Annotated in this window: 43 protein-coding genes (1 of these 43 only partly in view); 23 read left to right on the top strand and 20 right to left on the bottom strand. The window is 74.1% G+C overall.

The features are described 5' to 3' along the window. Positions 1–43 precede the first annotated feature (43 nt). From AB0C76_RS23110 to AB0C76_RS23100, 3 genes are read right to left on the bottom strand one after another with little or no spacing between them, the layout of a single operon-like run. Positions 44–430 (bottom strand): VOC family protein, encoded by a 387-nt coding sequence (locus AB0C76_RS23110; RefSeq protein WP_359968503.1) that lies wholly within the window; start codon positions 428–430, stop codon positions 44–46. Positions 431–435: 5 nt separating this feature from the next. Next, the gene (locus AB0C76_RS23105) at positions 436–1,002 is read right to left on the bottom strand and encodes a GNAT family N-acetyltransferase (RefSeq protein WP_359968500.1); all 567 of its coding nucleotides are present in this window, start codon (positions 1,000–1,002) and stop codon (positions 436–438) included. Beyond that, positions 999–1,457, bottom strand: a complete 459-nt coding sequence (locus AB0C76_RS23100) for a group II truncated hemoglobin (protein ID WP_359968497.1) — start codon at positions 1,455–1,457, stop codon at positions 999–1,001. The genes AB0C76_RS23105 and AB0C76_RS23100 overlap by 4 nt, the downstream gene beginning before the upstream one ends. A gap of 127 nt (positions 1,458–1,584) precedes the next feature. On the opposite strand from AB0C76_RS23100, the gene AB0C76_RS23095 reads away from it, so the two are divergent. Genes AB0C76_RS23095 through AB0C76_RS23085 form a run of 3 tightly spaced genes read left to right on the top strand, consistent with a single transcriptional unit; the run spans position 1,585 to position 4,352 of the window. Then, positions 1,585–2,352 (top strand): SDR family oxidoreductase, encoded by a 768-nt coding sequence (locus AB0C76_RS23095; protein ID WP_359968494.1) that lies wholly within the window; start codon positions 1,585–1,587, stop codon positions 2,350–2,352. A 35-nt stretch (positions 2,353–2,387) separates the two neighbouring features. Beyond that, a complete protein-coding gene (locus tag AB0C76_RS23090) occupies positions 2,388–2,765 on the top strand; it encodes a MerR family transcriptional regulator (protein ID WP_359968509.1) in 378 nt (125 codons plus the stop codon). 51 nt (positions 2,766–2,816) lie between these two features. Further along, the gene (locus tag AB0C76_RS23085; protein ID WP_359968491.1) at positions 2,817–4,352 is read left to right on the top strand and encodes an AMP-binding protein; all 1,536 of its coding nucleotides are present in this window, start codon (positions 2,817–2,819) and stop codon (positions 4,350–4,352) included. Positions 4,353–4,378: 26 nt separating this feature from the next. Here AB0C76_RS23085 and AB0C76_RS23080 read toward each other — a convergent pair whose 3' ends face one another. Next, a complete protein-coding gene (locus AB0C76_RS23080) occupies positions 4,379–5,164 on the bottom strand; it encodes a LuxR C-terminal-related transcriptional regulator (protein WP_359968488.1) in 786 nt (261 codons plus the stop codon). 199 nt (positions 5,165–5,363) lie between these two features. Here AB0C76_RS23080 and AB0C76_RS23075 point away from each other — a divergent pair, with 199 nt between their 5' ends. Both AB0C76_RS23075 and AB0C76_RS23070 read left to right on the top strand, forming a co-directional pair. Next, complete coding sequence (locus AB0C76_RS23075) at positions 5,364–6,209, top strand: TIGR03084 family metal-binding protein (protein WP_359968485.1); 846 nt, start codon at positions 5,364–5,366, stop codon at positions 6,207–6,209. A 65-nt stretch (positions 6,210–6,274) separates the two neighbouring features. Then, a complete protein-coding gene (locus AB0C76_RS23070; RefSeq protein WP_359968482.1) occupies positions 6,275–6,832 on the top strand; it encodes a Uma2 family endonuclease in 558 nt (185 codons plus the stop codon). 14 nt (positions 6,833–6,846) lie between these two features. Here AB0C76_RS23070 and AB0C76_RS23065 read toward each other — a convergent pair whose 3' ends face one another. From AB0C76_RS23065 to AB0C76_RS23045, 5 genes are all read right to left on the bottom strand, one after another. Then, complete coding sequence (locus tag AB0C76_RS23065) at positions 6,847–10,152, bottom strand: error-prone DNA polymerase (RefSeq protein WP_359968479.1); 3,306 nt, start codon at positions 10,150–10,152, stop codon at positions 6,847–6,849. Positions 10,153–10,209: 57 nt separating this feature from the next. Next, positions 10,210–11,919: a DNA polymerase Y family protein gene (locus tag AB0C76_RS23060; RefSeq protein WP_359968476.1), complete on the bottom strand. Its 1,710-nt coding sequence runs from the start codon at positions 11,917–11,919 to the stop codon at positions 10,210–10,212. 1 nt (position 11,920) lies between these two features. After that, positions 11,921–12,931 carry a hypothetical protein gene (locus AB0C76_RS23055; RefSeq protein ID WP_359968473.1) on the bottom strand — a complete coding sequence of 337 codons (1,011 nt, stop codon included), beginning with the start codon at positions 12,929–12,931 and terminating at the stop codon, positions 11,921–11,923. 144 nt (positions 12,932–13,075) lie between these two features. Beyond that, a complete protein-coding gene (locus tag AB0C76_RS23050; RefSeq protein ID WP_359968470.1) occupies positions 13,076–13,384 on the bottom strand; it encodes a hypothetical protein in 309 nt (102 codons plus the stop codon). A gap of 9 nt (positions 13,385–13,393) precedes the next feature. After that, positions 13,394–14,263, bottom strand: coding sequence for a methyltransferase domain-containing protein (locus AB0C76_RS23045; RefSeq protein WP_359968467.1), 870 nt, complete (start codon positions 14,261–14,263; stop codon positions 13,394–13,396). A gap of 141 nt (positions 14,264–14,404) precedes the next feature. On the opposite strand from AB0C76_RS23045, the gene AB0C76_RS23040 reads away from it, so the two are divergent. After that, complete coding sequence (locus AB0C76_RS23040) at positions 14,405–14,995, top strand: DinB family protein (protein WP_359968464.1); 591 nt, start codon at positions 14,405–14,407, stop codon at positions 14,993–14,995. Here the strand turns inward: AB0C76_RS23040 and AB0C76_RS23035 are convergent. Further along, positions 14,988–15,800 carry a hypothetical protein gene (locus AB0C76_RS23035; protein WP_359968461.1) on the bottom strand — a complete coding sequence of 271 codons (813 nt, stop codon included), beginning with the start codon at positions 15,798–15,800 and terminating at the stop codon, positions 14,988–14,990. The two genes, AB0C76_RS23040 and AB0C76_RS23035, sit on opposite strands and share 8 nt — an antisense overlap. Positions 15,801–15,933: 133 nt before the next feature. After that, positions 15,934–16,398 carry a hypothetical protein gene (locus AB0C76_RS23030; protein WP_359968458.1) on the bottom strand — a complete coding sequence of 155 codons (465 nt, stop codon included), beginning with the start codon at positions 16,396–16,398 and terminating at the stop codon, positions 15,934–15,936. A gap of 229 nt (positions 16,399–16,627) precedes the next feature. Here AB0C76_RS23030 and AB0C76_RS23025 point away from each other — a divergent pair, with 229 nt between their 5' ends. From AB0C76_RS23025 to AB0C76_RS23010, 4 genes are all read left to right on the top strand, one after another. Beyond that, positions 16,628–17,734, top strand: a complete 1,107-nt coding sequence (locus tag AB0C76_RS23025) for a hypothetical protein (protein ID WP_359968455.1) — start codon at positions 16,628–16,630, stop codon at positions 17,732–17,734. Beyond that, positions 17,716–18,915 carry an SUKH-4 family immunity protein gene (locus AB0C76_RS23020; RefSeq protein ID WP_359968452.1) on the top strand — a complete coding sequence of 400 codons (1,200 nt, stop codon included), beginning with the start codon at positions 17,716–17,718 and terminating at the stop codon, positions 18,913–18,915. The genes AB0C76_RS23025 and AB0C76_RS23020 overlap by 19 nt, the downstream gene beginning before the upstream one ends. Before the next feature lie 246 nt (positions 18,916–19,161). Further along, on the top strand, positions 19,162–19,536 hold the full coding sequence (locus tag AB0C76_RS23015) for a hypothetical protein (protein WP_359968449.1): 375 nt from the start codon (positions 19,162–19,164) through the stop codon (positions 19,534–19,536). Positions 19,537–19,836: 300 nt separating this feature from the next. Continuing rightward, a complete protein-coding gene (locus AB0C76_RS23010; protein WP_359968506.1) occupies positions 19,837–20,598 on the top strand; it encodes a MerR family transcriptional regulator in 762 nt (253 codons plus the stop codon). Between the two features lie 337 nt (positions 20,599–20,935). Here AB0C76_RS23010 and AB0C76_RS23005 read toward each other — a convergent pair whose 3' ends face one another. Further along, positions 20,936–23,323, bottom strand: a complete 2,388-nt coding sequence (locus AB0C76_RS23005; RefSeq protein WP_359968446.1) for an FtsX-like permease family protein — start codon at positions 23,321–23,323, stop codon at positions 20,936–20,938. A 100-nt stretch (positions 23,324–23,423) separates the two neighbouring features. Beyond that, positions 23,424–24,137: an ABC transporter ATP-binding protein gene (locus AB0C76_RS23000; RefSeq protein WP_359968443.1), complete on the bottom strand. Its 714-nt coding sequence runs from the start codon at positions 24,135–24,137 to the stop codon at positions 23,424–23,426. A 239-nt stretch (positions 24,138–24,376) separates the two neighbouring features. Between AB0C76_RS23000 and AB0C76_RS22995 the strand changes: the two genes are divergently transcribed. The 4 genes from AB0C76_RS22995 (at position 24,377) to AB0C76_RS22980 (ending at position 28,871) form a co-directional block, all read left to right on the top strand. Further along, the gene (locus tag AB0C76_RS22995; RefSeq protein WP_359968440.1) at positions 24,377–25,843 is read left to right on the top strand and encodes a histidine kinase; all 1,467 of its coding nucleotides are present in this window, start codon (positions 24,377–24,379) and stop codon (positions 25,841–25,843) included. Further along, positions 25,795–26,454, top strand: coding sequence for a response regulator transcription factor (locus AB0C76_RS22990; protein WP_359968437.1), 660 nt, complete (start codon positions 25,795–25,797; stop codon positions 26,452–26,454). Before AB0C76_RS22995 ends, AB0C76_RS22990 begins: the two co-directional genes overlap by 49 nt. 429 nt (positions 26,455–26,883) lie before the next feature. Further along, complete coding sequence (locus AB0C76_RS22985; RefSeq protein ID WP_359968434.1) at positions 26,884–27,918, top strand: 2-oxoglutarate and iron-dependent oxygenase domain-containing protein; 1,035 nt, start codon at positions 26,884–26,886, stop codon at positions 27,916–27,918. 197 nt (positions 27,919–28,115) lie between these two features. Beyond that, positions 28,116–28,871: a MerR family transcriptional regulator gene (locus AB0C76_RS22980; RefSeq protein WP_359968431.1), complete on the top strand. Its 756-nt coding sequence runs from the start codon at positions 28,116–28,118 to the stop codon at positions 28,869–28,871. Between the two features lie 105 nt (positions 28,872–28,976). Here AB0C76_RS22980 and AB0C76_RS22975 read toward each other — a convergent pair whose 3' ends face one another. The 4 genes from AB0C76_RS22975 to AB0C76_RS22960 all read right to left on the bottom strand — a co-directional run bounded on the left by AB0C76_RS22975 (position 28,977) and on the right by AB0C76_RS22960 (position 34,877). Continuing rightward, positions 28,977–31,154, bottom strand: coding sequence for a 3-hydroxyacyl-CoA dehydrogenase NAD-binding domain-containing protein (locus AB0C76_RS22975; protein WP_359968429.1), 2,178 nt, complete (start codon positions 31,152–31,154; stop codon positions 28,977–28,979). 37 nt (positions 31,155–31,191) lie between these two features. Then, positions 31,192–32,406 carry an acetyl-CoA C-acetyltransferase gene (locus AB0C76_RS22970; protein ID WP_359968426.1) on the bottom strand — a complete coding sequence of 405 codons (1,215 nt, stop codon included), beginning with the start codon at positions 32,404–32,406 and terminating at the stop codon, positions 31,192–31,194. 147 nt (positions 32,407–32,553) lie between these two features. Further along, positions 32,554–33,696 (bottom strand): acyl-CoA dehydrogenase family protein, encoded by a 1,143-nt coding sequence (locus tag AB0C76_RS22965; protein WP_359968424.1) that lies wholly within the window; start codon positions 33,694–33,696, stop codon positions 32,554–32,556. Positions 33,697–33,698: 2 nt separating this feature from the next. Then, a complete protein-coding gene (locus AB0C76_RS22960) occupies positions 33,699–34,877 on the bottom strand; it encodes a CaiB/BaiF CoA-transferase family protein (RefSeq protein WP_359968421.1) in 1,179 nt (392 codons plus the stop codon). 489 nt (positions 34,878–35,366) lie between these two features. Here AB0C76_RS22960 and AB0C76_RS22955 point away from each other — a divergent pair, with 489 nt between their 5' ends. From AB0C76_RS22955 to AB0C76_RS22935, 5 genes are all read left to right on the top strand, one after another. Next, positions 35,367–35,891, top strand: coding sequence for a GNAT family N-acetyltransferase (locus tag AB0C76_RS22955; protein ID WP_359968418.1), 525 nt, complete (start codon positions 35,367–35,369; stop codon positions 35,889–35,891). Between the two features lie 113 nt (positions 35,892–36,004). Further along, complete coding sequence (locus AB0C76_RS22950; RefSeq protein WP_359968415.1) at positions 36,005–36,997, top strand: hypothetical protein; 993 nt, start codon at positions 36,005–36,007, stop codon at positions 36,995–36,997. A gap of 16 nt (positions 36,998–37,013) precedes the next feature. Next, positions 37,014–38,285, top strand: coding sequence for a histidine kinase (locus tag AB0C76_RS22945; protein ID WP_359968412.1), 1,272 nt, complete (start codon positions 37,014–37,016; stop codon positions 38,283–38,285). Between the two features lie 135 nt (positions 38,286–38,420). After that, positions 38,421–39,092 carry a response regulator transcription factor gene (locus AB0C76_RS22940; RefSeq protein WP_359968409.1) on the top strand — a complete coding sequence of 224 codons (672 nt, stop codon included), beginning with the start codon at positions 38,421–38,423 and terminating at the stop codon, positions 39,090–39,092. A 120-nt stretch (positions 39,093–39,212) separates the two neighbouring features. Beyond that, positions 39,213–39,866 carry a Pr6Pr family membrane protein gene (locus tag AB0C76_RS22935; protein ID WP_359968406.1) on the top strand — a complete coding sequence of 218 codons (654 nt, stop codon included), beginning with the start codon at positions 39,213–39,215 and terminating at the stop codon, positions 39,864–39,866. 31 nt (positions 39,867–39,897) lie between these two features. Here the strand turns inward: AB0C76_RS22935 and AB0C76_RS22930 are convergent, their stop codons facing one another. The 3 genes from AB0C76_RS22930 to AB0C76_RS22920 form a co-directional block, all read right to left on the bottom strand. After that, positions 39,898–40,272, bottom strand: a complete 375-nt coding sequence (locus AB0C76_RS22930; RefSeq protein WP_359968403.1) for a toxin Doc — start codon at positions 40,270–40,272, stop codon at positions 39,898–39,900. 11 nt (positions 40,273–40,283) lie between these two features. Continuing rightward, positions 40,284–40,496, bottom strand: a complete 213-nt coding sequence (locus tag AB0C76_RS22925; RefSeq protein WP_359968401.1) for a hypothetical protein — start codon at positions 40,494–40,496, stop codon at positions 40,284–40,286. Between the two features lie 275 nt (positions 40,497–40,771). Beyond that, complete coding sequence (locus tag AB0C76_RS22920; RefSeq protein WP_359968398.1) at positions 40,772–42,379, bottom strand: ABC-F family ATP-binding cassette domain-containing protein; 1,608 nt, start codon at positions 42,377–42,379, stop codon at positions 40,772–40,774. Between the two features lie 559 nt (positions 42,380–42,938). Here AB0C76_RS22920 and AB0C76_RS22915 point away from each other — a divergent pair. From AB0C76_RS22915 to AB0C76_RS22900, 4 genes are all read left to right on the top strand, one after another. Continuing rightward, positions 42,939–44,168, top strand: a complete 1,230-nt coding sequence (locus tag AB0C76_RS22915) for a hypothetical protein (protein ID WP_359968395.1) — start codon at positions 42,939–42,941, stop codon at positions 44,166–44,168. A gap of 158 nt (positions 44,169–44,326) precedes the next feature. Further along, complete coding sequence (locus AB0C76_RS22910; RefSeq protein ID WP_359968392.1) at positions 44,327–45,964, top strand: ABC-F family ATP-binding cassette domain-containing protein; 1,638 nt, start codon at positions 44,327–44,329, stop codon at positions 45,962–45,964. 129 nt (positions 45,965–46,093) lie between these two features. Then, a complete protein-coding gene (locus AB0C76_RS22905) occupies positions 46,094–46,777 on the top strand; it encodes a nitroreductase family protein (RefSeq protein WP_359968390.1) in 684 nt (227 codons plus the stop codon). 103 nt (positions 46,778–46,880) lie between these two features. Beyond that, positions 46,881–47,397, top strand: partial view of a GNAT family N-acetyltransferase gene (locus AB0C76_RS22900; protein ID WP_359968387.1) — the 5' portion only. 89 nt of this gene lie beyond the right edge of the window; only the first 517 of its 606 coding nucleotides appear in the window; the start codon lies at positions 46,881–46,883; the stop codon falls past the right edge of the window.

The raw sequence follows: 47,397 nt of genomic DNA, 5'->3' as shown, positions 1-47,397 counted from the left end.
GTTCCGCACCGTGCGCACGGTGCGGAACCACCCCCGACCGGTGTCAGGCGTCGCCGGTGGCGACGCGTTGGGCATGGCTGCGCTCGACGCAGAACTCGTTGCCCTCCGGGTCGGACAGGACGACCCAGCCGCGGCCGTCCGCCGTGCGGCGGTCGTCGAACATCCGCGCGCCCAGGGCCAGCAGGCGTTCGACCTCCTCCTCCCGGGAGCGGTCCTGCGGCTGGAGGTCCAGGTGGATCCGGTTCTTCACCGACTTGCCGTCCGGCACCCGGATGAACAGCAGTGAAGCCCCCGCGGACTCCACCAGTGCCTCCGGGTCCCCCGGGTTGTCGTCCTTCCCGATGGTGCCGTCCAGCACCTCCGCCCAGAACACCGCGAGGGTGTACGGGTCCGCACAGTCGATCGTCACGTGTCGCACCAGAGAAGCCATGCGCCCTACTCTGGCCCCGGCCGTTCGAAGCCGTCCAGCCGATTCCGGGAGTGCCGGTGGCCGTCGAGCGGGAACTCCGGCGGGAGCGCCGTCAACACCTCCCGGAACGCGTACCCGCTCTTCTCCGCCACCCGGCAGGAGGCGGCGTTGTCCACCTGGTGCAGCAGGTCGATCCGGGCCAGGCCCTCGTCGGCGAACGCGGCGAACGCCCAGGCCGTCAACGCCTCCACCGCGCGCGGCGCCACACCCCGGCCGCGGGCGGCGGCGGCCGTCCAGTAACCGACCTCCGCCCCCTCTCCGCCCGGGGTGCCGCGCTTGAGCACCACGTTGGCGACCAGTCCGTCCAGGTCCGCGTCCAGGACGGCGAAGCTGTAGCGGGAGCCCTCCGACCAGCCGCGGTACTGCAGGTCCAGCCAGCGCGCGGCCTGGCCGGCGTCGTCCACCGGGACCCTGGTGAAGCGGCGCAGCGTCTCGTCCCGGTAGACCTCGACCAGTGCGGCGGCGTCCCCGTCCTCGAAGGGGCGCAGCAGCAGGCCGCCCGCCGCCGGGAGGGCGGTGGGCCCGACGGTCACCGCAGGCCCTCCCAGCCCCAGCGGGGCGTCGGGCCCGGCTCGCCGAGGTCGGTGCCGGCCGGGGAGGCCGAGACGTCCTCGGCGATCCTCGTGCCCCAGTCGAAGTACTCCAGCACCCGCCGGCGCAGCAGTTCGTCGTCCGGCAGTTCCTTGCCGACGGCTGCGGCCATCAGCTCCATCCAGCGCAGGCGCTGCTCCTCGGTGATGGCGAGGCCGAGGTGGGCGCGGAGCAGTGACCGGTGGCCGCCGAGCTCCTCGGTGTAGCGGGCCGGGCCGCCGAAGACCTCCGCCAGCCACACGGCGACGTGCTCGATGTGCGTGGTGGTGAAGTGCTCGAAGACGGGTGCGAGGAGGGGGTCGGCGAGGACGCCCTCGTAGAAGGTGTTGCTGAGTCCGCGCAGCGCTTCGATGCCGCCGACGGCCTCGTAGAGGCTGTCGGGCCGCTGGTCGCTCATCGGTTCTCCCCGTTGTGGTGGTGACCGTACGTCGGGACCTTCCTAGCAGGTCCGGCAGGACTCCTCTGCGGTTCTCCGCGTTCCGCGCTTGACCTTGTCGTTGCCGTCAGGGTCGGAGGGTGGGCGCATGAACACCGAAGAGGAAGCAGTGGAGCGGCGCGTCGTCATCGTCACCGGGGCCGGGACGGGGATCGGACGGGAGACCGCGCGGGCGTTCGCCGCCCGGGGCGCGCGGGTGGTGGCGGTCGGACGGCGCCCGGAGCCGCTCGCCGGGACCGCCGCGACCCACCCCGGGCTGATCCGGCCACTGGCCGCCGACATCACCGGCCCGGACGCGCCGGAGGCGATCGTCACGGAGGCGCTGGAGCGCCACGGGCGGCTCGACGTCCTGGTCAACAACGCCGGGATCGTGCGCGCCGGGCAGGCCGTCGGCGGCTACGACAGGGCGGGCGTCGAGGCGCTGCTCGCCACCAACCTCGTCGCCCCCGTCCTGCTCGGGCAGGCCGCGGTGCCGGCGCTGGCGGCGAGCCGGGGCGTCGTGGTCAACGTCAGCACCGCCGTCGGGCAGCGCGGGTGGCCGTCCAGCGCGGTGTACGCGGCGAGCAAGGCGGCACTGGAGACGGTGACCCGAAGCTGGGCGGTCGAACTGGCGCCGCGCGGCATCCGGGTCGTGGCGGTGGCGCCCGGGGCGATCGACACGCCGATCGGCGAGCACGCGGCGTTCGACCCCGAGCAGCGCGCCGCCGTCCGCGCGTGGCAGATCGCGCACACCCCGCTCGGCCGGATCGGCCGGCCGGCGGAGGTGGCCTGGGCGATCGTCCAACTGGCCGAGCCTCAGGCGTCGTTCGTCACCGGAGTAGTGTTGTCGGTCGACGGGGGCGCGCTCGTGGGATGACGCGCGACGGGCGGAGCCATCGGGGGCGGTGCGTGGTGCGGATCGGGGAACTGGCCGAGCTGACCGGCACGATGGCCCGCGCGCTGCGGCACTACGAGCAGGCCGGCCTGCTCACCGCCGGGCGCGCACCGAACGGCTACCGCGAGTACGGGGAGACCGACGCCGTCCGCGTGCGCAACATCCGTGCGCTGCTCGGCGCCGGGCTCACCCTGGACGACCTGCGGCCCCTCCTGGGCTGCCTGGACGGCGACGTCATGGCGCAGCCGCCGTCCGCGCGGGTCCTCGGGATCGCCCGCGACCGGCTGGCCGTCCTGGAACGGCGGATCGCCGCCCAGACGGAGGCCAGGGACCGGCTGCTCGCCGCGCTGGCGGCCGCCGGCACCGCGGCCGCGGGCCGCCGTTCGGACGGGTGACACCCCCGATCGGGGGTGTGCAGGGGGCGGCCCTGAGAGGACAGTGGGCGCATGCAGATTCCACTCTCCGTGATGGACTTCCTCGACCGGGCCGAGCTCGTCTACGGCGACCGGGTCGGGATCGTCGACGAACCCCTGCAGCCGGCCGCCCCCTGGGGCGAGCTCGACTACCGCCGGATCGCCGAGCTGGCCCGGGCCCAGGCCGCCGGGCTGGACCGGCTCGGCGTCGGGCCGGGCGAGCGGGTCGCGATCGTGTCGCACAACTCCGCCCGGCTGCTCACCTCCTTCTTCGGGGTGAGCGGGTACGGCCGGGTGCTGGTGCCGGTGAACTTCCGGCTCAAGGCCGAGGAGGTGTCGTACATCGTCGAGCAGAGCGGCGCCTCCGTCCTGCTCGTCGACCCCGAACTCGCCGACGCGCTGCACGGGGTGGTGGCCAAGCACAAGTTCGTGATCGGGTCCGACAGCGACGCCGTCCTCTACGACTTCGACACCTCCCCCCGCCGGTACACGATCTCCGAGAACGACACCGCCACCATCAACTACACCAGCGGAACCACCGCCCGCCCCAAGGGCGTTCAGCTCACCCACCGCAACATCTGGCTCAACGCGACGACCATGGGCCTGCACTACGGCGCGAGCGACCGGGACGTCTACCTCCACACCCTGCCGATGTTCCACGCCAACGGCTGGGGACTGCCGTTCGCGCTCACCGGCCTGGGCGCGCGGCACATCGTGCTCCGCAAGGTCGACGGCGCCGAGATCCTGCGCCGCGTCGACCGGCACGGCGTGACCTTCCTGTGCGGCGCGCCCGCGGTCGTCCAGATGGTGCTGGACGCGGCGGCCGACTGGGACGGCCCGGTGCCCGGACGCGACCGGGTGCGGATGATCGTGGCCGGCGCCCCGCCGCCGACCTCCGTCGTCCAGCGCGTCGAGGCCGAGCTGGGCTGGGAGTTCATGCAGCTCTACGGCCTGACCGAGACCTCCCCGGTGGTCACCGTCAACCGCACCCGCGCCGAATGGGACGCCCTGCCCGCCGCCGAACGCGCGGAGAAGCTCGTGCAGGCCGGCGCCCCCTCCCTCGGCACCCGGCTGCGCGTCGACCCGTCCGGCGAGGTGCTCGTCCGCTCCAACACCGTCCTGGACGGCTACTGGCAGCAGCCCGAGGCGACCGCCGAGGCCCTGCGGGACGAGTGGTTCCACACCGGCGACGGCGGCTTCCTCACCGACGGCTACCTCACCATCTCCGACCGGAAGAAGGACGTCATCATCAGCGGCGGGGAGAACGTCTCCTCGATCGAGGTGGAGGACTGCCTCTACGCCCACCCGGCGGTGGCCGAGGCCGCGGTGATCGGCGTGCCGGACGGGAAGTGGGGCGAGACCGTCAAGGCGCTGGTGGTGCTCCGGGAGGGGCACGACGGCGTCACCGCGGCCGAGCTGATCGCGCACTGCAAGCAGCGGCTGGCCGGCTACAAGTCGCCCACCTCGGTGGAGTTCCGGGACGAACTGCCGCGCACCGCCACCGGGAAGCTGCAGAAGTTCCGGCTGCGCGAGCCGTACTGGAGCGGGCAGGAGCGGCAGGTCAACTGAGTCGGCGGGGCTGCGGGCGGCTCTGGTCAGCCGAGCAGTCCCGACTCCCGGGCCGCCACGGCGAGTTCGGTCCGGTTGCGGACGCCGAGCTTGTGCATGGCGGACTTCAGGTAGCCCGTCACGGTGTTGCAGGTCAGCCCCAGCCGGGCGGCGATCTCCGGGTTCGTCCGGCCGGTCGCCGCCCAGCACAGCACCTCGTGCTCGCGCGGGGTCAACGGCCGTGCGGGGACGGTCCCGCCGGGCCGGGCCGGGCCGGGCTCCGCACGGCCCCAGGCGGCGGCGCCGGCGAGCGCCCGGGTGGCGGTCGCCGCCAGCTCGCCGACGGCCGCGATCCGGACGTCCCCGAACGGCACGACGGCGCGCAGCGAGGCGTACACCACGCCGTACACGGTGCCGCCGTGCAGCAGTGGCACCGTGAGCATCGCGTACAGGTCCTCGGCGTCCACGGCGGCGTCGTGGTGGTGCGAGATGGTGGTGGCGGCCCGGTAGTCGGGCACCCAGCTGGGCGCCCGCTCAGCGAGCGCGCGTCCGCCCAGTCCGGTGCCGGTCGGGACGGGACGGTCGTGCAGCAGGTCCGCGCGGGTGCCGGCCCAGTGCCGCAGCACCAGTCCGTCCTCGCCCGCGCGGTGCCCCGGCAGCGCCACCGGCAGCGGCTCCGGCACGCCCACCAGGCCGACGTCGGCGCCGCACTCCGCCACCACCCGGCGGGCGAGGTCGCCGAGCACGGCGTCCCTGACCAACTCGGCGGCGCGCGCCCCGAGCCCGGGGTCGGCCGGGGGCGCGGGGGTGAGGGTCTCCGCGGCCCTTGTCATCGCGGGACTGCCCTTCGCATCGCGTGCATCGCGAGATTGTCACACGCGGCACGGGCCCTGGCGAGGGTTGCGCAGGAGTTCCCGTGACGGCTCCGGCCGGTGCGTTCGGCGGAACGGCGAGCGCGGTGGCCGCGCCCGGCGTAGGGTGCGGCCGTGGATTACCGGCGGGTAATGCGCCGGAGCTGAAGAAGGGGAACCCATGACGGACCCGAACGTCCCGCAGGACGCGCAGGACGCCCCGCAGGACGTCCTGCGCGGCCTGCTGGCCGATCTGAGCGCCGAGAGCGCCGTCCTGGACGCACTGGTGGCCGGTCTCCCCGCGGCCGACTGGGCCCGTCCCACACCCGCCGAGGGCTGGACGGTCGCGCACCAGATCGCCCACCTCGCCTGGACCGACGACTGGACGGTCCGCGCCGCCCGGGACGGCGAGGCCTTCACCGCGGCCGCCGGCGCCGCCTTCGGCGACCTCCTCGCAGCCGGCCGCGACCCGGTCGACGAGGGCGCGGTCGCGGGCGCCGCCGAGGAGCCCGCCGCCCTGCTCGCCCGCTGGCGCACCGGACGCGACGAGGTGCGCACCGCGCTCGCCGCCACCCCGGCCGACGTCAAGCTGCCCTGGTTCGGCCCGCCGATGAAGCCCGCCTCGATGGCCACCGCCCGCCTGATGGAGACCTGGGCGCACGGCCAGGACGTCGCCGACGCGCTCGGGGTGACCCGCGAACCCTCGGCCCGCCTGCGGCACATCGCCCACCTGGGCCTGCGCACGCTCGGCTTCGCCTTCACCCTGCACGGCCGCCCCGCCCCGCAGGGCCCGGTCCGCCTCGAACTGGCCGCCCCCGACGGCACGTCGTGGTCCTTCGGCCCGTCCGACGCCACCGACGTGGTGCGCGGCCCGGCACTGGACTTCTGCCTCCTGGTCACCCAGCGCCGCCACCGCGACGACCTCGCCCTCACCGCCACCGGACCGACCGCCACCGCCTGGCTCCCCATCGCCCAGGTCTTCGCCGGCCCCCCGGGCAAGGGGCGGACAGCGGCCTCCGGCGCCTGAACGGCCCGGAACGGGTCTGTGCATGGACTGCGAGACGGCCGAATGCACATAGCGGAGGAGGCACCGTGAGCTTCTACGAGCGGCACCGCGACTTCGTCGAGGAGGTGCTGCGCACCGCCCCTGACGGTGTCCGGGTCGAATGGTCCGGCGACACGCTGGTCATGCAGGCGGCCCCTTCCAGCGTTCACCAGCTGAACCTCGGACTCGTCCAGCGGCAGTTCGAGCGCCATGCCCCGGACGACAACATGTTCGGTGGCAACAGTGCGCTGACCACCCCCGACGCGACGAAGGAGCGCACACCGGATCCGACCTATCTTCCGATCGCCTCCCTGGCCCGGGAGGGGAACACCGCCCCCGCCGAAGAGGCCCTCGTCGCGGTCGAGGTGGTCTCGCCGTCCACCCCCGGGAACGACTGGGTGGACAAGCTCCGCGACTACGCGGTGATGGGCATCCCGCTCTATCTGATCGTCGATCCGCGGGAGGGGGTGGTCACGCTGTTCTCCGAACCGAACCACGACCGCTACCACGCGCGGCACGACCGGAAGTTCGGTGACGGGCTGCGCATCCCCGATCCCTTCGGCTTCGACCTGGACCTGAGCGGCCTCGTGCGCTGCCCCGACTGAGGGGCGCCGCAGGCTCAGAGGCCGATCCGCAGTGGTGTGAGCCGGGTGGCGATCAGGTTGGTGGCGCCACGGTCGCGTTCGATGTGGCCGTGGACGAGGAGGCCGGCCCGGTCGAGGGCGGTGCGGCGCTGGGACTCCCAGACCGGGCGGTTGCAGATCACGTTGATCAGGCCGGTCTCGTCCTCCAGGCTGAGGAACAGCACCCCGCCGGCCGTCGGCGGCCGCTGACGGTGGGTGACCAGGCCGCCGACCACCACGGCCGTCCCCGGTGGGACGTCCGGGAGTTGGGCCGCGGAGAGCGCGCCGCCGCGCTGCAGGTGGGCGCGCAGGTGCTGGAGCGGGTGGCTGGTGGCGGAGGTGCCGGTGGCCCACAGGTCGGCGATGGTCTCCTCGACCGGGCTCATGCCGGGCAGCTCCGGCGCCCCGGTCCCGGGGGTGGTGCCGGGCAGCAGGTCGGCCGAGATCCCGGCGAACGCGCCCGCCGACCAAAGGGCCTGACGTCTCGTCAGCCCGAAGCAGTCGAACGCGCCGGCCGTCGCCAGCGCCTCCAGGACGGACGCGGGCAGGGCCGTCCGGCGGGCGAAGTCCTCCAGGCCGGCGTACGGCTGCCCGGCCACGATCGCCTCGGCCTGCGGGGAACCGATGCCGCGGACGGTCTCCAGGCCGAGCCGGATCGCCGGCTGCGGACGGCCCGCCGTCAGCGGCGGCGTCGGCGTCGGCCCCCGGTACGGCTCCAGGACGGGCCGCGCGCCGCTCGCGTTGACGTCCACCCCGCGCACCCGCACCCCGTGCCGCCGCGCGTCCGAGACCAGGCTGAGCGGCGAGTAGAAGCCCATCGGCTGGTTGGCCAGCAGGGCGCAGGCGAAGGCCGCCGGGAAGTGGTACTTGAGCCAGGCGCTCGCGTACACCAGGTAGGCGAAGCTGATCGCGTGGCTCTCCGGGAAGCCGTAGTTGGAGAACGCCTCGATCTTGCCGTAGACGTCCTCGGCGACCTCGGGCGGGATGCCGCGCTCCGCCATGCCGGTCAGCAGCCGCTCGCGCAGCCGGGCGACCCGCTCGTGCGAGCGCTTGGCCCCCATCGCCTGCCGCAGCAGGTCCGCCTCCGCGGGCGTGAACCCGGCGCAGTCGATGGCGAGTTGCATCATCTGCTCCTGGAACAGCGGCACCCCGAGCGTCTTGCCGAGCGCGTTCTCCATCAACGGGTGCGGACAGCCCGCCGGTTCGGCCCCGGCCCGCCGGCGCAGGTACGGGTGGACGGAACCGCCCTGGATCGGGCCGGGGCGGATCAGCGCCACCTCGACCACCAGGTCGTAGAAGTGGTCCGGCTTGAGCCGGGGCAGCGTCGCCATCTGCGCCCGCGACTCGACCTGGAACACCCCGACGGTGTCGGCCCGCCGCAGCATCGCGTACACGCCCTTGTCGTCGTCCGGGATGGATGCCAAGTCGTAGCGCAGGCCGTGGTGTTCGGCGATCAGGTCGCAGGCGTCGTGCAGCGCGGCGAGCATGCCGAGTCCGAGCAGGTCGATCTTCACCAGTCCGGCCCCGGCCGTCGACTCCTTGTCCCACTGCAGGACCGAACGCCCGGGCATCCGGGCCCACTCGGTCGGGCAGATCTGGCCGATCGGCTCCTTGGTGAGCACCATGCCGCCCGAGTGGATGCCCAAGTGGCGCGGCAATCCGTGGAGTTGCTCAGCCAGCGACAGCACGTCGGCCGGGATGACGGCGTCCGCGCCGGGCGCCGAGCGGAAGTCGGTCTGCCGGCTGAACGCGTCCACCTGCCCCTGCGGGTAGCCGAGCACCCGGGCCGCGTCGCGGATCGCCAGGCGGGGCCGGTAGGTGATCACGTTGGCCACCTGGGCGGCGTGCTCGCGCCCGTAACGGCGGTAGACGTACTGGATGACCTCCTCGCGGCGGCGGTTCTCGATGTCCAGGTCGATGTCGGGCGGCCCGTCCCGGGCAGTGGACAGGAAGCGCTCGAACAGCAGCTTGTAGTGGATCGGGTCGACGGCGGTGATCCCGAGGGCGAAGCAGACCGCCGAGTTGGCCGCCGACCCCCGGCCCTGGCACCAGATGTCCTCGCGGCGGCAGAAGTCCACGATGTCGTGCACGATCAGGAAGTAGCCGGCCAGGTCGAGGTCCTCGATGACGTCCAGCTCCTTGGCGAGCTGGCGCCGGGCGGCGGCGTTGCCGGGGCCGAAGCGGGCCGGGCCGCCGGCCGCGACCAGGGCGCGCAGGTGGCTGATCTCGCTCTCGCCCTCGGGGACGGGGTAGCCGGGCAGCTCCGGATCCAGCTTCGCGAAGTCGAAGGCGCAGTTCCGGCCGAGTTCGGCGGTCGCCCGCTGCACGCCGGGGAAACGCGCCAGCCGGGCCGCCATCTCCCGCCCCGAGCGCAGGTGCGCGGTGCCGGACGCCTGCGTCCAGCCGGCCGCGTCCTGCAGCGTGCGGCGCTCGTGCAGCGCCGCCAGGCTCTGCGCGAGGCGGCCCTGGGCCGGGCCGGCGTGGTGCGCGTTCGTGGACGCGACGACGGGCAGGCGCAGCCGGGCCGCGAGCGCGGCGAGGGCGTCGTTGCGCCGGTCGTCGCCGGGCAGGCGCTGGTCGATCAGCTCGACGTGGACGTTCTCGCGGCCGAACAGCTCGGTGAGGGTGTGGAGTTGGCGTGCCGGACTTTGAGAGGTGGGCGGGGTGGCGGGCGGAGCCGTGATCGGGACGGTGGACGAAGTGGCGGGCGGAGCGGGGGGCGCAGCGGCGGACAGGGCGGCGGGCACCCGGCCGAGGCGGCAGCCGGTGAGCACCGCCCAGTGGCCGTCGTGCGCCCCGGCCAGCGCCTCCACGTCGTACGCCGGCAGGCCCTTCGCGCCACCGGCCATCTGCGCGGCGGCGATCGCGGCGGAGAGACGGCGGTAGCCCGCGGGGTCGCGGGCGAGGACGAGCAGGTGTTCCGTGCGGCCCCCGTCGTGACGGACCGTCAGTTCGGCACCGAAGGCGGTGGCCAGGCCCGTCCCCCGGGCGGCCTCGGCGAGCCGGACGGCACCGTACAGACCGTCGTGGTCGGTGAGCGCCAGCGTCTCCACGCCCAGCCGCAGTGCCTCGGCGACCAGGTCCTCCGGGTCGCTCGCGCCGTCGAGGAAGCTGAAGGCGGAGTGCACGTGCAACTCGGCCCAGGGCTCTCCGTCGTGCCCCTCTCCGTTCCGGGCCCCTCCGCCTCGGGCCTCCCCGTCCCGGGTGGGGCGGCGCAGCGGGACGACCTTGTCCGACGCGTCGCCGGTCATGCGGCGGCGCAGTTCGCTCCAGGGGACGGTGGGGTGGCTGGTGAAGCCCATCGGGGGTCGCCTTCGTTCTCGTGCTCTCGCTCCCCCCTCGGGTCGGTTCGGTGGCCGCTAGTCGTAGCCGGCCTCCAGGTACCACCCACCCCCCTCCACGGTCAGCAGCAGCGCCCGGCCACCCACCACCACCTGGAACCGTGCCCGGCGGCGGGCCAGCGACTGGTCCCACCAGTACTCGACCGCCGGCCACGGCCCGGTCCAGCCGTCCACCCGCTCCTCCCGCCCCCGCACCACGACCACGGCCGGCCGGCCCGACACCCCCGCCCTGCCGTCCACCGCCACCGGCCGCCCGCCCTCGTCCAGCACCCGCACCGGCACCGGCTCCCGCAGCACCACGGCCGGCCACACGTCCGGCAACCGCCCGGGCCACGGCGCACCGGCCGGCGCCGCCGCCTCGTACGGCTCGCCCCACGGCACCCTGACCGCCTGCTCCGCCGGACCACGCCCGCCCGCCGGCTCGATCCGCCGCAGCCCGGCATGCCCGAGCACCGCCTGCACCCGCGCCACCGCCCGCTCCACCCGGTCGTCCGCGACCGCCTGGCCCCACAGCGCCAACTGCCGCCCCTCGTCGGGCGCCAGGCCGTCGGGGGCCAGGCGGAGGAGGACGAAGCCCGCGTCGGGGGCGGGGGGTCGGGTGGCGGCGCTGGAGGTGCCGTCGGGGCGGGTGGGGTCGGCGGCGTGGCCGGGCGCGGGGGTGAAGGCGCCGCTGCTCTGCCAGGCCTGGAGCTGCCAGCGGACCCGCTCGGCCAGTGCCGTCGCCGACAGCCGGCCCTCGTGCCGCCACAGTCGCGACGCCGTCCGGCCGTCCGCACACTCCACCTCGACGGCCACCCGCTGGCAGGTCAGTCCCGCCGCGGCCAGCCGCCGGTGCAGTCGCTCGGCCAGCGTGCGGGCGACGAACACCAGCGGTTCGGCCAGTGTCTCCGGCGGGTCGAAGCGGTGCTCGACGGCCAGGTCGGGACCCTCTCCGCGCGGTACCAGCGGGCGCGGGTGGAGGCCCCGGGCCAGCCGGTGCGCGGCCGTCCCGGTGGGGCCGAACCGGTCCGCGACGGCCTCCGGCGGCAGCGCGGCGAACGCCCCGACGGTCGGCAGCCCGAGCCGCCCCAGCAGCTCCGCCAGGTCCTCGTCGCCGAGCGCGCTCACCGGGTACGGCGCGAGGAACTCCGCCGTCCGTCCGGCCGGCACCAGCACTCCGGCCCTGGCCGCCAGCACGGCGGCGAACAGGCCGTCCGCCACGCCGACCTGGGCGTGGGGGGCGATGGCCGTCGCGGGCTCCGCGTCCCGGCGCGCGGGCTCCGCGTCCCCGCCGGGGACGGCATCCGGGCGCACGGGCTCCACGTCCCCGCCGGGGACGGCATCCGGGACCGGCTCCTCGGCCAGCGCCGCCGCGACCGCCGTCCGGACCTTCGACGCCAGCGCCTCCTCGCCGCCGAAGTAGCGACCCGGCCCCTTCACCGGGATGGCGCACAGGCCCGGACGGATCACCTCCACCCGGGGCGTGAACCCCGCCACCGCCGCGACCACCGGCTCGAACCGCCGCGTCTCCGCCTCCGGATCCCGGTCGCGCAGCTCCAGCGCCGGGCAGAGCCGCTGCGCCAGCTTGAGCCGCTGTCCCTGCCGCACCCCGGCCGCCCGCGCGCCCGCCGAGCACGCGAGGATCCGCCCGCCCTCGGTCACCGCCACCGGGTCGTCGCCCGTGACGGCCACCACCGGCCAGTCCGGGCACCACACCACCAGCACGCGCGGCGTGCCACCGCCCGCCATCTCACACCACCGCCACGCGCTCGGTGGCCTCGCCGACCTCGGCCGAGTGCGCGGCCTGCGCGGCCCGCACGGCCTGACGAGCAGCAACGGGCTCGGCGGGACGACGGCGCACGCGCGCGCCGAACTCCGCGACCGCCTCGACGCCCGCTCCGAGAGGGTGTGCCTCCCCGAGCGGGTGCACCGCCCCGGCGGCGCCGGACGCACCAGGCAGGCGGCGCACGCGTCCGAACGTCTCCGTCTCGACGACCGTTCCGGCGGCCTCCCCCAGCGGGTGCACCTCACCGGAGGCGTCGGGCGCGCCGCTTTCGAACGCGTCCGTCTCCCCCACGGCCCCCGCCGGCTCGCCGACCGGGCGGGCCGCGCCGTGCTCGTCCGGGAGCCAGAGGCGGGCGGTGCGGCCGGGGGTGGCCGAGCCGCGGCCCTCGGCCACCACCTCCACCTGCCGCCCGGCGAGCTGCCCGTACCCGTCCCCCAGCCCGAACCAGCGCCCGGAGCGCACACCCAGCCGCAGGGCCGCCCCCGGCCACGGTCCGGCCACCAGCAGCACGCAGCCGCTGCGCCGCAGTACCGCCGCCAGACGGGCGGCCAGGCGGGGCGGGACGGGGCCGTCCGGCCGGAGCATCACCAGTTCGACGGCGCCGGCCAGCACCGACACCACCTCGGCCCAGTGCGGCCCGGGGTCGTCCGCGACCAGCAGTCGCCGCAGGTCCAGCCCGTACCCCTCGGCCGCGGCGAGCCCCAGGTCGGGCAGGCCGACGGCCGCCGCCCAGCCGCCTCCGATGTCCTTCGCCCCGGCGGCGAGCGCCAGGAGCAGCCCGGTGTCCCCGCCCGCGACGGACACGGCGGTGCCCCGGCGCAGCCCGCCTTCCGGCAGCAGGTCCCGCAGGGCGGGCACCACCGGCAGCAGCCCCCGTTCGGCGGCCGTGGCCTCCGTCGGCGCAGCCGTCGGCACCACCGGTCGGAGCGCGGCCCGCCCTCCGGTGGATTCGAAAACGGGTTCGATAACGAGCACACCCCCAGGATCGAACATTCGTTCGCAAAGATTCAAGTCCGAATAGCCCACCCCGTCCGTCACGCTCTGTATTGCCGAGAGCATGACAAGCATGCTCGAAAGGCGAGGTGGGAGCCGTGCGCACGGCTTCGGGCCCTGCAGCCATCAGATCGGAAGCCCGACGATCCCCCACCCGCGCCGCTCGGCCTCGCCGACCACTTCCCCCCACCCGGACAGCAACCCCGCGAAGTCGTCGAAGCCCTCGATCCTGCCGCCGAGAGAGGCCGCGAGGCGGTCGTACGGCTCCCGCACCCTCGGCAGGACGGGGGCGATCTCCCTCCAGCGGCGGCCGAGGCGCGCCGTTTCACCCGGACCCCACGCGATCGGCGGCCCGGACCGCAGGGCCCGGTCCTCCGGCACGATGCCCATGAGGTGGTCCCAGTCGACGGCCAGGACCCTGATGTCAACCCCCATGCGGCGAGGTCAGGACACGTCGGCGGGCCGCCAGACGAACACCTCGGTGGCCGGCTGACGGACCGAGAAGCGGCCCGCCGCGGAGGCGCGGGCGAGGAGCCGGCGCAGGTCGGCCTCGAACGCCGCCCGCTCGGGGCCGAACAGGTGCGGCGCCGAGAAGGACATCGAGAACACTCCGGCCACCACGTCGTCCACCGTCCGCTCCAGCACCCGCCCACCGGGGACGACGACGCGCTCCGGGCCCGCGAAGCCCGCCCGGGCGAGGACGGCGGGCTCGTTGCCGGGAGTACCACCGGCCAGGAGGCCCCGGCCCGCGCGCCGGACCGGGCCCAGGTAGCGGCGGACGAGCTCGCCGATCGCCGCGTCGGGGACGGGCGGGTGCGGGAGGCCTTCGGCGGGGTGGGGGCATTCCTCCGGGTTCGGCCTGCTGCCCGGCTTCAGGTCCGAGACGTGCACGAGAGCTCCGCCGGGACGCAGCATGCCCCGGACGGTCACCGCCACCAGGTCGCGGTCCATCCAGTGGAACGACTGGCCGAACGTCGCGACCGTGAACGTGCCCAGCCCGGCGGGAAGTTGCTCCGCCCGGATCCGCAACCACGTGCTGTGGTCGGCCACTTCGGCCGCCTTCGCCGCCTGGCGGGCCGCGGCGATCATCCCGGTGTCCGGATCCACCCCGACGACCTCCTCGAACCGGTGCGCCAGCAGCAGCGCCAACGTCCCCGGCCCGCAGCCCACGTCGAGCAGCCGCCCCCGGCCGTCCAGCCGCAGCACCCCGGCGAGCGCGTCCGCCAGGCCGGGCGCGTAGGGCAGCCTGCCGCGCTCGTAGTACGCGGCCGCGCCCGCGAACAGCGTCTCGTCCCACGTCCAGCCGTCGGTCATGGCCGTCGCCTTCCAGGGTCCGCTTCTGCATCGGAGAGGACGGATGTGACGCTACGCCGGATTCCACCGGAGGAAGAGGACCGCCCTGTCCGCCCGGCGAAAACCGGTGGACGGCCCCCGCACCGTCCACAGACTGGCTCCATGACCGCCACCGACCCCAAGGCCGATCTCCGCGTCTACCTCCAGGACGCCCGCGACGTCCTGCTCTGGAAGCTCGACGGCCTCGCCGAATACGACCTCCGCCGCCCGCTCACCCGGACCGGCACCAACCTGCTCGGCCTCGTCAAGCACCTCACCGGCGCCGAGGCGCTGTACTTCGGCGACACCTTCGGCCGCCCGTTCCCCGAACCCGCCCCGGTCTGGATCACCGGCGCCGCCGAACCGAACACTGACCTCTGGGCCCGGGCCGACGAGACCACGGAGGAGGTCGTCGGGCGCTACCGCCGGGCCTGCGCGCACGCGGACGAGACGATCGAGGCGCTGCCCCTCGACGCGGTCGGCCAGGTGCCGTTCGGCGCGCGGTCGAAGCAGACGCTCCACCGGGTCCTGGTCCACATGGTCTCCGAGACCCACCGGCACGCCGGCCACGCCGACCTCGTCCGCGAACTCGTCGACGGCGCCACCGGCCAGCGCCCCGACGGCGCCAACACGGCTCCGGGCGACGCCACTTGGTGGGCCGCCCACCACGCCCGCGTGGAGCGCGCCGCGCGGGACGCCGCCGGACTCAGCTGACCTCGGCGTCCGCGGCGAGCCGGAGACCGGCGGCGGCGAGGAAGCCCGCGAGGTCGATGCTGCCGCCTCCGGTCCCGTCGTCCCACTCCGCCCGGAGCTCGTAGCCCTCGCCGTCCCAGGTGTCGACGTCCTCGCTGGGCTGCAGCTCGACGCTGCCGTTGCCGTGCCGGTAGCGCAGGTACAGGTAGCGGCCGGTCGTCGTCCACGCGTCCCACTGCGACGGGCAGGCGCTGCAGGTCTGCACCACCCGGGCGAGGGTCGCGTCGGGGTGAGTGCCGGGGTGAGTGCCGGGGTGAGTGCCGAAGGCCGCGTCGGCATCGGGGCCACCGGCGGCATCGAGGCAATCGGGGCCATCGGTGACGACGAGGTCGTCGTCGGGCGCGAGCAGGCGGACGGCCCCGCCCGGGAAGACGAGCGTGAGGCCTGCCGCGTACCCGGTGCCACCGTCCCGGTAGCCGATGTCTCGCACTCCGCACAGGACTTGACCGACGTGGGCGGCCAGCGGTACGTCCGGCGGATCGTCGGTGACGGCGACGTGCTCCCGCACGTCATACGGCCCGGGGGACTCATCGCGACTCGGCCACAGGCCGGCCCCGGGCGTGTGGAAGCGGACCCGTCCCAGCCCCTCCAAGTGGAGCCAGAGGTTCAGCAGCGGCCGCACACCGGCGTCGGCGGCGTGACGCCGGGCCGTGGTCACCCGCAGCAGCCGGCTGCCGAGCAGGCTGTACACGGCCAGATGGTTCTCGTCGGTGCCGTCGTCGGCGCCTGTGCCAGCGCTGGTGCTGGTGTCCGGGTCGGCGGTCATGTGACGCTCCATCGGTGGGTGCGGGTTGGGGTGCGGGTTGGGGTGCGCTCCTGCCGGCCCTTCACCCTGATCGCGTACGAGACGGCCCGCAAAGGGATTTGAGGGTCCACGGCCTGCGCCCACCAAGCGCCGACTACACGTACCGGCGCGCCGTCGCGACGAAGGCGTCGATCGACTCCCGGCTGTCGTCCCGCCGAGCGGTGACGTCCTGCCGGTCCTCCGCCCGGTCGATCCTGCCGATCCGCTCGAAGGCCTCCCCGGCGGCGGCCAGGAGCTCGGGCTCGTCAACGAGCAACTGGAGCTGGAACAGCGCCCGCTGCGCCCCGGAGCGCGTCTCGAACGACCGCCTGCGCAATTCGACCTCGTCCTCGGCATCACGCCCCTCGTGCACGCAGAACCAGTGGTGCAGCGCGGCCTGCCGGAACTCCACGAGCAGTCCGGCGTACGAGCCGAAGACCTCCAGCCGCTCCTGCCGCCCGCGCTCCAGGCGGGCGTTGTGCTCGGTGCGGAGTGTGGCACGCCGCTGGAAGACGTGCGTCACCGTCGACCCCAGGAGCGTACCGAGCACCGCGATGATGCTCGTGACCATGGCGTTCATGCCGCACATGCAACCAGACGCCCCAGCCTGGGGATACTGACCGCGGAGGTCGGCGGGTTCACGGCGTGGTGATCGGCCATCGTGCACCGGCCCTGGTCCGCTACCGCCTCGCCCGCCTCCCGCACCTCGACCGCGCCACCGCCCGCCGCGGATACACCGCACTCGCGGGCAAGCCGCCCGCCGACCGCATCCCCAACCTTCACGGGACAGAACACCTAGGCTCCCCGGTATGACGATGCGGGGCGTGGAACTGGCCGTCCGCTGCGACGGGTGCGGGGGCACGGCTGCGCGGCGGGTACGACAGTTCGTCCAGGAGCGGGGGCGGAGGCAGGGGCAGGGCCCGCGCTGGGAACTGTGGTGGGACTCCGAAGAGTCCTGTCGGCACTGCGGCGCTGCCTGCTGCGAGCACGCAGGGCCGGAGCCCACGCCGGAGGCCGTCCGGGAGGTGCTGCCGACCGCCCACGGGCCCTTCCGGCTGAGGCCGGCCGGGGCTTCGGTCGATGCGGTGGCGGCGCTGCGGGCGTTCCGGGCGTTCCGGGCGTTCCGGGCTTCCCCTGTGCTCCAGGAGGGCGACGCGGCCGTCTCGCTCGGTCGGGCGCGTGAACTGCTCGGCGAGTTCCGCGATTTCGGCCTGGTCGGGACGGAGGTCGAGATGACCGTCCTGGGTCTGCTGCTGCGGGATCACGGTGTTCCGGCCGAGGTGTCGACCGGCCGGGGGCGGGCGTACCGGTACGTGGGGCCGCCGGAGTTGTGGGGTGGCGGCGGACCGGGTGGGCAACCGGTGCGGACGGGGCGGGAATTCGCCGCCTGGGTGGGCGAACGGACCGCCGCGGAGCTCGCGGAACCGTTCACCTTCGTCGTCGACCTCTCCGGCTTCCTGCGCCTCGTCCCGCGCCGCAGTGAGCACGTGGTCTGCGCGGGCGGCGAGTCGGTGCTGAGCGCCGGGGAGGTCCGCTTCGAACCGGGTGACGGTGCGGACTTCGGCGGCTGGACGGCCGAGGAGGTCAGCAACCAGTCCACCGGGTACTGTCCGGACGTCGTGTCCTGGCCCGCCGTCGCCGCGGCGCTGGAGCGGATCGGGGTGCGCCGCCCGGGCGGCTTCACGTACGGGGTCGTGTTCCGGCGCTGCCCCGGCTGTCGGGGCATCAACGTCGTCCGCGAGGGCTGCTTCGTGTGCGTGTTCTGCGACGGCGACCTGCCGGCCCGGTGGAACGTGGACGACGGATCACGGGTGTGGCGCGGGCCCGGTGCGGGGGTGTCGGCGACGGCCGTTAGGGTCGGGGTGGTCAGGGGTCGTACGGGGAGGGTGGTGGGCTCGTGGGGTACGGGCTGGTGATGGCCGGGGAGCTTCCGGCCGGAGTGGTGCACGCGGGGAGCCGGGAGTTCCTGGAGCGGGAGGGCCTGCCGCGGACGGGGGCGTTCCTGGACTTCGGGCGGTTCGGGGACGGGCCGCTGGAGTCGGTGGAGCCGTCGGCGCCGGCGGAACCGTCCGCCTTGGCGGAGGCCTCCGGAGCCCCGGCAACCGGGCCGCTGTTCGTGCTGGGCGAGACGGAGTACTGCGCCCCCTTCGCGCGCGCCGGGAACACGGTGCTGCTGGACGGCGTCACCGGCGAGGTCTTCCTCGCGAAGCCGTCGGGCGAGCACCTGGAGCGCGACCTCCTGGCCTCCGACCTGCCCGCGCTGGCCGCGATGGTGCGGGAGGTCGAGTCGGTGGCGGAGGCCGCCCGCCGGCCCGACGCCCTGGACGGGCGGCGCGGCCCGGCCGTCGTGGCCGAGGTGATGGCGGCGGCGGACCGCCGGCTTCGGGAGCTCGACCCCGGGCTGTTCGGCCGCTCGGACGTCCCGCCCGCGCACTGGGGCACGACGCTGCTGGTGCGGGCCCTGGGCTGGGGCGCGCTGCCGGGCGGCCCGGACGGGCCCGCGTACGAGATCGGCGCGGACCTGGTCGCGGAGATCGCGACGCTGACGGACGAGGGCCTGGTGCACCGCTACCGCCCCGAGGAGCTGCCGCCCGGCCTCGTGCACGAGCCGACGCGCCGACTGCTGACCGGGATCGGTCTGCCGCTGGGCGGGGCGATGTTCGGGGTGTCCGAGGAACCGCTGGTCACCATGGGCGAGGCGTACCCGGAGTACTTCGACGGCGAGGAGGAGCGCCCCTACCAGCGCGACTTCGTCGCCCTCGGGCACTGGCCGACGGACCTCGTGATCGCGCTGGACGGCGCGACCGGCCTGTTGGAGCTGCCCGACTGGTACGACGACGGCGAGCCCGAGGCCTACCTCAACCGCGACCTCTCCGCCCTGCTCTACTCGCTGTGGACGTACGAGCGCATGCGCGCCGAGTGGGAGCGCTGGGACTACGGCCTGGGCCGCGACACCTGGGCGGTGTTCGACCCGCAGTCGCTCCTGAGCACCGCCGTCGACGGCGTGGTCGAGGCCCTCGACCCGGAGGCGTTCGCGCCCGGGCGGTCGTGGCGGCTGCTCGCCGAGGACGCGCACATGGGCGGCCTGCTGGGGTGAACCGGGGCCCCTGTGGGGCGACGTCGCGGGGTTCGCGGCCGCCCTGCGGAGCCGTCCCGCAGGAGCCGTCCCGCGGCGGTGCGACCACGAAGGGTGGGCCACCCTGCCCGACGTCCTGCCCCACGCCCTGCCCCACGCCCTGCGGCACGTGCTGCCGCACGTCCTGCCGGACACTCGGCCGCACGTTCCGCCGCGCGGTCTGTGGCGGGCCGGTCGCACCTGCTCGGAGGCCGGTACGCTGCCTCGGTGACGAACATCCGTACGGCGACCGCGCGAAGACGGGCGGTCCTGCTCGGCGTCGGCGCGGCGCTGTCGCTCGCCGGCGCGGGCGTCGTGTACGGGGTGCTGTACGCACGGTCACTGGACTTCGCGGAGCGCTGCGAGCGGGGCCTGGTGACCGGCAGCGGACAGCTGCTGGAGACGGGCGCCTCGTGGCTCCCGCCCGACGCGTGGTGCCGGTTCGAGGGCGGGAGCGTGTCCACCACACCGTTCTGGGCGCTGCTGCTCTTCTACGCACTGATGACGACGGCGGTGTGGGCGCTGACCGCCCTGGCACGGGTCCGCCATCCGCACCCGCTGCTTGGAGCGGAGTGGCAGGTGGGGCACGGGCAGGGCTGGTAGGCGCAGGCGGATTCCTCCTCCGGCCCTGTCGGTGCAGGTTTTTGACGTTTCATCAGGCTCATGCCGATCGGAGCAGCAATCAGGAACCGCCGCGCCCACGAGCACGTGGGAGCGGGCGCCGGTTGTGCGGCCCGGCAGGCGATCACCGGAAACCAGGATCCTGAAACGGCGTCGCTGCCACGGAGAGGCGTCATCGACTTGAAGTTGCCGCAACGGCAGCTCCTACCGTCGTGACCAGGGCCGGAGGAACCGGCCCCGGGAACGGCGAACGTGCGGGAACACAACCTGGAGGAGGCGGCCATGGCCTGGCCGATCGCGGAGGTCGCCCGGATGTCGGGTGTCACCGCCCGGACCCTGCGGCACTACGACGAGATCGGGCTGCTGGCCCCGGCGTGGATCGGCTCCAACGGTCACCGCTACTACGAGGAGCGGCAGTTGCTGCAACTGCAGCAGATCCTCGTGCTGCGGGCGCTGGGCGTCGGGCTGACCGAGATCGCCCGGATCCTCGGCGAGCAGGTGGACGAGCTGGAGGCCCTGCGGGGCCACCACCACCGGCTGCTCGCCGAGCGGGACCGGCTGGACCGCCTGGCCACCACCGTCTCCCGCACAATCGCCGAACTGGAACGATCCAGGAAGGACGGCACATCCATGACCAGCATCAACCGCCCGGAGAACCTGTTCGAGGGCATCCAGCCCACGGATGTCGCGGAGAGCCTCCGCGACTTCCCCGAGCACGCGGAAGCCGCCTTGCGGGCGACCGCCACGATGACCCCGGCCGAGGTCGAGGCCGGCCAGCGCGAACGGACCGCGCAGATGATCCGGCTCGCCGAGCTCATGACGGACGGCCTCCCGGCCGATGCCGAACCCGTGCAGGCCAAGATCGACACGGAGTACCGGGCCCTCATCGCGTTCCGACCGGTCTCCGTCGAGGAGTACCTCGCGATGGCCCGGTCCTGCGTGGAGCACGAGCAGTGGCACGCCGTCTACGAGGCCGTCGCCCCGGGCCTGGCCGCCTACCAGCGGGCCGCCATGGAGGCCTACGCGGCGGCGCGGCTCTCCTGAGCCGGCCCTGCGGGTGACAGCCGGGCGGGGCGGTCGGTGGCAGGCGACGGCTGGGCAGGGCGGGCAGGGCGGGCAGGGCGGGCAGGGCGGGCAGGGCGGTCGGTGATGGCTGGTCGGGGCAGTCGGGCCGGTCGGGCCGGGCCGGTCGGTCGATGACAGGTCACGGCCGCCGGACGCTGCTCGGGCCGGGCCGGTCGGTCGATGACAGGTCACGGCCGCCGGACGCTGCTCGGGCCGGGCCGGTCGGTCGATGACAGGTCACGGCCGCCGGAAGCTGCTCGGGCCGGCCCTCTGCTCCGGCCGCCCCGAGCAGCGACATCCCGGCCCGGCGGCGGCCTCACTCGGTGCGCAGCGCCGTGACCGTCCGGGTGCGGGCCGCCCAGGTCGCGGGCAGGAGGGCGCCGATCAGCGCCAGCACCAGGCCGCCGAGTATCAGCGGCCCCACCACCGAGGGGGCGAACACGGCCAGGTCCGCCTCGGGCACCCCGACCCCGGCGGCGCTCGCCGTGGCCGGCATCACCCAGTGGTGCACCAGGACCCCGAACGGCACTCCGATCAGCCCGGCCACCAGCCCGCTCCCGCAGACGGAGGTGAGCACCATGCCGACCGTCTGCCGGGGCGACATCCCGAGCGCCTTGAACACCCCGAGGTCGTGCACCCGCTCGCGGGTGTCCAGCAGCACCGTGTTGAGGACGCCGAGCCCGGCCACCGCGATCAGCAACAGGGTCAGTGTCCCGGCCAGGGTGTTCATCGCGAGGACGACGAGGTTGAGGTGCGTCCCAGCCGGCTCGGCGCCCAGGCCCAGTGGCCGGACGGCGGCGTCGAGCCCGTCCGCGTACGCCTCGGCGTCGGTGCCGGCGGTGAGGTCGATGTGGTACGCGACCGCTTCGGCGTGGACGGGCGAGCCGAGCGTGGCCGTCGCGGCCCGGTCGACGAAGACCAGGTCGTTGGTGGCCAGCACCTCACCGGTGATCCGCACCGGGGTGGAGCGCCCCTGGTCGGTGAGGGTGACGGTGTCGCCCACCTTCGCCTGGTTGGCCCGGAGGTAGCCGGAGCCGACCACCGCCTCGCCGGGGCCGCTGAACCAGCGGCCCGAGACCATCTGGTAGCCGCTCCAGGAGGCGTCGCCGGAGAACGCCACCACTTCGGAGCGGGCGGTGTTCCCGGCCACCGCGACCGAGGTCGGAACGGTGCTGTACCAGGCCCGGGTGCCGGGGCGGGTGTCGATCGCCCCGGCCACCGCCGCCTCGTCCACGTGGTCGGGGACCTTCACGGAGCCGTCGATCGGGGCCTCCACCACGACCTTGCCCGCGTGCTCGGCCGTCAGGCCTTCCTGGAAGCCGGTGAGCGAGAGCGTGAGGCCGACGCAGAGCGTGACCCCGGCGGTGCCGAGCACCACGGCGGCGGCGGTGGTCGCCGAGCGGCCCGGTCGGTTGAACGGACTCGCCAGCCCGAGGCTCAGGGCGCGCGGTACCGGCAGTCGGCCGATCAGCCGCTGGACCGCGGCCACCGGGCCCGAACCCGCCGCACCGCCGCCGCGGGCCGCGGCCCGCCTGGCCCTCGGCGCCGTGCGGCCGACCGCGAGCGCCTCGACCGTGCGCAGCCGACCCGCGCGCAGGGCCGGCACCAGTGCGGTGGCCACCACGGCGGCCAGGGCGACGGCCGGCACCGCGAGGTCCACCCAGAGCGGTATGCCGAGCAGACCGCCGTGCAGGGCCCTGTGGGCCAGCCCGAGGACGGGGACGGAGAGCACGTTCCCTCCGAGCACGCCGAGCGCGGTGCCGAACCCGGCGGGGATCAGCGCTTGGCCGACGTAGGCGCGGGCCACTTGGCCCGGGGTGAATCCGAGCGACTTGAGGATGCCGATCCGCCGGGTCGCCGCGCTGACGGCACCACTGACCACCACCCCGATGATCAGCACCGACATGGCCAGGCCGAGCATCCCGAAGGCCGTCACGAACGGGACGAAGGTCGCCGCCGTCCGGTTGGCCTCCGCCTGGGCCGGGCGGTAGGAGGTGGCCCTGGTGAGCGCGCCGGGCGGCGCCGCGGCGACGAGCGCGGCGTGGTCCGCATCGACCTCGGCGTCGGTGGCGGCGTGGGCGAAGCGGTAGAGGTACTGCTGGGCGGGCACCGTACCGGGCGCGGTCAGCGCGGGGACCTGCTCGGGGACGACCCAGCCGTCAGCGCTCCAGGAGACGGAGGAGGCGATGCCGACGACCTTGAGGGTCGGCCGGCCGGGCAGGTCGGGGAAGGCCATGCTGTCGCCGACGGTCAACGGCGAGTGGCCGTCCAGGAACACCACCTCACCGGGGCCCGCGACCCACCGGCCCATCACCATGTGCAGGTCGTCCATCGGGCCGCCCTGCTCCCGGCCGACCAGCGTCAGTGGCGGGAGCGGACTGCCGGGCGGCGGGATCCGGGTATCCGGCCCGGAGCGCGCCTGCACGGTGACCGCCGGGTAGGGGCCGGCCGAGGCCGTCACACCGGGGACGCGCTCCGTCGCGGCGAGCTGCGCGGGACTCGCCTTGGCAGGGTCGTACAGCACGTTCAGATGTGCGCCGCGCTGGTCCGCGAAGGAGCGCTGGTAGGGCCCCTGCGCGGCGACCAGCAGTCCTGTCGCGAGGATGCACGCCGTCACGGACATCATCGTGGTGAGGACCATGACGAGCGTCTGCACCCGCTTGCGCCCGACCCCGGCCCGCACCACCTTGCTCAGCGCGCTCATGCGCCCACTTCCCTTCCGTTGGCAGGGGCGATCGCCCACCCGTGCCGGCCCGTTGCCCGTTCTCCTCCGGCCCCCGGCCGGCGGGGACCCCACCGTCGGCTCACCGCACGCCTCCGGTGGCGGGCGCCGCCGCGGTGTCCCGGACGAGTCGGCCGTCGAGCAGTTCGATCGTCCGGCTCGCGCAGGCCTCGGCGAGTGCGGTGTCGTGGGTGACCAAGAGGATCGTCTGGCCCTCCGCGTTGAGGTCGGTGAGCAGGCTCCGGACATCGGCGGCCGAGGCCGAGTCGAGCGCACCCGTCGGCTCGTCGGCCAGCAGGAGCGGCGGACGGTTCATCAACGCCCGGGCCACCGCGACGCGCTGGCGCTCGCCGCCGGAGAGCCGGCCCGGGAAGGCGGCGGCGTGACGGGCCACCCCGAGCCGCTCCAGCAGGTCACCGGCCCGGACGCGGGCCTTCTCCCGCCGCATCCCGGCCAGTTGGGCCGGGAGCAGCACGTTGTCCTCGACGTTCAGGTCGTCCAGGAGGTTGAAGAACTGGAAGACCATGCCGATCCGCATCCGTCGGTACTCGGCCAGCGCGGCCTCGCCGAGCTCGTGCACGGCGACGCCGTCCACCACCACGTCGCCCTCGCTGGGCCGGTCGAGCCCGGCGATCAGGTTGAGCAGCGTCGACTTGCCGCTGCCGGAGCGGCCGAGCACGGCCAGCGCCTCGCCGGCCCGCACCTCGAGGTCGAGCCCGGCCAGCGCGGCACGGGCGGCGTCGGATCGGTCGTACGTCTTGCCGACGCCGCGGATCTGGATGATCGGCGCACTCACGGGCCCTCCACTGCTCAAGGTCCGGCACCGGAGGGGCCGGTGCCGACTGACGGAACACGACGCTACGAACCGGGGACCGGGTCCGGACAGCTGGCTAGGCGGCGTCTCTGAGGTGTATTCAGATACACCTGGTTTTCGGGGTTCAGACCTAGAGCGCCGCAGGTGGACGGCGCTGCAGACTGGCTGCCGACCGATCAACCGGGGGGCTTGCGGGCCGCCGTACGGAGAGGAGGCGCGGGATGAGGACCGGTGCCGGGGCGAGCACGAACGTGGTGACGCGGGCCACCGCGCGGGCAGAGGGCGCCGTCGTGGCCGGCGTACGGGCGCTCTACACGGTCACGCTGGGCGTGACCGGGCTGGTCTCGCTGGCGGCCGGGCCGATCCTGCTGGCCGCCGCGCTGCTCGGCCCCGACGACTCCGGCGGGCGCTCGCCGGGCGGGCCGCTGATCCTGCTCGTACCGCTCGGACCGGTGGCCCTCTGGGCGCTCTGCTGGGCCACCGGGGGCGGGGGCCGGGCGGTCGGGGCCGCGTTGGCGGCACCCGGCGCGCTCGCGGTGATGGCCACCCACCTGTACGGCGGCGCGGCGCCCGGCGGCCGCTCCGGCTCGCTCTGGCTGGCCCCGGCGATGCTCGTGCTCGGACTGCTCGGCGCGCGCTGGGGCGCGGCGGAGACCAGGCGCGTCGTCGGGAAGTGGAGCGGCCGCCCGGTCCCGGTGCCGTACCGCCGCGCCACGGGCACCGAACCGTGGCGGCGGCAGCTGTCCGGCGGCTGGCTGACCGACCCGGCGACCTGGCGGGACCTCGCCTGGACGGCCCTCAGCGGGCTCGCCTACCTGCTCACCGCCGCGTTCGTCATCCTCGCCCCGGTCTCGCTGGAGGTGCTCGGGCGCAACGGCCCCCTGGTCCACCTGGGAGTCGTCTACATGATGGGGCTCTGGGTCGCTCCGGTGGCCGCACTCTGGGCCGCCCCTCCGGTCCTGCGGCTGCACGAGCGAGCCGCGCGCGTCCTGCTCGGGCCCTCGCGGCGGGCCGAACTGACGCGCCAGGTCGGCCATCTGACCCGGACGAGGGCGGACACCATCGACGCCGGCGCCGCCGAGCTGCGCCGCATCGAGCGGGACCTGCACGACGGGGCACAGGCCCGTCTGGTGGCGCTCGGCATGCTGCTGACCGTCGCCGACCAGCTGGTGGAGGACCCGGTGGCACTGCGCCCCCTGCTGGCCGAGGCCCGGCTCTCCTCGGTCAAGGCGCTCGGCGAGCTACGGGACCTGGTCCGCGGCATCCATCCGCCGGTGCTCGCCGACCGCGGCCTGGCCGACGCCGTCCTGGCCACGGCACTGGACCTGCCCCTGCCGGTCAGCTTCGCCGGCGAACTGACCGGCCGTCCCCCGGCGCCGGTCGAGTCCGCCGCCTACTTCGCGGTCAGCGAGCTGCTGGCCAACGTGGTGAAACACGCTGGCGCCTCACACGTGTGGATCGAGATAGGGCACAGTGACGGGTTGCTGCGGATATCGGTGACCGACGACGGGCGCGGCGGCGCCGACCCGTCCCGGGGCACCGGCCTCAGCGGTACCGAACGCCGACTGGCCGCGTTCGACGGGGTGCTCGCGATCAGCAGCCCGCCGGGCGGTCCGACCATCGTGAACCTGGAGATCCCGTGCGCGTTGTCATCGCCGAAGACCTCTTCCTCCTCCGGGACGGGCTGACCCGGTTGCTGGAGGCCAACGGCATGAAGGTCACGGCAGCCGTGGAGACGGGTGAGGAGCTGCTCGCCGCGGTCGCCGCCGACCGGCCGGACATCGCCGTGGTCGACGTACGACTCCCGCCCGGTTTCACCGACGAGGGGCTGCGCGCCGCCTTGGCAGCCCGTCAGGCTTACCCGGGGCTACCCGTACTGGTGCTCTCCCAGTTCGTCGAGCAGCTGTACGCCCGTGAGCTGCTGGCGGGCGGCAGCACCGGGGGCATCGGCTACTTGCTCAAGGACCGCGTGATGGACGGCGCCCAGTTCATCGACGCGGTCCGGCGGGTCGCCCAGGGCGGCACCGCAATGGATCCGGAGGTGATCACCCGACTGCTCACCCACAACTCCTCGGCCGGCCCGGTCGCGACCCTCAGCCCGCGCGAGCGGCAGGTGCTCGCGCTGATGGCCGAGGGCCGCTCCAACGCGGCGATCGCCCAGCAGCTGGTGATCACCGAGCGCGCGGTCGCCAAGCACACGGCGTCGATCTTCGTCCGGCTCGACCTCCAGCCCTCGGACGACGACAACCGGCGGGTGCTGGCCGTCCTCGCCTTCCTCAACAACGGGGAGAAGAACTGAACGACCGGGAAACGGACCACCGAGGACCCGACTGCCGGCAATCCGACCGCCGGCGGTCCGACGACCAGACGGCCGCCGACCACACACCGGGCGCCTGAGGACCGCCCGGCCGAGAGAAGGCTCCTTGACAAGAGCACAGAGAAGTGGGGACGGGCCCTTCGCCGCAGGGGGCTCGCCCGACAGAGAACGGGTCATTTAGGCTGGTGGCGTGCTCATCCTTGTTCGTCGTCGCCACGTGGACCTGCTCCGCGTGACGAGCATGTCCTGTCGACGCTCCGGCTGAACCTCGCGCCACCACCCTCAGGGCGGCCCCACCCGGGCCGCCACCACCACCCGGCACCCGGAGCACGGGCCGCATCAGGCCACCGCTCCGCCTTCCCCCGGTCGACCACCGGGACCGGCCGGGACGAGACCCAGCGGATGTCACCCATGACGCAGCAGCACGCCCTGTCCCACCTCCAGTCACTCCCGGTGATCGACCTCTCGCTCGCCGACGGCGGCCCCGAGGCCCGCCGCCGCCTGCACGACGAGCTCCGCGTCGCCGCCACCGGCGTCGGTTTCTTCCAGCTCGTCGGCCACGGCATAACCCCGGCCGAGACGGCCGCTCTCACCGACGCGATGCGGGCCTTCTTCGCCCTCCCCGAGGCCGACCGGCTCGCCGTGAGCAACCTGAACTCCCCCCACTACCGCGGCTACACCCGCACCGGCGACGAGCGCACCGGCGGCAGCCAGGACTGGCGCGACCAGCTGGACATCGGTGCCGAGCTGCCCCCGCACGTCCCCGGCCGGGGCGAGCCGCCGTACTGGTGGCTGGAGGGTCCGAACCAGTGGCCCCCGGCGCTCCCCGAGCTGCGCACCGCGGCCCTCGCGTGGATCGACCGCCTCGGCTCCGTCGCCCGCCGCCTGCTGCACGAACTCCTCGCCGCGATCGGGGCCCGCCCCGACTTCTACGACGCCGCCTTCGCCGGCCACCCCCACCTTCGGCTCAAGCTCGTCCGCTACCCCGGCACCGCCCCGGACGGCGCCGGCCAGGGCGTCGGCGCGCACAAGGACTACGGCTTCATCACGCTGCTGCTCCAGGACACCGTCGGCGGGCTCCAGGTCGAGCGCCCGGACGGCACCTTCCTCGACGTCCCCCCGCTGGAGGGCGCCTTCGTCGTCAACCTCGGGGAGCTGCTGGAGGTCGCCACCGACGGCTACCTCAAGGCCACCAGCCACCGCGTGGTCAGCCCGCCCGGGGCGCGCGAGCGCTACTCGGTGCCGTTCTTCTACAACCCCCGCCTCGACGCCCACATCGAGCCGCTCGACTTCCCGCTCGCGCACCACGCCCCCGGCGCGACCGAGGACCCGGACAACCCGCTGTTCGCCGAATTCGGGCAGAACGAGTGGAAGGGGTACACAAGGGCCCATCCCGAGGTCACCCGCCGGCACCACCCCGGTCTGGCGGAGACCGCCTCCCGCTGACCGGCCGTCGCCCCGTCCCGCCGGTCGCGTGCCCGAGCGCAGCAGTGCCCCGGAGCATCAGCGCCCCGGAGCAGCAGTGCCCCGGAGCAGCAGTGCCCGGAGCAGCAGCGCTCAAGGACGCGGTGGACCGGCGAGGCGGGCACTGTCACACTGCTGCTGTTACAGCACGAGTGTGCCAGCGCGGCGGGAGGCGGCGGATGGGGGAGCACGGGGGCGTGGCGGGCGAGGTCCGGCTGACGGTGGACGAGCTGGCGGCGCGGGCGGGGGTCACGGTGCGGACCGTCCGGTTCTACGGGACGAAGGGGCTGCTGCCGCCGCCCGAGCTCGGGCCGCGCCGCGTCGGGCTGTACGGCGCCACGCACCTGGACCGGCTGGGGCTGATCGAGGAGTTGCAGCGACAGGGGCTGACGCTGGCCGCGATCGAGCGCTACCTCGCCCGTCTGCCGGAGGACAGCACACCGCTGGACCTCGCCATCCACCGCGCGCTGGTGGCGTCCTGGACCCCGGAGGCGGCCGAGGAGGTCGGGCGGGCACAGCTGGAACACCGGGCCGGGCGCGAGCTGTCCGAGGAGCAGGTGGACCGGCTCCTCGCGATGGGAGCGCTGGAGCGGACGGCCGACCCGGAGGTGTTCCGGGTGGATCCGGGGCTGCTCCCGCTGGGGGTGCGCATCCTGGACGTGCCGATCCCGCTGGAGACCCTGCTGGCCGCCCGGGCCGTGGTGCTGGAGCACAGCCGGGCCACGGCGCGGGAGTTGCACCGGCTCTTCCGGGAGACGGTGTGGAAGCCCTATCGGGAGAGCGAGCCCGCGCCGGACGATCTGGTGCGAATGAAGGCGCTGACCGACCACATCCAGCCGATGGTGGCACAGGCGCTCGTGACGGCGTTCCAGCGGTCGCTGCGCGAGGAGTTGGGTGAGGCCGTGCGTGACACGGCCCCACCCGCCCAGGACTGACGGATCCGCCGACGCCCCCGGGGAGCGCACCTCGGGCAGCGCACCTGAGGCGGAGGCCCCCCGCCTCAGGTGGCACGCCTCAGCCGCAGGCCCCCGGCGCAGTCCTCAGTCGGAGAACGTCCGCCCCTCCGCCGCCATCCGCTCCAGCAGCGCGGGCGGCGCGAACCGCTCGCCGTAGGCGGCGGCGAGCTCGCGGGCCCGGGCCGCGAAGCCGGCCGGGCCGCCCTCGTAGCCGTTGATGTACTGGAACACGCCGCCGGTCCAGGCCGGGAAGCCGATGCCGAGGATGGAGCCGACGTTGGCGTCGGCGACGGAGGTCAGGACGCCCTCCTCCAGGCAGCGCACCGAGTCGAGCGCCTCGCTGAACAGCATGCGCTCCTTGAGGTCCTCGAAGGGCACCTCGGCGCCGGCGCGGGTGAAGTGCTCGCGAAGCCCCGGCCAGAGCCGCCCGCGCCGGCCGTCCTCGCCGTACTCGTAGAAGCCGGCGCCGCCGCTGCGGCCGGGGCGGGCGAACTCGTCGACCATGCGGTCGACGACCGCGTCGGCCGGGTGCGGCGTCCAGGTGCCGCCGGCCGCCTCGGTGGCGCGGCGGTACTCGTCGCGGATCTTGCGGGGCAGGGTGAGGGTGAGCTCGTCCATCAGCGAGAGCACCTTGGCCGGATAGCCGGCCTGGGCCGCGGCCTGCTCGATGCTGGCGGGCTCGATGCCCTCCCCGACCATGGCGACGCCCTCGTTGAGGAACTGGCCGATCACCCGGGAGGTGAAGAAGCCGCGCGAGTCGTTGACGACGATCGGGGTCTTGTCGATCTGCCGGACGAGGTCGAAGGCACGGGCGAGGGCCTCGTCGCCGGTCTGCGGACCGCGGATGATCTCGACCAGCCGCATCTTGTCGACCGGCGAGAAAAAGTGCAGGCCGATGAAGTCGCCCACGCGCTGCACGCCTTCGGCGAGCACGCCGATGGGCAGGGTGGAGGTGTTGGAGCAGAGCAGCGCGTCAGGGGCGACGACGCCCTCGATCTCCTGGAACACCTTGTGCTTGAGCTCGGTGTTCTCGAAGACGGCCTCGATCACCGCGTCGCAGCCGGCCAGGTCGGCCGGGTCGGCGGTGGGGGTGATCCGGGCGAGCAGCTCGTCGCGCTTGGCCTCGGTGGAGCGGCCCCGGGCGACCGCCTTGTCCAGCAGGCCCGCGCTGTAGGTCTTGCCGCGCTCGGCGGCCTCGACGCTGACGTCCTTGAGCACGACCTCGATGCCGGCCTTGGCGCACGCGTAGGCGATGCCCGCGCCCATCATGCCCGCGCCGAGCACGGCCACCTTGCGGACCGTCCGCTTCTCGACGTCCTTCGGGCGGCCGGCGCCCGAGTTGACGGCCTGCATGTCGAAGAACAGGGCCTGGATCATGTTCTTGCTGGTCTGCCCGCAGGCCAGCTCGGTGAAGTAGCGGGCCTCGATCACCATCGCCGTGTCGATGTCCACCTGGGAGCCTTCGACGGCGGCGGCGAGGATGTTGCGCGGGGCCGGGTAGGGCGCGCCGGCCAGCTGCTTGCGCAGGTTGGCCGGGAAGGCGGGCAGGTTGGCGGCGAGCGCCGGGGTCGACGGGGTGCCGCCGGGGATCTTGTAGCCCTTGACGTCCCAGGGCTGGACGGCGGTCGGGTTGGCCTCGATCCAGGCCCGCGCCTTCGCCGTCAGCTCCTCCGGGGTGGCGGCGAGTTCGTGGACGATGCCCTGCTCCAGTGCCTGCGCCGGGCGGTACTGGCGGCCCTGGAGCAGCACCTTGAGCAGGGCGTCGGCGATGCCGAACAGCCGGACCGTGCGGACCACCCCGCCGCCGCCCGGCAGCAGGCCGAGGGTCACCTCGGGCAGGCCGATCCGGCTGGCGGGGGTGTCCAGGGCGATCCGGTGGTGGCAGGCCAGCGCGATCTCCAGCCCGCCACCGAGGGCGCTGCCGTTGACGGCCGCGACGACCGGCTTGCCGAGGGTCTCCAGGGTGCGCAGCGCACGCTTGAGCCGCATCGACTTCTCGAAGACGGCGGCGGCGTCCTCGGGGCGGGCGGCGGAGAGCATCCGGAGGTCTCCCCCGGCGAAGAAGGTCTTCTTGCCCGAGGTGACGACGACGCCGCGCAGCTCGTCCGAGGCGGCGAGGCCGGCCAGCCGCTCGACGACGGTGTCGAAGTCGGTGGTGAAGGCGTCGTTCATGGTGTTGACCGACTGGGTGGGGTCGTCGAGGACGAGGGTGACCACGCCGTCCTGGTCCTGCTCCCAGCGGATGGTGGTGGTGTCGCTCATGAGGTCAGGGTCTCCGGGGATCCGAGGAACGGGGAGGTCAGATGCGCTCGACGACGGTGGCGATGCCCATGCCGCCGCCCACGCACAGGGTGACGAGGCCGTAGCGCAGGTCGCGCCGCTCCAGTTCGTCGATCACGGTGCCGATCAGCATCGCGCCGGTGGCGCCGAGCGGGTGGCCGAGCGCGATCGCGCCGCCGTTGACGTTCACCTGGTCGTGGCGGAAGCCGAGTTCGCGGATGAAGCGCAGTGCGACGGCGGCGAAGGCCTCGTTGATCTCGACGAGGTCGATGTCGGCGGCGGTGAGCCCGGCCTTGGCGAGGGCCTTGCGGGTGGCCGGGGCGGGGCCGGTGAGCATGATGGTCGGCTCGGAGCCGGAGACGGCGGCGGAGACGATCCGGGCGCGCGGGCGCAGCCCGTACCGCTCGCCGACCTCGCGGTTGCCGATGGCGACCAGCGCGGCGCCGTCCACGATTCCGGAGGAGTTGCCGGCGTGGTGGACGTGGTCGATGGCCTCGACCCAGTGGTACTTCTGCAGCGCGACGGCGTCGAAGCCGCCGGCGTCGCCGATCTGGGCGAAGGAGGGCTTGAGGCCGGCCAGGGTCTCGACCGTGGTGCCGGGGCGGATGAACTCGTCGCGGTCCAGGACCACCAGGCCGTTGCGGTCGCGCACCGGGACGACCGAGCGGTCGAAGAGGCCGTCCGCCTGGGCCTTGGCGGCGCGGGCCTGGGACTCGGCGGCGAAGGCGTCGACGTCGGTGCGCGAGAAGCCCTCGATGGTGGCGATGAGGTCGGCGCCGATGCCCTGCGGGGCGAAGTTGGTCTCGTAGGCCGTCATCGGGTCGGCGAACCAGGCACCGCCGTCGGAGGCCATCTTCACCCGGGACATGGACTCCACGCCGCCGGCCAGGACCAGGTCCTCCCAGCCGGAACGGACCTTGGCGGCGGCCAGGTTGACGGCCTCCAGGCCGGAGGCGCAGAAGCGGTTCTCCTGAACGCCGGCGACGGTGTCGGGCAGGCCGGCCGCGATGGCGGCGATCCGGGCGATGTCGGAGCCCTGGTCGCCGACCGGGCTGACGACGCCGAGCACGATGTCGTCGATCGCGGCCGGGTCCAGGTCGGGGAAGCGGCCGCGCAGCTCGCGGATCAGACCGACGACCAGGTCGATCGGCTTGGTGCCGTGCAGCGAGCCGGTGGCCTTGCCCCGGCCGCGCGGGGTGCGGATCGCGTCGTAGACGTACGCTTCGGTGGTCACGGTGGGAACGCCTTTCGGGGCTTCAGGACTTCGGGGCTTCAGAGCTTGAGGTTCAGAGCTTGGGGACTTCGGGGCTTCGGGGCTTCGGGACTTAGGGGCCGGAGGACGGTGGGGGCCGGGCGGCCCGGGCGGCCCGGGTGGAAGGCGTCAGCCGAGGATGGAGCGGCCGACGATCTCCTTCATGATCTCGGTGGTGCCGCCGTAGATGGTCTGGATGCGCCCGTCGGTGAACGCCCGGGCGACCGGGAACTCGCTCATGTACCCGTACCCGCCGTGCAGTTGGAGGCACCGGTCGGCGGTGCGCTTCTGCAGTTCGGTGGCCCACCACTTGGCCATCGAGGCGTCCGCCGGGGTGAGGGCGTAGCGGTTGTGCTCGGTGATGCAGCGGTCGACGAACGCCCGGGTCACGGCGCACTCGGTGGCGAGCTCGGCGATCTCGAAGCGCACGTGCTGGAGCTTGGCGAGCGGACGGCCGAAGGCCTCGCGCTGCTTGACGTAGTCGGTGGTGATCTCGACCAGGTACTCGGCCCCGGCGATCGCGGCGACGGCGATCGCGAGCCGCTCCTGGGCGAGGTTCTGCATCAGGTGGACGAACCCGCCGTTGAGCTCGCCGAGCAGGTTCTCCTTCGGCACCCGGACGTCCTCGAAGAACAGCTCGGCGGTGTCCTGGGACTTCTGGCCGATCTTGTCGAGGTTGCGGCCGCGCTCGAAGCCGGGCGTGCCGCGTTCGACGACGAGCAGGCTCAGGCCGTGCGCGCCGCCCTCGGGGGTGGTGCGGGCGACGACGATCACCAGGTCGGCGAGGATGCCGTTGGAGATGAAGGTCTTGGCGCCGTTGAGCAGGTAGTGGTCGCCCTGGTCGACCGCCTGGGTGCGGATGCCCTGGAGGTCGGAGCCGGTGCCGGGCTCGGTCATCGCGATCGCGGTGATGATCTCGCCGCTGCAGAAGCCGGGCAGCCAGCGGCGCTTCTGCTCCGCGGTGGCGAGCGAGGTGAGGTAGGGGCCGATGATGTCGTTGTGCAGCCCGATCGCCAGTCCGGGGGCGCCCGCGCGCGCGAACTCCTCGGCCAGAACGGCGGCGTAGCGGAAGTCCGGAGCGCCACCGCCGCCGAACTCCTCCGGGACGGCGATGCCGAGCAGTCCCTGCCGCCCCGCAGCGAGCCAGGCGGAGCGGTCGACGATGCCGGCCTTCTCCCAGCGGTCGTAGTGCGGCAGGACCTCCTTGGCGAGGAACGACCGGACGGTGTCCCGGAAGTCGTCGTGCTGCTCGGTGAAGATATCGCGCTGCAACGCTACGCTCCTTGGTCTGCTGCGGAGTTGCCCGGGTCGGAGCCCAGGAGGGGCACGTCCCAGTCGCGGGCCACCTCGGCGGTGTGCGCGCCGGGCCTGGCCGGCGGCCGGCGCAGCGCACCGGGGGTGACGGAGAACCGCGGGGCGGGGGCGGGTTGGGTGACCCCGTCCGCTTCGACGTAGGTGCCGCGCGCCGCCAGGTGAGCGTCGGCGACAGCCTGGCGCAGCGTCAGGACGGGTTCCACGCAGGCGTCGGAGCCGGCGAAGACGGCCTCCCACTCGGCGCGGGTGCGGGTGGCGAAGCGTTCGGCGATCAGGGCACGCAGCTCGGGCCAGCGGGCGAGGTCGTGCTGGCCGGGCGCGTCCGGGCCGAGGCCGAGCAGGCGGGCGAACTCGGCGTAGAAGCGCGGCTCCAGCGCGCCGACGGCGAGGTGGCCGCCGTCCGCCGCCCGGTAGACCGCGTAGAAGGGGGCGCCGCCGTCGAGCAGGTTCACGCCCCGGCGGTCCTGCCAGTGGCCGGCCGCGAGCAGGCCCCACAGCATGCTGCCGAGGTGCGCGGCGCCGTCCACGATCGCCGCGTCGACGACCTGGCCGGTGCCCGCGGCGCGGGCGTGGTGCAGGGCGGCGAGCAGGCCTACGACGAGGTAGAGCGAGCCGCCCGCGTAGTCGCCGAGCAGGTTCGCGGGAATCCCGGGCGCCTCCTCGGCCCCGCCGGGGGCGGCGACCAGCCCGAGCACGCCGGCGACCGCCGCGTAGCCGATGTCGTGTCCGGCCTGCGCGGAGCGCGGCCCCTCCTGCCCCCAACCGGTCATCCGGCCGTACACCAGCGCGGGGTTGCGCGCGAGGCAGGCGTCCGGGCCGACGCCGAGCCGCTCGGCGACCCCGGGCCGGTAGCCCTCGATCAGCAGGTCGGCCCGCTCGACGAGGTCGAGCACCCGGGCAGGCCCGTCGGGGGACTTGAGGTCGATCAGCACCGAGCGCTTGTTGCGGTTGGTGACGTCCCGCGCCGGGTCGATGCCGAGCGGCGAGGGGTCGGGCCGGTCCACCCGCACCACGTCGGCGCCGAGGTCCGCGAGCAACATGCCGGCGAACGGCCCGGGCCCGATCCCCGCGAGCTCGACCACCCGCACACCCGCCAACGGACCGGCGCCCGAGGTCTGGGAACCACTGGTGTCACGCACTGGCTGCAGAACCCTTCGGGGTTTGACAGTAAAGCTGTAACACTCGCGATGATAGAGAAGCGACCCGCCGGTAACAAGACCTCGACACCCCAACCGTCCGTGCCGGAACGGCCGCGGAGGGTCCCTCCGCCCACTGACGATTCCGCCCGGTGACGTCATCACATCGCGAGGGGCATCACCCCTCCCCACCCCTCCCCTGCGGCGGGCGCTCCGGACCGCGAGTCCGGCCCCAGGGGCTCGCCACCACTCGCCAGGACGAGGACGTCTCCTTCCTCCTCGACACTCGACACTCGACACTCGACACTCGACAGCGGCTACGAGACGACGACCGACGGGCAACGCCCGTTCCCGGACGGGAACGACCCGTGACGGCAGCTCCTCACGACCGGGGGCAAGGCGATCGGCGGCATGCCGAGTCCGTGAGGCGGACGCCGAGGGTAATGGTCTATGGTGCACTTTATCTATTACGGACGACACGGGGGAACCGCCATGACCGTTGCCGGGCGCACGATCGTCGCCGAGACCGGCCGCCTGCTGCTGACGCGGCCGCAGGATGACGACGTGGAGGCGGTGTTCGCCGTCCACGGGGATCCGGAGACCAACCGGTACAACCCGCACGGGCCGCACCGGGAGCGCTCGGAGAGCCGGGCGATGCTGGACGGCTTCCTGACGCAGTGGACGCGGGACGGGGTCGGGTACTGCACGGTGGCGACGCGCGAGGAGCCGGGGACGGTGATCGGATTCGCGGGGGTGTGCTTCCACACGCTGGACGACGAGCCGGTGTTCAACCTCTACTACCGGTTCCGGCCCACCGCCTGGGGGCTCGGGTACGCGGCCGAGGCGGCCCGGGCCGCGCTCGCAGAGGCCTTGCCCCGGTTCCCGGGCCTGCCGGTGACCGCGCTGATCCATGCCGACAACCTGCCGTCGCGGCGGCTGGCCGAGCGGCTCGGGCTGGTCCCTGACCCGGACGGCAGGGTCGACCACGAGGAGCGGCTGATCCACCGGATGCCCTGAGACCCGGCCCCTCCCCGGGGCGCAGGATCCCGTTGCCGGATCCCCCGCCAGGGGGAGGGGGATCGTTTGCAGGGCCGACGTGCCGTCCCCGCCCCCGGCGCGACCGTAGGGGCATGAGGAACAGAGAAGATGTGGTGCGGGGCGTCGCGGCCGGAGTCGCGATGGCCTCGACGGTGCCCTACCTGACGCTCAAGTTGCTGTGGCTGAGCGGGTCCGAGGTCGGCGTGCGCGACCCGGGCTCCATGGACAAGCTCTGGTTGCTCAACCTCATCACCTTCGGGATGGACGTGATCGCCCTGGCGCTCGCGCTCACCTTCGTCCGGCCGTGGGGCCGACGGGTGCGGGCCGGGCTGGTGGCCTTCCCGATGTGGGTGGCGACCGGGCTGCTCGGGACGATCCTGGTGGCCGTGCCGGTGTCGCTGCTCGCCGGGCTGGTGCTCGGCCCGGAGCACCAGAACGCGGCGCAGCAGGCCGACGACGGCCTCGCGGGCTGGGTGTTCGGTCTGGTGTACGGCGGGTTCTCGGTGCAGGGCGTGGCGCTGATCCTCGCGTTCGTCCTGTACGCCCGCCGGCGCTGGGCGGGCCTGCTGCACGACCGGATCGGTGACCTCCCCGACTCCCCCACGCTCGTCGTGCAGCGCGTCTTCGCGGGCGTGGCCGCACTCCTCGGACTGGGCGTCGCGGTGGCCCGGGCGTACTGGGCGGCGGGCGGGACGCTCGGGCTGCCGCTGCGCTGGGTCGAGGAGCGCAGCAGGTCGGTCGCGACGATGGACGCGGTGACGGCGCTGATGGCGGTGGCCGCCGCCGGCTCCCTGCTGGTGCTGGTGTTCCGGGTCGGACCGGGGCGGCGGCTGCGGACGCCGTTCGCGGTGACGTGGACCGCGGCCGGGTCGGTCTTCGCCTGGGGCGCCTGGCAGTTGGTGGCGTTCGGGAGCACGACGACCGTCCCGGACCTGCCTCGCGCGGTGCCCGGGCTGCTGGTCCTGGTGGAGGCCGGGCAGGTCGTGGCCGGGCTGCTGGTCCTGGCGGCGGGCGCGATGGCGCTGACCGAACGGGCGGCGACCGCCGCCGCGAGGCCGTCGCCTGCCGTAGAGTCGCGCGCGTGACCACGGGGGCGGGCAGGTGAACACGCGCGCGCACGCGCAGCGGCAGGGGCGGATCCGACGGACGACGGAGACGCTGTTCGGGCGGCGGGCACGGCTGCGCTGGGTGCACCTGGTGCTCGGCGGCGCCCTGCTGATGCCGTACTGGCTGCTGTCACAGGTGCTGCTCGGGGCGCTCAACAACAACCAGTCCCACCTGCGCCAACTCCTGCTCCAGCTCCTCTCGGTGGGCACCTCGCTGCCGATGGCCGCCGTCACCGCCCTGCTGCCGACCGTCCGCACGCTGGAGAGCGCGGCGGCACGGGCCCTGTGCACGCCCGACCGGCCCGAGGCGTTGGCCACCGGCCCGGCGCGGTCGTGGGCGGCCCGGCGCCGCGCGGCCGGCTGGTACGTGCTGCACCTCTTCCTCGGCGGGGTGGTCGCCGGCATGACGCTGACCGGGGCACCGTTCGCGGTCGTGCTCATCTTCCACTTCCCGGGGGCCAACGACCTCACCCGCTACTGGGAACGGGACTTCCCCGGCTGGATGCTCACCGGCGTCGCCCTCGGTCCGGCCGTGCTGGCCCTGATCGTCGGCACCAACGCGGCGTGCGGCGCGCTGCTCGCCCGCTGGGCGCCCGTCCTGCTCGGCCCGACCCCCGAGGAACGGCTGGCCGTGGCCGAACGCCGGGCCGCCGTGCTCGCCCAGCGCAACCGGCTGGCCCGCGAGCTGCACGACTCGGTCGGGCACGCGCTGAGCGCCGTCGGCATCCAGGCCTCGGCGGCGGCCAGGGTGCTGCGCAGCGACCCGGACTTCGCCGCCGAGGCGCTGGCCGCGATCGAGGAGACCGCGCGGGCCGCCGTCGCCGAACTCGACACGGTGCTGGGGCTGTTGCGCGAGGAGGAGACCGGCGACGGACCCGCCGGCCCCACCCTGGCCGGGCTGGACGACCTGCTGCGCCAGCTCGCCCGCACCGGCGTGCGGGTCGACGCCGAGCTCTCCCCCGGCCTGGACCGGCTGCCGCCGGCAGTCTCCCGCGAGGCGTACCGGATCGTCCAGGAGGGCCTGACCAACGTACTGCGGCACGCCGGGCCCGCGCCGGCCGCGCTGCGGGTGGCCCTGGCGGACGACCGGGTGGACATCGAACTGACCAACCCGCTGGGCTCCGCACGCCCCAGCCGCCCCGGCGGCGGGCGCGGGCTGCAAGGCATCGGGGAACGGGCGGCGGCGCTGCGCGGTGGCAGCGAGGCAGGGCTCACCGGGGACGGGGCGGCGTGGCGGCTGGCCGTCTGGCTGCCCGCCGGCCGGTAGGAACGGACGGAACGCCGGAAGGACGCCGACGAGTAGCGACCGGACTCCGACCACGCACCGATCAGAAACCGACCGAGCACCGACCGGGCACCGACCGACGCCGACCGACGCCAACCAACCGACGGGGAAGAAGAGATGACGGGGAACATCCGCGTGGTGATCGCGGACGACGAACGGCTGGTCCGGATGGGCCTGCGGGTGGTGATCGACGCCGAGCCGGACCTCGACGTCGTCGGCGAGGCGGCGGACGGCGCCGAGGTCGTACCGCTGGTGCGCGAACTGCGGCCGGACGTCGTACTGATGGACGTCCGGATGCCCGGCATCGACGGGATCCGGGCGACGGAGCACCTGGTCGGCGGGATGGCCGAACCGCCGCGGATCCTCGTCGTGACCACCTTCGAGCACGACGACCACGTGTACGACGCACTGCGGGCCGGCGCCGCCGGGTTCCTGCTGAAGCGGGCGCGGGCCGAGGAGATGGTGCAGGCGGTGCGGCTGGTCGCCCGCGGGGACTCGCTGCTGTTCCCGGCGGCCGTCCGGGAGCTCGCCCTGCGGCACGCACCCGCAGCCGCCCGCGGCGCCGCCGTCCCGGACCGGGGGCCGTTCGGGCGGCTGACCGAGCGCGAGGCCCAGGTGCTGCGGCTGATGTCCACCGGGCTGAACAACGGGGAGATCGCGCGGGAGCTGGTCGTCAGCCAGGAGACGGTGAAGACCCACGTCGGCAGCGTGCTCGCGAAGCTCGGCGCCCGGGACCGCACCCAGGCGGTGATCGCGGCGTACGAGTCGGGGTTCGTGCTCCCGGGCTGAGCCGCTCGACACCGCCACACAGAAACGATTCTTTCGTCCGGCCACTACCAGCGAGTAGAGTGCTTCGATCCCCTGCCCGTCCGATACCTCCCGTATCGCCTGAAACGAACTGGTGGCCGCATGTCAGTCCGGACCCGCCCGGCGCTGTGGTGGCGCATGGGCATCGCGCTGTCGGCATTCCTCGGTCTGACGCTCGGCAACGCGTCGCTGGTGTACTTCACCGTGCAGAGCAACGTCATCGTGCTCGGCTACTTCATCGGCGCGGCCTACTGGATGCTCGAGCGCGGCACCGTGGACGCGCCCGCGCCCCGGCTGCGCGGTGCCGCCACGCTGTACATCGTCATCACCGGGCTGGTGTCGCACGTCCTGCTCCAGCACGGCGCCAACCCGCTGCCGGGGCTGGTCGACGGGCCGGACAGGCTGGCGCACTGGTCGTCGTTCTTCCTGCACTACGTGACGCCGGTGATGGTGGTCGCCGACTGGCTGCTGCTCAAGCCCCGCAACGCCTCCGCCTGGCGGGACATCCCGCTCTGGCTGGCCTTCCCGCTCGGCTACGCGGCGATCGTGCTCACCCGCAACGCGCTGTTCGCCGACTTCCCGCTGAAGTACCCGTACTTCTTCTTCGACCCGACCACCAAGGGCTACGGCTACGTGTGGGGTCAGATCGGCATGCTGACGGTCGAGTTCGTCGTACTCGGCGCGGCCGTGGTCGGCCTGGACCGGCTGGGCACGCTGGTCGCGGGCAAGCTGCGGCCCGCCGCCACCGAGGCGTAGCACCGGACCCCGGCGGCCGATCGATCACCGGTCAGATCCGCCAGGAGCGGATCCGGTCGGCCGCCGCGTAGACGTCCGCCCGGCCCTCGGCGACGTCCCGGGCCAGCTCCGCCAGCGCCCCGTACGGAGGGTCGACACCCTCCCCGGCGGCGTGCATGTACGCGGCCGTGGTCATGCAGGCGTACAGGTTGTTGCGCACCGGTAGCGGTCGCAGCAGGACGATGGTGTGCATCAGCGTCGCCGCGCACCACGCGGCGTCGGCCTCGTGCCCGAGCTGCGCGGTGTCGACCCGGTGCCGGGCGACGGCGGCCTGGAGCGCCGAGTAGTCCCGCACGCTGAGGTCCTCCGGCGAGGCGTGCTCCTGGACGTCCAGGAGCCAGCGCAGATCGACGTGCAACACCGTCACGCCCGCACCCCTCACGCGGCCGGCGCGTCCTCCGGGAACGCCGCGTCGAACTCCGCGCGGTGCTCCTTCCAGAAGGACACCGCGTGATCGACGAAGACCCGCCGCTGCTGCTCCCGCACGCTCACGTCGTGCACGTACGCCTTGACACTCTTCCCGTCCGCGGCCGCCGCCGCCCGGATCGCGGCGAGCTCGTGCTCGGTGTACTCGATGTTGAGCGCTGGCATGACCCCGATGCTACTGGCTCCCAAGGCAGTTGAACACCGGACCGCACCGCGTCAGGGAAGGACGCAACCCGCTCTTCGGCCGCGGCCGGGGGGTGCGCGGGGTGGGCACGGTGGTGGCGCTCGCGGCACCGGTCGGATGACGACCGGGGTGACGGAGCCGGGAGTGGCCGTGGCGGGCCCGACGAGCCTGCCGGGCTCAGGGAGTCGACCCTGAGCCCGGCCCGCCGGGTGCTGTCGGAAGAGGAGGAGCACCACGGGGCGGCGAGCGGCAACGGCTACATCGGGTCCACCGCCCTCAGCTCCCCGTCCAGCTCCAGCCACCGCGTGAGGCCCAGACCGCGCAGGAACGGCAGGTCGTGGCTGGCCACGATCAGCGCGCCCTGGTAGGCGGCGAGCGCCTGGGTGAGCTGGCGGACGCTGGCGAGGTCCAGGTTGTTGGTCGGCTCGTCGAGCAGCAGCAGCTGCGGCGGCGGGTCGGCCAGCAGCAGGGCGGCCAGGGTGGCCCGGAACCGCTCGCCGCCGGAGAGCGTGGCGGCCGGCTGGTCGGCCCGCCCGCCGCGGAACAGGAAGCGGGCGAGCCGGGCGCGGATCGCGTTGTCCCCGGCGGCGGGGGCGAACCGCTTGACGTTCTGCGCGACGGTGAGCCCGTCGTCCAGCAGGTCGAGCCGCTGGGGCAGGTGGCGCAGCGGCACCGGCGTGGTGACCTCCCCCTCCAGCGGGGCGAGTTCGCCCGCGACGGTGCGCAGCAGGGTGGTCTTGCCGCTGCCGTTGCCCCCGATCAGCGCGATCCGCTCGGGGCCGCGCAGGTCGAGGTCGGCGGTGGCGCCGTTCGGCAGCCGGACCTTCTGCAGGGTGAGCACGGTGCGCCCGGCCGGGACGGCGGTGCGCGGGAGGTCGATCCGGATCTCGGCGTCGTCGCGGACCGCCTCCTCGGCGGCGGTGAGCCGCTGCTTGGCCTCCTCCAGCCGCTCGGTGTGCATGCCGGTGAGCCGGCCCGCCGTCTCCTGGCCCTGGCGCTTGAGCATGCCGGCGAAGATGTGCGGGTCGTTGCGGGTGACCGAACGCTTCTTGCCGTAACTGGCGCTGCGTTCGAGCCGGATGCGGGCGTCGGCGAGGTCCCGCTTCTGGCGCTGGACGTCGGCCTCGGCGCTGCGCAGGAGCCGCTCGGCCGTCTCCTGCTGGGCGGCGAGCGTGCGCTCGTACTCGGTGAAGTTGCCGCCGTACCAGGTGATCCGGCCGTCGCGCAGGTCGGCGATCTGGTCGACGTGTTCGAGCAGCTCCCGGTCGTGGCTGACGATCAGCATGACGCCGCGCCAGCCGGCCACCGTCTCGTAGAGCCGCTCGCGGGCGGCGCGGTCGAGGTTGTTGGTGGGCTCGTCGAGCAGGAGGACGTCGGGGCGGCGCATCAGCAGGGCGGCCAGGCGCAGCAACACGGCCTCGCCGCCGGAGAGTTCACCGGTGGTGCGGTCGAGGTCCAGGCGCTGGAGGCCGAGCTTGTCGAGGGTGGCGCGGGCGCGCTCCTCGACGTCCCAGTCGTCGCCGACGGCGTCGAAGTGGTGCTGGGCGGTGTCGCCGGACTCGATGGCGTGCAGGGCCTCGCGGGCGGCCCGGACGCCGAGCGCCTCGTCCACCCGCAGGGCGGTGTCGAGCGTCAGCCCCTGGGGCAGGTAGCCGAGTTCGCCCGCGACGCGGACGGTGCCGCCGGAGGGCGTGAGGTCCCCCGCGATCAGCCGCAGCAGCGTGGACTTGCCTGCGCCGTTGAGCCCGATCAGGCCGGTGCGGCCGGGGCCGACGGCGAGCTGGAAGCCTTCGAGGACGGACCTGCCGTCGGGCCACTCGAAGTCGAGGTCGGTGCAGAGGACGGCGGTGGTGGGTTGTGCCATGGTCGGCCTCCCGGTTGGTTGCTGGTGAAGAACGGGGTGAGCAACACGGGGAGACACCGCGGGTGCGGAAGGGTGCGACGGAGCTCGGTGGAGAACGGCGGATGGCGGCGGAGGACAGCTGAGGAACGCCGCACGAGCCGTGGGGAACCATGGGGGCCGTGACCGAGGTCGCACACCATGACGCACACCGCGCGGCGAAGCGGCCTGCGCGGCGGGGCGGTGTCCTGGGACCTCAGTAGTTCAACGGCCTGCTCCTGTTCGGGTGACTGACGGACACGACGCTACGGACCCCGCGCGCCGCTCCGCAACCGAATTTCCGTACGCCCCGCGGACCGGCGTCGGAGCCGGCGGGGCCGGCGCCGGCAAAGGCGGCGAAGGCGGCAGAGCCGAGGTGCCGATACGGTGCCGATCCCGTGACAGCCTCGTCGCAGTCGGGGGTGGAGGTGAGAGAGCCCATATGCGGCATGGCAGACTCCTCACCTGCCATACCTGCGGCCCTCGCGGCCGTACCCGCGGATCGGGCCGTATGGCGTTCCATACACAGGGGGAACCGAACACAATGTCACCTATATCCCGGACCACCCGTGCCGCCCTGGGCGCCTCCGTCGTCGCGCTGACGATGGTGCTGGCCTCGGCGTGCGGCCCGGACAACAGCGACAGCTCGAACGGGGCGCAGACCGCGGCGCCCACCACCGCTGCCGCGGCGGGGGACACGGCCAAGCCGGGCGCCGCGCCGATCAAGCTCCCGACGGTCGACGAGATCAAGAAGTGGAAGCCGGAGGACTGGGAGAAGTGGGCCCAGGCCAACGTCATCACCCCGGCCGTCAAGGGCTACTGGGACCTGCAGAAGATCCTGAAGGCGAAGCCGGTCAAGCCGGGCCTGGGCAACCAGCCCACCGGCCAGCCGACCGCCCCGGCCCCGACCAGCGCCGCCCCGGCGCCGGCCCAGCCGACCTCGCAGGCCCCGGTCCAGCCGCCGGCCGACGGCGGCAACGACCCGAAGCCGGCCCTGGTCCAGATGAAGCCGGTCCCGCACCCGTTCGCGAAGAACCTGAACGTCAACGGGAAGCTGTTCTTCATGGACGGCAACCAGGAGTACGTCTGCTCCGGCACCGTGATCTCCGACCCGGCCAACCCGGGCAAGAGCAACCTGGTGTGGACCGCGAGCCACTGCCTGCACGGCGGCAAGGGCGGCAAGTCGCACACCAACATCGTCTTCGCCCCGGCCTTCAACAGCAACGGCGCGCTCAGCGGCGGCAAGCAGGGCTCGCTGGCGCAGGCCGAGCCGTTCGGCGAGTGGGGCGCCACCGCCGGCATCGTGTCGCCGACCTGGGCCGGCGAGGCCGACCCGGAGAGCGGCGGCCCGTGGAGCCAGTACGACTTCGGCATCATCCGGGTCGCCAACCCGGACGGCAGCGGCAAGTCGCTGGAGGAGACGGTCGGCGGCTCCGTGCCGGTCTGGTTCAACGCCCCGCGCGACCAGATCACCGCGGTCAGCAGCTACGGCTACCCGGCCGCCAAGCCGTTCGACGGCATGGAGCTGGACCACTGCGACGGCCCGAAGCCGGTGCGCCGCACCATCGACCCGTCCCGCCCGGCCATGCTGACCTCCGGCTGCAACGGCACCGGCGGTGACAGCGGCGGCGGCTGGTTCGCCGTGAAGGACGGCAAGCAGGTGCTGGTCTCGGACACCTCCATCGGTGGCGAGGACAACACCTGGGAGGCCGGGCCGTACCTGGACGACGTCGCGGCCAAGGCGCTGGACTACATCTCGAAGAAGACGAAGTAGCACCACGAAGCAGCGCGCCACGCGCCTGAACGCGTGAGCGTCCAGGCGCGTGAGCGTCCAGGCGCGTGAGCGTGTGAGCACCGGGGCCGTGGCTGGGAACAGCCGCGGCCCCGGTGTTTTCCGCCGGGGGCCCACGGCTCCGTAGAATCGGCCCCATCATGAGCGCCACACTCGTAGTCAAGGACCTCAGCGCCGGCCACGGCGAACGCACCCTCTTCTCCGGCCTGGACCTGGTCGTCGCCCCCGGCGACGTGATCGGCCTGGTCGGTGTGAACGGCGCCGGCAAGTCGACCCTGCTGCGGCTGCTGGCCGGGCTGGACACCCCCGAGGCGGGCTCGCTGCGGCTCAGCCCGGCGAGCGCCAACGTCGGCCACCTCCCGCAGGAGCCCGAGCGGCGCGAGGGCGAGTCGGTGCGCGACTTCCTGGCCCGGCGCACCGGCGTCGCGGCCGCGCAGGCCGAGCTGGACGCGGCCACCGAGGGCCTGGTCGAGGGCCGCCCCGGCGCCGACGACGCGTACGCGACCAGCCTGGACCGCTGGCTCGACCTCGGCGGCGCCGACCTGGAGGAGCGCGCCGAGGAGGTCGCCGACTCGCTCGGCCTGAAGGTCTCGCTCGACCTGCCGATGACGGCGCTGTCCGGCGGCCAGGCCGCCCGGGCCGGCCTGGCCTCGCTGCTGCTCTCCCGCTACGACGTCTTCCTGCTCGACGAGCCCACCAACGACCTCGACCTGGACGGCCTGGAGCGGCTGGAGTCCTTCGTCAAGGGCCTGCGCGCCGGCACCGTGCTGATCAGCCACGACCGCGAGTTCCTGGCCCGGACGGTCACCAAGGTGCTGGAGCTGGACCTGCACCAGCAGCAGGTCAACCTGTACGGCGGCGGCTACGAGGCGTACCTGGAGGAGCGGGCGGTGGCCCGCCGGCACGCCCGCGAGGAGTTCGAGGAGTACGCCGACACCAGGTCCTCGCTGGAGGCGCGCGCCCAGATGCAGCGCAACTGGATGGAGCACGGCGTGCGCAACGCGCGCCGCAAGGGCGGGGACAACGACAAGAAGGCCCGCGCCACGCGCGCCGAGTCCACCGAGAAGCAGGCCTCCAAGGCCCGGCAGACCCAGCGGATGATCGAACGGCTGGACGTGGTCGAGGAGCCGCGCAAGGAGTGGGAGCTGCGGATGGAGATCGCCGCCGCGCCGCGCTCCGGATCCGTCGTCGCCACCCTGCGCGCGGCCGTCGCCCGACGCGGCGACTTCGCCTTCGGCCCGGTGGACCTGCAGATCGACTGGGCCGACCGGGTCGCGATCACCGGCGCCAACGGCGCGGGCAAGTCCACGCTGCTGGCCGCCCTCCTCGGCCGGCTCGAACTCGACGGCGGCAGCGCGGTACTGGGCTCGGGCGTCGTGGTCGGCGAGGTCGACCAGGCGCGCGGGTCGTTCCTCGGCGGGGAGCCGCTGGTGGAGGCGTTCTCCGCCGCCGTGCCGGAGCTGTCGCCGGAGGACGTGCGCACGCTGCTCGCCAAGTTCGGCCTGAAGGCGGTGCACGTGCTGCGCCCGGCCGCCACCCTCTCCCCCGGCGAGCGCACGCGCGCCGCACTGGCGCTGCTCCAGGCGCGCGGGGTCAACCTGCTCGTGCTGGACGAGCCCACCAACCACCTGGACCTGCCCGCGATCGAGCAGTTGGAGTCCGCCCTCGCGTCGTACACCGGCACGCTGCTGCTGGTCACGCACGACCGGCGGATGCTGGACACCGTCACCGTCAACCGGCGCCTGGAGGTCCGGGACGGACGGGTGCACGAGCTGTAGGCCCGGAACGGTGCCGCCGGTTGCCCCGGGTTCCGCCGGTTCCCCGGGGTGCCGCCGGTTGCCCCGGGTTTCGCCGGGATTGGTCTCGACCTCTTCCCGGCGGAACCGTCATGTGCTGTGCTGTCCGCCATGGTTGAGAGTGCAGAGAGCGCAGTGGCGGAGACGTCCCACCCGACCGTCCCCCACACCCCGATGACCGTGCCGGCCCACGAGGCCGAGGCCCGCAGCAGGTCGTTCCACGACGTGATGGCGCAGCGCCGCACCGTCCGCGACTACTCCACCCGCCCGATCCCGGACGGCGTGGTCGAGTGGGCGGTGCGCACCGCCAACACCGCGCCGAGCGGCGCGCACGTGCAGCCGTGGCGGTTCGTGGTGATCACCGACCCGGAGCGCAAGCGGCGGCTGCGCGAAGCCGCCGAGGCGGAGGAGCGCGAGTTCTACGCCCACCGGGCCTCGGAGGAGTGGCTGGAGGCGCTGGCGCCGATCGGCACCGACTGGCGAAAGCCGTTCCTGGAGGACGCGCCGGCGGTGATCGTCGTGTTCGAGGTGCACAAGGGGCCGAGCTCGCCGCGCCCGTACTACACGAAGGAGTCGGTGGGCATCGCGGTCGGACTGCTGCTGGCCACGCTGCACCAGGCCGGACTGGCCACGCTGACGCACACGCCGAGCCCGATGAAGTTCCTGAACGAGGTGTGCGAGCGCCCGGCGGAGGAGCGCGCCGCGTACGTGATCCCGGTCGGCTACCCCGCCGAGGGGGCGCGCGTGCCGGACCTGCGGCGCAAGGGGCTCGACGAGGTGCTCGTGCGGCTCTGAGCGCTCCTGCGACCCCGGGCCGCCGGACGCCCGCCTCCCGCGTGCTTCCGGTCCACGGCGACACCGCTGGTGACAGGTCCCGGCCAAGGACATAATCGCCGTCATGGGCGACGCACAGCCACGGTCCTGTGACCACCACCCGGCGGCGCCGGGCGAGGCCACCGCCGGTCGGCCCCCGGAGCTGCTGCGGCTGGCCGGCGGCGTCTCGCTGCACCGGCGGCTGAGCGCGCACACCGCAGCGCTCCACAGGGCCGTCCGCGCCAACCTGGACCACCTGCGGCCCTGGCTGGAGTGGGCGGCCGAGGCGCCGAGCCGGGCCAGGACGGCCCGGCTGACCAGGGCCGGAACGGCGGCCTGGGACGCCGGCACCGACTTCATGTACCTGGTCGGGCTGGACGCCGAACCCGGCAGCGTGATCGGCGCGTTCGGCCTGCACGCCCGGATCGGTCCCGGCGCGCTGGAGATCGGCTACTGGGTGAGCGCCCGGCACGTCGGCCGCGGCATCGCGACCACCGGGGCCGGGGCGCTGACCTCGGCCGCGCTGGCGCTGCCCGGGATCGCGCGGGTGGAGATCCGCTGCGACCAGGCGAACGGCGCCAGCGCGGCCGTCCCGCGCAAGC

Source organism: Kitasatospora sp. NPDC048722 (assembly GCF_040650235.1).
Taxonomy (GTDB): domain Bacteria; phylum Actinomycetota; class Actinomycetes; order Streptomycetales; family Streptomycetaceae; genus Kitasatospora.
The sequence above is the reverse complement of the archived record's forward strand: the minus strand, read 5'-3'. Positions and strand labels throughout refer to the sequence as shown.

Coding starts and splice junctions, on each gene's coding strand:
- AB0C76_RS23110 (WP_359968503.1), bottom strand. CDS start 430: ATGGCTTCTCTGGTGCGACACGTGACGATCGACTGTGCGGACCCGTAC.
- AB0C76_RS23100 (WP_359968497.1), bottom strand. CDS start 1,457: ATGAGCGACCAGCGGCCCGACAGCCTCTACGAGGCCGTCGGCGGCATC.
- AB0C76_RS23095 (WP_359968494.1), top strand. CDS start 1,585: ATGAACACCGAAGAGGAAGCAGTGGAGCGGCGCGTCGTCATCGTCACC.
- AB0C76_RS23085 (WP_359968491.1), top strand. CDS start 2,817: ATGCAGATTCCACTCTCCGTGATGGACTTCCTCGACCGGGCCGAGCTC.
- AB0C76_RS23080 (WP_359968488.1), bottom strand. CDS start 5,164: ATGACAAGGGCCGCGGAGACCCTCACCCCCGCGCCCCCGGCCGACCCC.
- AB0C76_RS23075 (WP_359968485.1), top strand. CDS start 5,364: ATGACGGACCCGAACGTCCCGCAGGACGCGCAGGACGCCCCGCAGGAC.
- AB0C76_RS23065 (WP_359968479.1), bottom strand. CDS start 10,152: ATGGGCTTCACCAGCCACCCCACCGTCCCCTGGAGCGAACTGCGCCGC.
- AB0C76_RS23060 (WP_359968476.1), bottom strand. CDS start 11,919: ATGGCGGGCGGTGGCACGCCGCGCGTGCTGGTGGTGTGGTGCCCGGAC.
- AB0C76_RS23050 (WP_359968470.1), bottom strand. CDS start 13,384: ATGGGGGTTGACATCAGGGTCCTGGCCGTCGACTGGGACCACCTCATG.
- AB0C76_RS23045 (WP_359968467.1), bottom strand. CDS start 14,263: ATGACCGACGGCTGGACGTGGGACGAGACGCTGTTCGCGGGCGCGGCC.
- AB0C76_RS23040 (WP_359968464.1), top strand. CDS start 14,405: ATGACCGCCACCGACCCCAAGGCCGATCTCCGCGTCTACCTCCAGGAC.
- AB0C76_RS23035 (WP_359968461.1), bottom strand. CDS start 15,800: ATGACCGCCGACCCGGACACCAGCACCAGCGCTGGCACAGGCGCCGAC.
- AB0C76_RS23030 (WP_359968458.1), bottom strand. CDS start 16,398: ATGAACGCCATGGTCACGAGCATCATCGCGGTGCTCGGTACGCTCCTG.
- AB0C76_RS23025 (WP_359968455.1), top strand. CDS start 16,628: ATGACGATGCGGGGCGTGGAACTGGCCGTCCGCTGCGACGGGTGCGGG.
- AB0C76_RS23010 (WP_359968506.1), top strand. CDS start 19,837: ATGGCCTGGCCGATCGCGGAGGTCGCCCGGATGTCGGGTGTCACCGCC.
- AB0C76_RS23005 (WP_359968446.1), bottom strand. CDS start 23,323: ATGAGCGCGCTGAGCAAGGTGGTGCGGGCCGGGGTCGGGCGCAAGCGG.
- AB0C76_RS22995 (WP_359968440.1), top strand. CDS start 24,377: ATGAGGACCGGTGCCGGGGCGAGCACGAACGTGGTGACGCGGGCCACC.
- AB0C76_RS22985 (WP_359968434.1), top strand. CDS start 26,884: ATGACGCAGCAGCACGCCCTGTCCCACCTCCAGTCACTCCCGGTGATC.
- AB0C76_RS22980 (WP_359968431.1), top strand. CDS start 28,116: ATGGGGGAGCACGGGGGCGTGGCGGGCGAGGTCCGGCTGACGGTGGAC.
- AB0C76_RS22975 (WP_359968429.1), bottom strand. CDS start 31,154: ATGAGCGACACCACCACCATCCGCTGGGAGCAGGACCAGGACGGCGTG.
- AB0C76_RS22955 (WP_359968418.1), top strand. CDS start 35,367: ATGACCGTTGCCGGGCGCACGATCGTCGCCGAGACCGGCCGCCTGCTG.
- AB0C76_RS22950 (WP_359968415.1), top strand. CDS start 36,005: ATGAGGAACAGAGAAGATGTGGTGCGGGGCGTCGCGGCCGGAGTCGCG.
- AB0C76_RS22940 (WP_359968409.1), top strand. CDS start 38,421: ATGACGGGGAACATCCGCGTGGTGATCGCGGACGACGAACGGCTGGTC.
- AB0C76_RS22935 (WP_359968406.1), top strand. CDS start 39,213: ATGTCAGTCCGGACCCGCCCGGCGCTGTGGTGGCGCATGGGCATCGCG.
- AB0C76_RS22925 (WP_359968401.1), bottom strand. CDS start 40,496: ATGCCAGCGCTCAACATCGAGTACACCGAGCACGAGCTCGCCGCGATC.
- AB0C76_RS22920 (WP_359968398.1), bottom strand. CDS start 42,379: ATGGCACAACCCACCACCGCCGTCCTCTGCACCGACCTCGACTTCGAG.
- AB0C76_RS22915 (WP_359968395.1), top strand. CDS start 42,939: ATGTCACCTATATCCCGGACCACCCGTGCCGCCCTGGGCGCCTCCGTC.
- AB0C76_RS22910 (WP_359968392.1), top strand. CDS start 44,327: ATGAGCGCCACACTCGTAGTCAAGGACCTCAGCGCCGGCCACGGCGAA.
- AB0C76_RS22905 (WP_359968390.1), top strand. CDS start 46,094: ATGGTTGAGAGTGCAGAGAGCGCAGTGGCGGAGACGTCCCACCCGACC.